Annotated in this window: 48 protein-coding genes and 1 pseudogene; 20 read left to right on the top strand and 29 right to left on the bottom strand. The window is 68.6% G+C overall.

Going from position 1 to position 52,951, the window contains the following annotated elements; translation table 11 throughout:
* Positions 1-136 (bottom strand): annotated as a pseudogene (locus NK1_RS35895) (dienelactone hydrolase family protein); the annotation flags it as partial.
* Between the two features lie 58 nt (positions 137-194).
* The gene (locus NK1_RS28860; RefSeq protein WP_063013772.1) at positions 195-1,016 is read right to left on the bottom strand and encodes a DUF3097 domain-containing protein; all 822 of its coding nucleotides are present in this window, start codon (positions 1,014-1,016) and stop codon (positions 195-197) included.
* A gap of 177 nt (positions 1,017-1,193) precedes the next feature.
* Here NK1_RS28860 and NK1_RS28855 point away from each other — a divergent pair, with 177 nt between their 5' ends.
* The 6 genes from NK1_RS28855 to NK1_RS28830 all read left to right on the top strand — a co-directional run bounded on the left by NK1_RS28855 (position 1,194) and on the right by NK1_RS28830 (position 8,599).
* Complete coding sequence (locus tag NK1_RS28855; RefSeq protein WP_036502267.1) at positions 1,194-1,625, top strand: NfeD family protein; 432 nt, start codon at positions 1,194-1,196, stop codon at positions 1,623-1,625.
* Positions 1,625-2,869 carry an SPFH domain-containing protein gene (locus tag NK1_RS28850; protein ID WP_063013769.1) on the top strand — a complete coding sequence of 415 codons (1,245 nt, stop codon included), beginning with the start codon at positions 1,625-1,627 and terminating at the stop codon, positions 2,867-2,869. Before NK1_RS28855 ends, NK1_RS28850 begins: the two co-directional genes overlap by 1 nt.
* A 100-nt stretch (positions 2,870-2,969) precedes the next feature.
* Complete coding sequence (locus NK1_RS28845; protein WP_063013768.1) at positions 2,970-4,265, top strand: ABC transporter substrate-binding protein; 1,296 nt, start codon at positions 2,970-2,972, stop codon at positions 4,263-4,265.
* On the top strand, positions 4,262-6,154 hold the full coding sequence (locus NK1_RS28840) for a hypothetical protein (RefSeq protein WP_063013766.1): 1,893 nt from the start codon (positions 4,262-4,264) through the stop codon (positions 6,152-6,154). Before NK1_RS28845 ends, NK1_RS28840 begins: the two co-directional genes overlap by 4 nt.
* On the top strand, positions 6,151-7,866 hold the full coding sequence (locus NK1_RS28835; RefSeq protein WP_063013764.1) for a hypothetical protein: 1,716 nt from the start codon (positions 6,151-6,153) through the stop codon (positions 7,864-7,866). The genes NK1_RS28840 and NK1_RS28835 overlap by 4 nt, the downstream gene beginning before the upstream one ends.
* Positions 7,867-8,263: 397 nt before the next feature.
* The gene (locus tag NK1_RS28830) at positions 8,264-8,599 is read left to right on the top strand and encodes a transglycosylase family protein (protein WP_062996224.1); all 336 of its coding nucleotides are present in this window, start codon (positions 8,264-8,266) and stop codon (positions 8,597-8,599) included.
* Positions 8,600-8,695: 96 nt separating this feature from the next.
* Here the strand turns inward: NK1_RS28830 and NK1_RS28825 are convergent, their stop codons facing one another.
* The 6 genes from NK1_RS28825 to NK1_RS28800 all read right to left on the bottom strand — a co-directional run bounded on the left by NK1_RS28825 (position 8,696) and on the right by NK1_RS28800 (position 14,668).
* Complete coding sequence (locus NK1_RS28825; RefSeq protein WP_063013762.1) at positions 8,696-10,039, bottom strand: LLM class flavin-dependent oxidoreductase; 1,344 nt, start codon at positions 10,037-10,039, stop codon at positions 8,696-8,698.
* Between the two features lie 30 nt (positions 10,040-10,069).
* Positions 10,070-10,966 (bottom strand): ABC transporter permease, encoded by an 897-nt coding sequence (locus tag NK1_RS28820; RefSeq protein ID WP_063013760.1) that lies wholly within the window; start codon positions 10,964-10,966, stop codon positions 10,070-10,072.
* A gap of 4 nt (positions 10,967-10,970) precedes the next feature.
* Entirely contained in the window at positions 10,971-11,804 is an 834-nt protein-coding gene (locus NK1_RS28815; RefSeq protein ID WP_063013758.1) for an ABC transporter ATP-binding protein, read from the bottom strand.
* The gene (locus NK1_RS28810; protein ID WP_063013756.1) at positions 11,801-12,877 is read right to left on the bottom strand and encodes an ABC transporter substrate-binding protein; all 1,077 of its coding nucleotides are present in this window, start codon (positions 12,875-12,877) and stop codon (positions 11,801-11,803) included. The genes NK1_RS28815 and NK1_RS28810 overlap by 4 nt, the downstream gene beginning before the upstream one ends.
* 356 nt (positions 12,878-13,233) lie before the next feature.
* Positions 13,234-14,004: an IclR family transcriptional regulator gene (locus tag NK1_RS28805; protein WP_063013754.1), complete on the bottom strand. Its 771-nt coding sequence runs from the start codon at positions 14,002-14,004 to the stop codon at positions 13,234-13,236.
* Positions 14,005-14,236: 232 nt separating this feature from the next.
* Entirely contained in the window at positions 14,237-14,668 is a 432-nt protein-coding gene (locus NK1_RS28800; protein ID WP_063013752.1) for a hypothetical protein, read from the bottom strand.
* 121 nt (positions 14,669-14,789) lie between these two features.
* Here NK1_RS28800 and NK1_RS28795 point away from each other — a divergent pair, with 121 nt between their 5' ends.
* On the top strand, positions 14,790-15,419 hold the full coding sequence (locus NK1_RS28795; RefSeq protein WP_063013750.1) for a TetR family transcriptional regulator: 630 nt from the start codon (positions 14,790-14,792) through the stop codon (positions 15,417-15,419).
* Between the two features lie 44 nt (positions 15,420-15,463).
* Here the strand turns inward: NK1_RS28795 and NK1_RS28790 are convergent, their stop codons facing one another.
* The gene (locus NK1_RS28790) at positions 15,464-16,120 is read right to left on the bottom strand and encodes a TVP38/TMEM64 family protein (protein ID WP_063013748.1); all 657 of its coding nucleotides are present in this window, start codon (positions 16,118-16,120) and stop codon (positions 15,464-15,466) included.
* A 299-nt stretch (positions 16,121-16,419) separates the two neighbouring features.
* Between NK1_RS28790 and NK1_RS28785 the strand changes: the two genes are divergently transcribed.
* From NK1_RS28785 to meaB, 3 genes are all read left to right on the top strand, one after another.
* Positions 16,420-18,279, top strand: coding sequence for a methylmalonyl-CoA mutase family protein (locus tag NK1_RS28785; protein WP_084461704.1), 1,860 nt, complete (start codon positions 16,420-16,422; stop codon positions 18,277-18,279).
* Positions 18,279-20,540 (top strand): methylmalonyl-CoA mutase, encoded by a 2,262-nt coding sequence (gene scpA, locus NK1_RS28780; protein WP_063013746.1) that lies wholly within the window; start codon positions 18,279-18,281, stop codon positions 20,538-20,540. The genes NK1_RS28785 and scpA overlap by 1 nt, the downstream gene beginning before the upstream one ends.
* 119 nt (positions 20,541-20,659) lie before the next feature.
* A complete protein-coding gene (meaB, locus tag NK1_RS28775; RefSeq protein WP_063013785.1) occupies positions 20,660-21,682 on the top strand; it encodes a methylmalonyl Co-A mutase-associated GTPase MeaB in 1,023 nt (340 codons plus the stop codon).
* 37 nt (positions 21,683-21,719) lie between these two features.
* Here meaB and NK1_RS28770 read toward each other — a convergent pair whose 3' ends face one another.
* Both NK1_RS28770 and NK1_RS28765 read right to left on the bottom strand, forming a co-directional pair.
* Entirely contained in the window at positions 21,720-22,607 is an 888-nt protein-coding gene (locus tag NK1_RS28770) for an amidohydrolase family protein (RefSeq protein ID WP_063013745.1), read from the bottom strand.
* Positions 22,604-23,641, bottom strand: coding sequence for a nucleoside hydrolase (locus tag NK1_RS28765; RefSeq protein ID WP_063013784.1), 1,038 nt, complete (start codon positions 23,639-23,641; stop codon positions 22,604-22,606). Before NK1_RS28765 ends, NK1_RS28770 begins: the two co-directional genes overlap by 4 nt.
* A gap of 160 nt (positions 23,642-23,801) precedes the next feature.
* Here NK1_RS28765 and NK1_RS28760 point away from each other — a divergent pair, with 160 nt between their 5' ends.
* On the top strand, positions 23,802-24,212 hold the full coding sequence (locus NK1_RS28760) for a hypothetical protein (RefSeq protein ID WP_063013743.1): 411 nt from the start codon (positions 23,802-23,804) through the stop codon (positions 24,210-24,212).
* A gap of 7 nt (positions 24,213-24,219) precedes the next feature.
* Here the strand turns inward: NK1_RS28760 and NK1_RS28755 are convergent, their stop codons facing one another.
* Entirely contained in the window at positions 24,220-25,464 is a 1,245-nt protein-coding gene (locus NK1_RS28755; RefSeq protein WP_063013741.1) for an FAD-dependent monooxygenase, read from the bottom strand.
* Positions 25,465-25,566: 102 nt separating this feature from the next.
* On the opposite strand from NK1_RS28755, the gene NK1_RS28750 reads away from it, so the two are divergent.
* Positions 25,567-26,139 carry a TetR/AcrR family transcriptional regulator gene (locus NK1_RS28750; protein WP_063013739.1) on the top strand — a complete coding sequence of 191 codons (573 nt, stop codon included), beginning with the start codon at positions 25,567-25,569 and terminating at the stop codon, positions 26,137-26,139.
* Positions 26,140-26,152: 13 nt separating this feature from the next.
* On the opposite strand, the gene NK1_RS28745 is transcribed toward NK1_RS28750, so the two are convergent.
* The 3 genes from NK1_RS28745 to NK1_RS28735 all read right to left on the bottom strand — a co-directional run bounded on the left by NK1_RS28745 (position 26,153) and on the right by NK1_RS28735 (position 29,428).
* Entirely contained in the window at positions 26,153-26,530 is a 378-nt protein-coding gene (locus NK1_RS28745) for a DUF2784 domain-containing protein (protein ID WP_439955965.1), read from the bottom strand.
* Positions 26,531-27,005: 475 nt separating this feature from the next.
* Entirely contained in the window at positions 27,006-28,487 is a 1,482-nt protein-coding gene (locus tag NK1_RS28740; RefSeq protein WP_063013735.1) for an SDR family NAD(P)-dependent oxidoreductase, read from the bottom strand.
* Positions 28,488-28,570: 83 nt separating this feature from the next.
* Entirely contained in the window at positions 28,571-29,428 is an 858-nt protein-coding gene (locus NK1_RS28735; RefSeq protein WP_063013733.1) for an alpha/beta fold hydrolase, read from the bottom strand.
* 209 nt (positions 29,429-29,637) lie between these two features.
* On the opposite strand from NK1_RS28735, the gene NK1_RS28730 reads away from it, so the two are divergent.
* The 3 genes from NK1_RS28730 (at position 29,638) to NK1_RS28720 (ending at position 32,236) form a co-directional block, all read left to right on the top strand.
* Positions 29,638-30,360 (top strand): TetR/AcrR family transcriptional regulator, encoded by a 723-nt coding sequence (locus NK1_RS28730; protein WP_063013731.1) that lies wholly within the window; start codon positions 29,638-29,640, stop codon positions 30,358-30,360.
* 90 nt (positions 30,361-30,450) lie between these two features.
* Positions 30,451-31,596: an acyl-CoA dehydrogenase family protein gene (locus NK1_RS28725; protein ID WP_063013728.1), complete on the top strand. Its 1,146-nt coding sequence runs from the start codon at positions 30,451-30,453 to the stop codon at positions 31,594-31,596.
* Positions 31,580-32,236, top strand: coding sequence for a TetR/AcrR family transcriptional regulator (locus tag NK1_RS28720; protein WP_063013727.1), 657 nt, complete (start codon positions 31,580-31,582; stop codon positions 32,234-32,236). Before NK1_RS28725 ends, NK1_RS28720 begins: the two co-directional genes overlap by 17 nt.
* A gap of 24 nt (positions 32,237-32,260) precedes the next feature.
* Here the strand turns inward: NK1_RS28720 and NK1_RS28715 are convergent, their stop codons facing one another.
* The 5 genes from NK1_RS28715 to NK1_RS36395 all read right to left on the bottom strand — a co-directional run bounded on the left by NK1_RS28715 (position 32,261) and on the right by NK1_RS36395 (position 36,598).
* Complete coding sequence (locus tag NK1_RS28715) at positions 32,261-33,301, bottom strand: DNA polymerase domain-containing protein (RefSeq protein ID WP_063013725.1); 1,041 nt, start codon at positions 33,299-33,301, stop codon at positions 32,261-32,263.
* Entirely contained in the window at positions 33,298-34,392 is a 1,095-nt protein-coding gene (locus NK1_RS28710; RefSeq protein ID WP_218023187.1) for an ATP-dependent DNA ligase, read from the bottom strand. The genes NK1_RS28715 and NK1_RS28710 overlap by 4 nt, the downstream gene beginning before the upstream one ends.
* Before the next feature lie 128 nt (positions 34,393-34,520).
* The gene (locus NK1_RS28705) at positions 34,521-34,904 is read right to left on the bottom strand and encodes a cold-shock protein (protein WP_036501111.1); all 384 of its coding nucleotides are present in this window, start codon (positions 34,902-34,904) and stop codon (positions 34,521-34,523) included.
* Positions 34,905-34,937: 33 nt separating this feature from the next.
* Entirely contained in the window at positions 34,938-36,044 is a 1,107-nt protein-coding gene (locus tag NK1_RS28700; protein ID WP_062996262.1) for an SPFH domain-containing protein, read from the bottom strand.
* 14 nt (positions 36,045-36,058) lie between these two features.
* Positions 36,059-36,598, bottom strand: a complete 540-nt coding sequence (locus tag NK1_RS36395) for an NfeD C-terminal domain-containing protein (RefSeq protein ID WP_501193607.1) — start codon at positions 36,596-36,598, stop codon at positions 36,059-36,061.
* On the opposite strand from NK1_RS36395, the gene NK1_RS28690 reads away from it, so the two are divergent.
* The 3 genes from NK1_RS28690 to NK1_RS28680 all read left to right on the top strand — a co-directional run bounded on the left by NK1_RS28690 (position 36,492) and on the right by NK1_RS28680 (position 39,246).
* Positions 36,492-38,033, top strand: coding sequence for a DHA2 family efflux MFS transporter permease subunit (locus NK1_RS28690; protein WP_063013723.1), 1,542 nt, complete (start codon positions 36,492-36,494; stop codon positions 38,031-38,033). The two genes, NK1_RS36395 and NK1_RS28690, sit on opposite strands and share 107 nt — an antisense overlap.
* Positions 38,034-38,281: 248 nt before the next feature.
* Complete coding sequence (locus NK1_RS28685; protein WP_063013721.1) at positions 38,282-38,662, top strand: hypothetical protein; 381 nt, start codon at positions 38,282-38,284, stop codon at positions 38,660-38,662.
* The gene (locus tag NK1_RS28680) at positions 38,659-39,246 is read left to right on the top strand and encodes a hypothetical protein (RefSeq protein ID WP_063013719.1); all 588 of its coding nucleotides are present in this window, start codon (positions 38,659-38,661) and stop codon (positions 39,244-39,246) included. The genes NK1_RS28685 and NK1_RS28680 overlap by 4 nt, the downstream gene beginning before the upstream one ends.
* A gap of 6 nt (positions 39,247-39,252) precedes the next feature.
* Here NK1_RS28680 and NK1_RS28675 read toward each other — a convergent pair whose 3' ends face one another.
* Entirely contained in the window at positions 39,253-40,734 is a 1,482-nt protein-coding gene (locus NK1_RS28675) for an MFS transporter (protein WP_063013717.1), read from the bottom strand.
* A 53-nt stretch (positions 40,735-40,787) separates the two neighbouring features.
* On the opposite strand from NK1_RS28675, the gene NK1_RS28670 reads away from it, so the two are divergent.
* A complete protein-coding gene (locus NK1_RS28670; protein WP_084461710.1) occupies positions 40,788-41,588 on the top strand; it encodes a TetR/AcrR family transcriptional regulator in 801 nt (266 codons plus the stop codon).
* Here the strand turns inward: NK1_RS28670 and NK1_RS28665 are convergent.
* From NK1_RS28665 to NK1_RS28655, 3 genes are all read right to left on the bottom strand, one after another.
* On the bottom strand, positions 41,570-42,169 hold the full coding sequence (locus NK1_RS28665) for a dihydrofolate reductase family protein (protein ID WP_063013715.1): 600 nt from the start codon (positions 42,167-42,169) through the stop codon (positions 41,570-41,572). The genes NK1_RS28670 and NK1_RS28665 overlap by 19 nt on opposite strands.
* Before the next feature lie 86 nt (positions 42,170-42,255).
* Complete coding sequence (locus NK1_RS28660; RefSeq protein WP_051042413.1) at positions 42,256-42,882, bottom strand: TetR/AcrR family transcriptional regulator; 627 nt, start codon at positions 42,880-42,882, stop codon at positions 42,256-42,258.
* 23 nt (positions 42,883-42,905) lie between these two features.
* Complete coding sequence (locus NK1_RS28655) at positions 42,906-44,774, bottom strand: Na+/H+ antiporter (RefSeq protein ID WP_063013778.1); 1,869 nt, start codon at positions 44,772-44,774, stop codon at positions 42,906-42,908.
* A gap of 112 nt (positions 44,775-44,886) precedes the next feature.
* On the opposite strand from NK1_RS28655, the gene NK1_RS28650 reads away from it, so the two are divergent.
* Entirely contained in the window at positions 44,887-46,320 is a 1,434-nt protein-coding gene (locus tag NK1_RS28650) for an FtsW/RodA/SpoVE family cell cycle protein (RefSeq protein WP_063013713.1), read from the top strand.
* Positions 46,321-46,672: 352 nt separating this feature from the next.
* Here the strand turns inward: NK1_RS28650 and NK1_RS28645 are convergent, their stop codons facing one another.
* The 5 genes from NK1_RS28645 to NK1_RS28625 form a co-directional block, all read right to left on the bottom strand.
* Positions 46,673-48,001: a pyridoxal-phosphate dependent enzyme gene (locus tag NK1_RS28645; protein ID WP_063013711.1), complete on the bottom strand. Its 1,329-nt coding sequence runs from the start codon at positions 47,999-48,001 to the stop codon at positions 46,673-46,675.
* A complete protein-coding gene (locus NK1_RS28640; RefSeq protein WP_063013709.1) occupies positions 48,001-49,449 on the bottom strand; it encodes a type III PLP-dependent enzyme domain-containing protein in 1,449 nt (482 codons plus the stop codon). Before NK1_RS28640 ends, NK1_RS28645 begins: the two co-directional genes overlap by 1 nt.
* On the bottom strand, positions 49,446-50,762 hold the full coding sequence (locus NK1_RS28635) for a heavy-metal-associated domain-containing protein (protein WP_245660900.1): 1,317 nt from the start codon (positions 50,760-50,762) through the stop codon (positions 49,446-49,448). Before NK1_RS28635 ends, NK1_RS28640 begins: the two co-directional genes overlap by 4 nt.
* Entirely contained in the window at positions 50,759-52,048 is a 1,290-nt protein-coding gene (locus NK1_RS28630) for an aminotransferase class V-fold PLP-dependent enzyme (RefSeq protein WP_063906133.1), read from the bottom strand. The genes NK1_RS28635 and NK1_RS28630 overlap by 4 nt, the downstream gene beginning before the upstream one ends.
* Before the next feature lie 249 nt (positions 52,049-52,297).
* Entirely contained in the window at positions 52,298-52,780 is a 483-nt protein-coding gene (locus NK1_RS28625) for a DUF2599 domain-containing protein (protein ID WP_245660898.1), read from the bottom strand.
* Positions 52,781-52,951: the final 171 nt, after the last annotated feature.

Raw genomic sequence — 52,951 nt, 5'->3', positions numbered from 1 at the left:
CGGCCAGCAGCGCCACCGCGGCCGGGGCGCCGAGCCCGAGCAGGCTCAGCCGTCGCAGCGCCTCGCGACGGCTGAGCAGGCCTTCGGCATGGTCGGTGCCGATCTCCTCTGCGATATAGCGCTGCAGCGGCGTCATACCGGCCAGCGTAACCACGGCATCTGTGTATCGGCGGCCCTACGGCGAACCGGCGTTCTCACTCCGGTTCGGTGACGAAATCGATGAGCTGTTCCACCGCGCCCAGCAGCGGCGCTTCCAGATCGCGGAAGCTGTCGACGGCGTTGTAGACCCGCCGCCAGCCCTCCGACGGAGTGCCCCAGCCGAGCCGGCGGCAGACGCCGGTCTTCCAGTCCTCACCACGCGGCACCCGCGGCCATGCCTCGATGCCGACGGCTTGCGGTCGCACCGCCTGCCAGATATCGATGTAGGGATGACCGGTCACCAGGACGTGCGGGCCGAGGCCGGTGGTCAGATTCGTCTCCTTGGAGCCGGTGACCAGATGGTCGACCAGCACACCGACCCGCCGGCCGGGTTCCGGGCCGAAGTCGGTCAGGCGCGCGGCCAGATGGTCGAGGCCTTCCAGATGCTCCACGACCACGCCCTCCACCCGCAGATCGTGTCCCCAGACGCGTTCCACCAGCGCCGCGTCGTGCACGCCCTCGACCCAGATCCGGCTGGCGCGCGCCACGCGGGCGCGCAGCCCCTCCACGCGGGTGGAGCCCGACGCGGAGCGCGTGGGTGCGGCCGGCGCGGTCGCCTTCGGCCGCACCAGCGTCACCGGCTGCCCGTCGATCAGGAACGCCGCCTCACGCAAGGCGAACAGCCGGACCCGGCCGCCGCGGTCCTCGAGTTTGACGAAGTCGCCGTCGTAGGTGCGCTCGAAACCGACCACGGCGCCGCAGAATCCGCTGGCCGCGTCCTCGGCGACGAGGTCGCGTTCGGCCACCACCTGCGGTACCGCGCGCTTGCGGGTTCGAGCGTGTCCGGAATAGATGTCACCGTAGTCGCGCGCACTCACCCGGCCGAAACTACCTGTTCCCCTTGTCGTTCGGCGGGAGGTGAGGCCCAGAGCGGCGGTGCGGTCCGGCCGACGACGCCTCGCGCCCACCGGATCTGGACCGGTGACCGGCGTGTTTCCGCTCGACTCGTCCCGTTAAAGGCGCGGAAAAACGGACAGGCACGGTACGGTTGACGCGTGGCCGCAATCGTATGGCTGGTCGCGGGAATTCTGCTCGCCGCAGCCGAGATGCTCACCGGTGACTTCACGCTGCTCATGTTGGGCGGCGCGGCGTTGATCACCGCGGGGGTTGCCGGGATCGCGCAGACGTCGGTGGTGATCGACGCCGTGGTGTTCGCGATCTCCGCCATCGGTCTGCTGTTCGTCGTTCGCCCGATGTTGTTGCGCCGCTTCGCAACTCCCCCGCCCACGCCGACCAATGTCGATGCGTTGCCGGGGAAGACGGCGAAGGTGCTGGAGGCGGTGAACGAGAACAGCGGTCAGGTGAAGATCGGTGGCGAAGTGTGGAGCGCACGCCCGTTCGACCCGGCCGATGAATATGCCGAGGGTGAGACCGTCTACGTCATGAAGATCGACGGCGCGCACGCCGTCGTCTGGAAGGGGCCGTAATGGCTGTACTGATCGTCGCGATCGTCATCGTGGTGCTGGTCGCGGTGGTGGTCTTCAAGTCGATCGCGCTGGTACCGCAGGCCGAGGCCGCGGTGATCGAGCGGCTGGGCAGATATTCGCGCACCGTATCGGGGCAATTGACATTCCTGGTCCCGTTCGCCGACCGGATCCGCGCGAAAGTCGACCTGCGCGAACGGGTCGTGTCGTTCCCGCCGCAGCCGGTGATCACCCAGGACAACCTCACCGTGCAGATCGACTCGGTGGTGTATTTCCAGGTCACCAGCCCGCAGGCCGCGGTCTACGAGATCAGCAACTACATCGCCGCGGTCGAGCAGCTGACCATCACCACCCTGCGCAACGTGGTCGGCGGCATGACCCTGGAAGAGACGCTGACCTCCCGCGACCAGATCAACTCGCAGCTGCGCGGCGTCCTCGACGAGGCGACCGGCCGCTGGGGCCTGCGGGTGGCGCGCGTGGAATTGAAGGCCATCGATCCGCCGCCGTCGATCCAGGAGTCGATGGAGAAGCAGATGAAGGCCGACCGTGAGAAGCGCGCGATGATCCTCACCGCGGAAGGTAATCGCGAGGCGCAGATCAAGACGGCCGAGGGTGCCAAGCAGTCCCAGATCCTCGCGGCCGAGGGTTCCAAGCAGTCGGCCATCCTGTCCGCCGAAGGTGAGCGGCAGAGCCGGATCCTGCGCGCCCAGGGTGAACGCGCCGCCGCCTACCTGCAGGCGCAGGGCCAGGCGAAGGCGATCGAAAAGGTCTTCGCCGCCATCAAATCCGGCAAACCGACGCCGGAACTGCTCGCCTACCAGTACATGCAGACGCTGCCGCTGGTGGCGAAGGGCGACGCCAACAAGGTGTGGATGGTGCCCAGCGACTTCGGCAAGGCGCTGGAAGGCTTCGCCCGCAACTTCGGCACGCAGGGCGAGGACGGCGTCTTCCGCTACGAGCCCAGCGACGACGGCGCCGCGGGCACACCCGACGACGACGCCGACGAAGTGGCCGATTGGTTCGACATCAAGACCGATCCGGCCGCCGAGCGGGCGGTGCGCGCGGCCGAGGCCGCGGCGGCGACACCGGTCGATTCGCCGCTGATCGCGCCCAATCAGCCCCGGCATCTGCCGCCGCAGAGCGCTCCCATTCCGCCGTCGCCCCCTGCGCAGCAGCAGCAACCGGCGCCGCGCCCCGGCGATGCGGGCGGGCGGCCGTGGCAGCCGCCGGAGTATCCGGGACGTTGACGGGGTAACCGTATTTCAGCGATGATCCGAATGCCGGTCCGCGAATCACGCGGGCCGGCATTCGAATGTCGGTGCAGGGCACGCGGACTCGGGGGTGGGCATGGCGACACGGCGGGCGGTGCTGCGTGCCGCGGCGTTGGCGCCGGTGCTGACCGCATGCGCGCCGGGAGTGCTGTTCGGCCACCCCGCCTCGGTGCGAATCGCGGTGCCCTGGAGCGGAACCGAGCTCGCCGCGTTCCGCCGGGTGCTCGAGGATGCGGGGCTGGGTGCCACGGTCGCGGTGTTGCCGCTCGGCGACGATATCGATACGGCCCTGCAGGCGCGCGGCCGCTCCGCCCCCGATCTGGTGATGTTGCCCGAGGTCGGACGGATCGGTGAGCTGGCGGGCGGGGTGTTGCGCGCACTGCCGCCCACGCTGTGGGACGACGCGGCGGGACCGCGCTATCCGGATCGGTGGCGCTCGCTGCTGTGGAAAGACGGTGCGCTCTACGGCATTCCGTTCAAAGCGGCCGACAAATCGCTGGTGTGGTACGACCGGTACGCCTTCGGCGGCGACCGGCCGCGCGACGACCCGCGCGACTGGACCGTCTCGCAATGGCCGCAGCGTATCGCGGAGGCTACCGACCGCCGTCCACTGGCGCTGGGCGGCGCCGACGGCTGGGTGCTGGCCGACCTGTTCGGCAACGTCCTCTACGGCGAATCCGCCTGGGACTACGAGGATTTGGCCGCCGCCGGCGAGCCTGACCGTCCGCGGGAATGGGATCGCGACGCGGTGCGGGCGACCCTGTACCGGCTGGGGATCATGTGGGCGCCGCGCGGCACCTTCCCGGGCGGTATCGCCGCCACCCTGACCCGGCAATTCCCGGAATCGGTGCGCGAGGTGTTCGAACGGCGCACCGCGGCGATGGTGGTCGCCCCCGATTTCGCGGAACCCATCGTACGCAGCTGCCTGCGCCGGGCCGGCCGGCCCGCGGACGCGGTGGGTGTCATGCCCTTTCCGGCGGTGGCGCCCGGAGGCCCGCGCCCGGCCATCGGCGGCGGCGACGTGATCGTGGCGACCGCCGCCGGGGCCCACGATGCGGTGCCGGTGCTCGGCGCACTGACCGCGCCGGGCGCCGTCTCGGCCTGGATCGGCGACTACGGTGGCTTCCTGGCACCCAGTCCGCGCACCGTCCCGGACCACGCGCCGATGCTGGATCCGGTTGCGGCACAGTTGCATTCGTGGTCCGCGTTCGATTTCGCCGATCTCATCGGCGCCGCCGGGCGGCGCGACGGCCTGTGGCGGGTGCTGACCGACCTGCTCGTCACCGTCGGCGACGGCCACGCCGAGCGACTCGACGCGGCGGTCGATCACGCGGTGCGCGCACTCGACGAGTTCGAACGGAGAGCGCGATGACGGCCGGGCACATCCACGCGCACGGACTGGATCTGGAGCCGGCGCTCACCCGCATCGCCGGTCCGGTGATCCCGGGACGCCACCCGCGGCGGTGGTCGATGTGGCCCGCGCAGCTGCCGGCGCTGGTGCTGATCCTGCTGCTGCTGGTCGGGCCGGCCGCTACTACGGTGTGGACCGCGGTCCGCGCACAGTGGGCGATGGTCGGCTGGTGTGCGCTGCTGGTGGTACTGGTCGCGGCGAGCACCGTGCTGTGGCGCCGGGACGACGCGGTGCGCGCGCTGGTGGCGGCGGCTGCGCGGGGTCGCTGGACATTGCTGCGCAATCGATTGTGGCCGACCGTCTTTCGCCGGCGTTCGCTGTGGTGGCCCGTCGTGGTGGTCGCGCTCGTGGTGACGATCCGGGGAATCGGCGTCGAACTGGGGCCCGGTGGGCGCGGCGCCTACGTCCGGACCCTGGTGTGGGTGCTGTGCGCGCTGGCCGTGCTGGTCCTGGCCTTGGAACTGGCCTGGCGTGGCCGCCGGGGCTGGTGGCCGTGGCAACCGCTGATTCTGCCGTTCGGCGTGTCGGCGTTCGTCGCCGGACTGGCCATGCGGCTGCTGGCCGAGAATCCCGACTACCGGATGCCGGTCCCGGGCGTGGCCGGCCAGCGCGTGTGGCTGATGACCCTGCTGATCGCGGCCTTCGTCTGGTGCTGGCTGGGTGCGCTGTTCGCGTTGTTCCGCGCCGCGATCGCCGCCATCGAGGCCGACCCGGTGCGGCGCGGCTATCTCGAGGACGCGCGCGGCGCGGGCCGGACCCGGGCCCGGCTGTTCGAATTGGTACGACCGGTCTTCCTGATTCTCGGCCTCGTCGTCGCCGTCGCCGCGGCGCGGATCTTCGACATCATCCTGATCGCGGTGCCGGGCTCGCTGCAGTATTCGCTGGACTCGGCGACCGTGCACTGGTGGCGGCTGGTCTCGGATCCCGATGCCGATCCCGGTGTGGCCGCGGCCTATTCGCTGCCGCTGGCGGTGCTGATCGGTTCGGCGGCGTGGATTCTGCAGACCGACGTGCGCCGCCACCGCGTCGGCTGGATGCGCCGCCCGAGCGCCGATCCGGTCCGCACGAGGCGCACCGCGCGTGGCGTCCTTCGGCTCGTGGCGGTCTCGTCGCTGGCGCTGGGGCCGTTGCTGGCGTTGGTGGTGTTCAGCTGGGTGGGCGCCGACGGGCCCGCCCTCGCCGGCGCCGGATCGGTGTGGCAGCACCGAGAGTTGTTGCATGCCATGGCCAATACGGGCTGGGTGGCGGTGTGGGCCACCGTTCTCGTCATCGGTGCGGCGTTCCCGGTCGCCCATCAGCTCGCCGCGCTGCCCGCCGATGCGCTGCGTTCGCGGATCGCGGTGGTGGTGCTGGTGGTGTTCACCGTGCTGCCCGCGCAGCTCTACGTCGGGCCGATCCGGCGCGTCATCGAGCGGATGGGATTGACCGGGACGTCGTTCTCCTCGCTGATCGTGGTGCACGCCGCGATCGGATTGCCCATCGCGATCCTGATTCTGCGCGGAGCGCTGCTCGCGCCCTCGGACGGTCCGGCCGCCGGCGCCCTGCACGGGCTCGCCAAACCGTGGGCCGTCCTGGGCCGCGTGGTGTCGACCGCATGGCCCGCCGTCGGCGCGGTCGCGGTGCTCGAACTGATTCAGGTGTGGAACGACTTCTTCATCGGACTGATGGTCAGTGGCGCCGATGTCAGTCCGTGGTCGCTGCTGCTGTGGGGCGACGCGCGGCAGTTCCAGGAGAACGCCGCCCATCTCGCGGCCGGGGCACTGCTGTCGACGGTCCCGCCGGTGCTGCTGTTGCTGATGACCTGGCGCCGCTTCCTGGTTCCGGGATTGACGGGCGGGATCGTGCGATGAGCGGCCACTCGCACCGGCCCGAGCACGACATCGCGTCGCAGCTCATCGCCACCCCGAAATCCTCTGTCTGGCAAGGGTTTCTGGGCGCGGCGTGGGTGATGTCGTCGTCGCTGCTGCTCGAGGTGGTGGCGAAGCTGCTGGAGGGTTCGGTCGGGCAGAGCCGGGTGCTGAACTCGCTGGCGGGGGTGCTGCGCTGGGTGGCGGTCGCGGTGGTGGCGGCTGCCGCGCTGTACGTGCTGTGGCGCAAGACCATGGATATGCGCGAGGGCGCGCGTGTCCGGCGAGAACTGGACCTCACCGCGGACCTGGTCCAGCCGCCACCCGTGGTCGAGCGGACCGTCGCGGCGCTGCCCGCGCTCGCACCGGCCCGGACGCGGCCGCTGGACGCGACCGATGCGGCCGTCGCCGCCGTCCTGCGGGCACTGCCGTTCACCGACTACGAGGCCGCCGTGCTCTACGACACCGTGACCGCGATGCTCGACAGCGCGACGGTCCTGCCGAGGGAGCAGGCGGTGGTGCAGCGTTCGACCGGCGAGGTTCTGATCCGGCTCGCCGCCCACGGCGTGATCGTCCACGACGGGCACGACCGATTCGCCGTCACGAAGACCACGACATCGCCGGACGGTGCCGTCGTACGCCGCACACCGCAGTGGCGGGCCACGTGGCCGGCGCTGATCCGGCACTACTCCGACCGGGCGACACGCTGGGCGGTGGCTCTGGACTCGGATCGGCTCGGCGCCGGCGCGCATCGGTGGTTCACCGGCACGGCGGACCGGCTGGCCGAACTGCTGCGCGCATGCGCCGACTGCGATCACGGCGTCGAACTCGACATCCCGGCCCTGGCGCGGATCGCCGACGCGCTCGACCTCTGGTACGCGCGGATCGGGGCCCCTGCCGATGGTCCGGCGGCGCGGGCGATGCTGGCGTTGAGCGGCCCGGCGCATCCGCAGATCCGCGAACTGGCATCGATCCGCTGCGAGCTGGCGCTCGACACCGCGACACGCCGACGATGGCCGCGTCCACTCCGGAACCGGCATCGCAACCGTCCACGCCGGAGCACGGGCCTGGACGCCCGGCGCGCGCATGCCGAGGCGATGCGCGATTTCGACCGCCTGCCCGGCGGGGAGTACCCACTGCCCGACATCGTGGCCGGGTTCGAGCGCGCGTGGTGGCTGCTGCCCCGTCGCGACATCGCCGCCGAGGTCTGCGCGCTGAACGACCTGGCTATCGCACATATGCACGAAGGACGCCTGGATGCCGCCCGTGACCGTCTCGAGCTGGCCGAAACCCTGACCCGCGGCGGGCGCAACCCCTCCGGCCGGGCGCACACCTTCGAAACGCTGGGGCTGCTGTGGTGGATGCGCGGTGAACCCCGGCGCGCGATGCGCTGGTGGCTGCTGGCGCTGACCGTCTACCGCGATCTCGGTCACGAATTGGGAATCTGCCGGTGCCTGCAGCATCTGGGCAGCGCGGTGGCCGTCGTGCCCGAATACGGCGGTCTGCTGCTCGCGGGGCCGCTGAGCACGGGCGAGATCCTGCGTCAGGCGTCGGGCTGGCTGGCCTATGCGGAACGGCGCCGTCCCGGCGGGGTGGGCCGGACTCCTGCCCTGGCATCCCGCTACCGTCGGAGTGTCGCGCAAGCACTGGAGAACGCGCAGCTCACGTCGCTGGAGACGGTGGACCGGTGGCCCGTCACCGTGTCCGAGCGTTAGCCCTCCGACCGGCCCGTTCGGGCTTCCGCCGGCCATTCGAGCCGGCGAAACCTCCGATTTCGGGCGTTGTCATGCGACCGGGGTCACTATATCTCAGTGATCTCGACCACATAACGTTTATATAACTACAGTTATGTAACGCGCGTTTATCGCACCATGCGCTGCGTAAACGTGAATATCCTCCACGTTGGGTTGAGACAGTTCGGTTGTTATCGCAACGTGATGTATCGAGATTTCTCCGTTACCGTCGTTTGCAGCTCGGAATTCCGGGCTGACGCTCGAATCGCTGAACACCGGCAACCCTGTCCCGCGGTTCGAGTTCGACCCCGACATACCTGGGGGCAGGGACCCGTAATCGTCACCATCGGGCCGGTTGGGCGCAGGCAGGGAAAACCACATGTCTCGTAACCGTAAGTTCAGCACTCGCGCACTCGGCTTCGCCGCCGTCGCCGGCGCCATCGTCGCCGTCCCCTTCGGCCTGACCGCTACCGCGTCTGCCGACGGCGGCCACGACTGGGATGCCGTGGCGGCGTGCGAGGCCAGCGGCAACTGGGGCGCCGACACCGGCAACGGTTTCTACGGCGGCCTGCAGTTCACCCAGAGCACCTGGGAAGCCAACGGCGGCAGTGGCAACCCGGCCAACGCCAGCCGCTCCGAGCAGATCCGCGTCGCGGAGAACGTGCTCGCCAGCCAGGGCCCCGGCGCCTGGCCGGTGTGCGGCGCCAACCTGTAAGGTTCGCCTCCGCCCGCGGTTCGTCCGCATACACAGCGTGCAGACAGGCCCCTCCCGGATCTACCCGGAAGGGGCCTGTCGCGTTGTATGCGCCGGTCAGGCGCTGATCGCGGCTCCGGCCGCGAACCGGCTCTCCACCGGCGCGAGTCCGTAGTGCCCGCGCAGGGTGCCGGCGGTGTATTCGGTGCGGAACAGGCCGCGTTCCTGCAGGATCGGCACCACCCGGTCGACGAAATCGGTGAGTCCGCCGGGCAGATACGGCGGCATGATGTTGAATCCGTCCGCCGCACCCGCCTCGAACCAGGTCTGCAGTTCGTCGGCGATCTGCTCCGGGGTGCCCGCGAAGCTGCGATGTCCGCGCCCGCCGCCGAGTTTGCCGATCAGCTGGCGCACGGTCAGCTGCTCCTGTGTGGCCAGCTCCTTGACCAGCGTGAACCGGGACTTGTTGCCTTCGATCTCGCTTTCCACCGGCAGCGGCGGCAGCGGCGCGTCCAGCGGATGGTCGGTCAGATCGATGCCCAGCTGCGTGGACAGCTGGCGCAACGCGTAGTCGGGGGAGATGAGATCGGTGAACTCCTGCTCCAGTGCCAGCGCTTCGGCGGGCGTGTCGGCGATGTAGGGCACCAGACCGGGAAGCACCTTCAGCTCGTCGGCACCGCGGCCGTACTTCGGCAGCCGTGATTTCAGATCGCGATAGAAGCGCTGCCCCTCCTCCAGGGTGCGCTGCGCGGTGAACACCGCCTCGGCGTAGCGAGCGGCGAATTCCTTCCCGCTCTCGGAGGATCCGGCCTGCACCAGCAGTGGCCGGCCCTGCGGTCCGCGCGGGGAGTTCAACGGGCCGCGCACCCGGAACCGGTCGCTGTCGTAGTCGATGGTGTGCACCTTGTCCGGGTCGGCGAAGACACCGGCCTCGGGGTCGAGCACGACGGCCGAGGACTCCCAGCTGTCCCACAATTGCAAAGCGACATCGACGAATTCGGTGGCGCGCTCATATCGCCGAGCATGTTCGGGAATGGCGTCGTAGCCGAAATTGTAGGCCTCGTCGACGCTGCCGGACGTGACGATGTTCCATCCGGCACGCCCGCCGCTGATGTGGTCGAGCGAGGCGAATTTGCGGGCCAGATTGAACGGTTCGTTATAGGTCGTCGAGGCCGTCGCGATGAGCCCGATATGTTCGGTCGCCGCGGCGATGGCCGACAGCAATGTCACCGGTTCGAACACCGCGAGCGTATTGCGCTGAATGCGCGGGCCCACCGCCAGACCGTCGGCGAAGAAGACCGAATCCAGTTTGCCGCGCTCGGCGATGCGGCCCAATTCCTGGAAATGCTTCACGTCCAGCACGCGCCGTTCCTCGGTGCGCGGATGGCGCCAGGCTGCTTCGTGATGACCGACGCCCATCAGAAAGGCGTTGAGATGAAAGGTTTTCGGTGATGGCGACATCGAGCGTCGTCGTCCCTTCGGTGTAGTGCTTCAGCGATCGGATTGCGGGCGCCAGCGGGTGAGGCGGCGTTCGATCGCGACGAGTACGGCGTTGTAGACCAGGCCGACGATCGCGATGGCGACGATCCCGACATACATATCGGGGATCTGGAAATTCTGCTGTGCGGCGGTGATGAGATAACCGAGACCCGCTCGCGCACCGGACATCTCGGTGGCGATCAGGACCAGGATCGAGGCCGACGCCGCCATCCGGATACCGGTGAAGATGGTCGGGACGGCGGCGGGCAGGATCACCTTCTGGAACAGCCGCAGCGGCGAGAAACCCAGTGACACAGCCGACTTGATCAGCAGCGGGTCGACCGATCGAACACCGCTGATGGTGTTCAGCAGGATCGGGAAGAAGGCCGCGTAGACCACGATCGCGACCTTGGAGGTCTCGCCGATGCCGAGAATCAGGATGAACACCGGCAGCAGCGCCAGCGCCGCGGTGTTGCGGAACAGTTCGAGCAGCGGGTTCACGAAGTCGGCCACCGGTTTGTACCACGCGATGGCGACGCCGGCCGGAACGGCGCACGCCACCGCTATCGCGAAGCCGACCAGGGATCGGCCCAGACTGGCGGAGGTGTTGTCCCAGAGCTGGCCGTTGCGGATCAGCTCGTCACCGCGCTGCACAACGGTGGAGAACGGCGGCAGGAAGATCTGATCGACCAGGCCGAAGCGGGGCGCGAGCTCCCAGAAGGCCAGGAACAGGCCGATGACCAGCACGGGCTTGAACAGCCGCCAGCCCCAGCGACCGGCCAGGGCGGCCAGCTGCCGCCCGGTGCCGGGGGTGAAGCGAGCGGGAGCCCCGCCCGCAGTCGCGGCCGGGACGGAGGACTTCTTCGACACCAGCACGGGTTCGGCGGTGGCGGGCAGTGTGGTGGACATGGTGTTACCTCCTGTCGGTGGCCGCGAGGTCGGCCTGCTCGAGACCCTGTGCGCGGGCCACCTCGTCGTGCAGCAGCGACCAGATCCGATGCCGGACTTCGCTGAAGTGTTCGCTGGAGCGGATGTCGGCGTCCGGGTCGGTGTCGCGGTCGAGATCGATATCGACCACCGCCTTGACCCGTCCCGGCCGCGAGGTGAGCACGGCCACCCGCTGTCCCAGATAGACGGCTTCGTTGATGTCGTGGGTGATGAACAGGATGGTCTTGCCGGTGGTGCGCCAGATGCGTAGCAGCTCGTCCTGCAGCGATTCGCGGGTCTGGGCGTCGAGCGCGGCGAACGGCTCGTCCATCAGCAGCACCTCGGGATCGAAGGCGAGGCTGCGGGCGATGGCCACGCGCTGTTTCATGCCGCCGGACAACTCGTGTGGGTAACGGTCGCCGAAGCCGGTGAGGCCGACCAGCTCCAGATATTCGTCGGCGACGCGGCGGCGCTCGCGCCGGCGGATGCGCTTGGCCTCCAGTCCGAATTCGATATTGCCGCGCGCGGTGCGCCACGGCAGCAGCGCGTACTGCTGGAAGACGATCCCGCGGTCGAGTCCGGGGCCGGTGACGGGCCGGCCGTCGAGCAGGATCTGGCCGTGGGTCGGCCGGGTCAGCCCGCCCAGCAGGTCCAGCAGGGTCGACTTACCCGAACCGCTGGGTCCGACCAGCACGAGGAATTCACCGTCGCGCACGTCCACGGTGATGTTCTCCAGCGCGGTGAACGGAGTTCCGGTGCCTCGTGCGGGAAACTCCTTGCGTACCCCGTCGAGCGCGAGTTTGATCGCCGTGACGCTCATTTGGCGGCCACCACCTCTCCGGTCGGTCCGCTCTCGGCGGGATATTTGCCGTTGGCGTAGGGGTTGAACTTGTTGGTGTAGAGATCCTTGGCCGCGAACTTCCCGGCCGGCAGCTCACCGTTGCGGACCAGCCAGTCGATCCAGATCTGCAGCTCTCGCTCCTGGATCACCGCGCCGGGCACCGGAATGCCGGACGACTTGTAGGAGTCGAGCAGTTTGGTGTTCTCGTTGCGGCCGCGCTTGTGAATGATGTCGGCCAGGCGCGCCACCGCCTGATCGCGCGGCGTGATCTGCAGCCAGCGCGTCGCGCGGGCCGTGCCCTGGACGAAGTCGGCCACCGCGTCCCGATGATCGGCGATGTAATCGTTGCGGAAAACGTAGGTGCCGTAGTCGAACTCGCCGAACAAGCCCTTGTCGGTGTAGAGCGGGTGGATGGCGCCGTGCGCGAGCGCGATGTCCTGCAGCGGGCCGCCCAGCGCCGCCACATCGATCTGCCCCTTGCGCAGCGCGTCCTCGGTATTGACCGGCGGCAGCACCACGAGTTGCACCTGTTTGATCTCGTCATCGGTGAGACCCTGATCGTGCAACCACTGCCGGGTGATGAATTCGTGATGGGCGCCGAGAGTGTTGACGCCGACCTTCTTCCCGATCAGGTCCTTGGCGGTCTTGATACCCGAGTCGTCGCGGACGTAGTAGCCGGTGAAGTTCTGCCCGTCGGCGCCGTAGGAGCTGAGCACCGAGGTGACCGGTGCGCCGCCGGCGATGAGCTTGACGACCGCGCCGTTGAACGCGCTGCCGAATTCGATCTGCTTGGTGGTGGCGGCCTGGATATTGGCCGGGCCGCTGGTGGTGTCGCCCTCCCACTTCAGCTCGATCTTGGAGAAGTAGCCGAGGTCGGCGGCCAGTTCGTAGGGCGTGACCGTGCCGGCCTGGCCCTGGTAACGAAGGATGGTCTTACCGTCGGCGGTGGTACCGGCGCCGGAACCCGAGCAGCCCGCGGCGAGTGCGGCGAGGACGGGCAGGGCGAGGACGGCGGCGAGGACGCGCACCACCCGGGGTCGTCTGAACGACATGATCGGTTCTTTCACTGAATGCGTCTGCGGACACGCGCACATCGGGCGCGGCGACCGGTAGATCGGCGAAACGAATTGCCTGGCGGGACTTTCGGCGACGGCGATGGCGCCCGGGCTCAGGCGCGACAGATCCCGTGCGGGACGCGCATGAGATCCACCGTGCGGCGGCGCGTCAAGAGTCGGGAGACGTTCATCGGGTGCCTTCTCGGAAAGTGCTCGGACCGGCGATGCGGATCACAGCAACCTGCGTTGATCACATGGTGCGGCTGTCCGTGCTGGTGAGCAACGGTGTTTTCACAGTGTGGAAATCAGCGTGAGGATAATTCCGCGGCCGAAATGCGGGGCGCGCGAACGGCTTACGAGGCGGTATCCGCGGCCTCGGGTTCGACGTGCAGCAGCGGGCCGATCCGGTTCGCGATATGGCGCATCGGGGGCAGGATCGAGCGCATCAGGTCGGCGTCGAGGCGTGCGGACCGGGCCTGCACACAGAGCGCGCCGCGTACCTGCCGGCCGCGGCCGACGATCGGCACCGCGACCGAACGGATCGGCTCGTCGCTGTCGATCACCTCGACCGCGAATCCGGCGCGGCGCACCCGGTCGAGATCGTCCGAGGCCGGCGAATCGGACTCGTACCGGCCGGCGTAGGTCTCGATCAGGCGGTCGCCGGGGGAGAACGCCAGCAGCGCGTGCCCGGCCGCGCTGGATCGCAACGGGCGCCGGGGCCGCGGAATCTGGTTGGGGCAGAACGAGACCGGGGGCCGCGCCTGGAAGACGGTCAGCGCGTCCCGCGAGTCGGGCACGCTGAGACTGACCGAAATGCGGATATTCGCCGCCAGCGCGTAGAGGTGCGGCGCCGCCGAATCGAGGCCGAGACGCGTCAGCGCCGGCCGCGCCAGCGACGCGAGCCCGTGCCCGATGCGGTAGCGGTCGTTGGCATGGTCCTGTTCCAGCAGCCGCCCGCGGACGAGCGCCTGCAGCAGCCGATGCGTGGTGCTGACGGGCAGACCCGTCTGCTGTGCCAGTTCGCTGACCGACAGCTCGGGGTCGTCGCCGTCGAAGCAGTTCAGGACCGCGATCGCACGCTCGACGGCGCGTGCGCCCGAACGCGGTTCATCGGTGGCGGCCATACATCCTCCTGCCGGGACCGAAAGTGATACAGGCACTCTGGTCCGGAAGAGAACGCGAGACAATGATTGCGCGCAGCGCGAGCCGATCACTTTTCGGCCCGTCCTGTTACGGCGGCCGATACTCCCGGCCGCCCGCCGTTACCGAGCGAGGATGAGCCTTATCTCGTTCCGGTACCGGAGACGATGAGCGCCGCGCGGGAATTCCGTTCCCGCGCGGCGGGCGTGGACATCGTCAGCTTTCCAATTCGCGGGACAAACCGGCGGTGATCACGGTGAGAACCTGCCCCGCGAGCGCGAGGTCGGCCGCCGGGACCGAATCGTAGACGCGGTCGAGCACCGCGCTCGTGCGCGAGCGGATGTCCGCGACGAGGCGATCACCCGCCGCGGTGACCACGAGTTCACCACCCGGCGCTTCGCGCATCAGATCCCGCTCGGTGAGCCGCGTCGCGGCGCTCGCGACAACAGTGGGCGCCCAGGTCGTCTTCGCGGCGAGGGTGGCGATATGCCGCTCCCGATCGACGGTGCCGCCGGCTGCCGCGGCCTGGCTGAGCGTGATCCACTGCGCCTCGTCGACGCCGGTACCGGCGAGGACTCGGTGCAGAAGCGCGTTGTGATGCTTTTCGGCCTGGCCGATGACCGACGGATCGAGGGTGACGGGGGACATGGCGGACTCCTGACTGCAAAATGGTGCGCCAATTGTGACACTGAGTTCCAGACGAGCGCAAGTATCGTTCGGATCTCAGTTTCTGACGTGCCTCGGATCCGGGTTCGGATAGCATCGCGGCATGCCCGATCCCGCATCCGACCGCACGCTGCCGCTGCGAGAGCGCAAACGGCTGCGCACCCGCCGCGCACTGGCCGACGCCGCCCTGCGGCTGTTCACCGAACGCGGATTCGACGCGACGACACTCGACGAACTCGTGGACGAGGCCGAGGTGTCGCGCAGCACCTTCTTCCGCACCTATCCGGCCAAGGAGGCGGCCGCGATCGAGGCGGAGGCCGAATTGTGGTCCGCATATCTCGCGGCGCTGGCGAATCGTCCGCTGACCGGAGTGGTGCTGGACGGTATGCGAGAGACGCTCACCGCGGCCGTCGCCGATCTGGAACCGGAGTGGGATCGCCGGTATATCGCGACGCGCCGGCTCATCCGGTCCACACCGGCGTTACTGGCCTACGTCGAGTACCACCGCCACGGCGTGAAGGCCGATGCGGTCACGATCCTGGCCGACCGCTTGGAACTGCCCGCGGACGATCTGCGACTGCACGTCCTGGCCGAACTGGTGACCTCGGCGTGGAGCGTGGCAGGCCGGGAATGGGTCCGCGCCGACGGCCGCGGCGGCCGGGAGGCGCTGACGGACAGGGTGCGCGAGGCCTTCGCGGCGGTTCCGGCCGGTCTGGCACTGCGCGCGCGCTGAGCGGTCGTGGCGCTCGCGGCGGTGTCGCGTGTCGGCGTCGCGCGTCAGTGTGGTGCCGGCTCCTCGGCCGCCTCGGTGGCGACGTCCGCGAATTGGTCTGCGCCCCAGCGGGCGTCGACGATCAGCCCGATCACGCCGATGGTGATGCACACCCCCGACAGCGCCAGCAGCCCCGGGTTCGTCCGGCCGGTCAGCGCGTCTCCGAGGACGACGACGCCGATGGTGCCGGGAATGATGCCCACGAAGGTGGCCAGCAGATACGGCATCATCCGCACCGAGGACAGTCCGGCGCAGTAATTGATCACCGAGAACGGCACCGGTGCGATCAGCCGCAGCGAGCCCACCGCGAGCCAGCCGCGCCGGGCCAGCCGCCGATCCACCGCCCGCACCGCCGGATGGGTCAGCCGCGCCGCGACCTGATCCCGATCCAGCGCCCGGATCAGCAGCAGAGCCAGTACGGCGCTGACGGTCGTCGCGGCGACCGCGAGGCCGATGCCGAGAATCGGCCCGAACAACAGTCCGGCGCTCAGGGTGAACACGGTGCGCGGAAACGGCGCCACCGTCACGAGCGCGTGGACGAGAAAGAAGAGCAGCGGAAAGACCGGGCCGACCGAATCGGCCCAGTCCCGAATCTGTTGCGGGGCCGGATGCGGGGCCAGCAGGGCGATCGCGACCAGGGCGGTCGCGAGGATCGCCAGCATCACGACCCGTCGATTGCGCAGTAGTCGCAACGCCACATCCGTCGTCCTCGGCACCGCGACAGGTTACCGGTCGGTATGGCCAGGCTGTGCGAAGAGTATGCGAACACCGGGCTAGCATCGAATGAAGGTTGATGAATGATCGTTAACCGAACTGGTCGTCGACCTGCCGATATCGCACGCCCGTCGCACTGTGAAGGGGTCACACAGGCGGTTGCGAAGGCGCTGCGAAGAGTTGGGTCCCAGCGTAGGTATCCGGTACGAGTGAAGTATCGGAGTCGAGTGGAAGAGGTACAGCAGCGATGCCGATTGGTTCAGATCCGGGTGCGGACACCGTGCCCGGATACGCCGCATGGCGCAAGGGCGTGGCCGGAGTACTGGCCAAATCCCGCAAGGTCGAGGCATCCGAACTCGGTGACGAGCCGGAGCGCCTGCTCGAGGTCACCAATTACGACGGAGTGACCGTCGCGCCGCTGTACACCCGTCGCGACGAACTGCCCGAACAACCGCTGCCGGGACGATTCCCGTTCGTGCGCGGTAACGAGGGCACCCGGGACGTGCACCGCGGCTGGCATGTCAGCGCCCGCATCGGCGGAACCGATCCGGCCGCCGTCAACGAGGAGATCCTCGCCGCCCTGGAGAACGGCGTCAGTTCCGTCTGGCTCGGCGTGGGCGAGAACGGCGTCCCGGTGGCGGGACTGGCGGACACGCTGCGCGGGCTGCTGTTCGAGCTGGCTCCGCTGAGCCTGCGGGCGGGTGCGGACACTCCGGCCGCCGCCGCGCAGGTGCTGGCTGTGCTCGACGGCTACGAGGTGGCCGACCGCTCCGATATCCACATCTTCCTCGGCGCGGCGCCGCTGACCAGCCGCTTCGCCGGATTGGCCGACACCGACCTCGACGCCGCGGTCGAGCTGGCACGCACCGCCGCCGGCCGCACCGAGACCGTCCGCGCGATCACCGTGTCCGGCACGGTCTTCCACAACGCCGGCGCGTCCGACGCCCAGGAGATCGGCGCGGCCGTCGCCGCGGGCCTGGATTACCTGCGCGCCCTCACCGACGCCGGCCTCCATATCGCCGATGCGCTGGATCAGGTGAGTTTCCAGCTGGCGGCGACCGACGATCAGTTCGAGACGATCGCGAAATTCCGTGCCGCCCGGCGGCTGTGGGCGCGGGTGGCGCACGAGGCGGGAGCGCCGGACTTCGGCAACGCGCCGCAACACGCCGTCACCTCGGAGGCGATGCTGAGCCAGCGCGATCCGTGGGTGAACATGCTGCGCACCACCCTGGCCGCTTTCGGCGCCGGCGTGGGCGGCGCGGACCTGGTCACCGTACTGCCGTTCGACGCGGCCCTGCCGGCCGGGGAACTCGGTGTGTCGCAAGCGTTCTCGGAACGCATGGCACGCAACACCCAGTTGCTGCTGCTCGAGGAGTCGCACCTCGGACATGTGCAGGACCCGGGCGCGGGTTCCTGGCATGTGGAGAGTCTCACCGCCGATGTGGCCGGTGCGGCGTGGGCGTTCATGCAGGAGCTCGAACGCGCCGGTGGATACCTCGCCGCGCTGGAGTCCGGCCTGCTGGCCGAGCGCATCGCCGACACCCGGACCCGCCGCGAATCCGATATCGCCCACCGCCGCACCGCGGTCACCGGTGTCAACGAATTCCCGAACCTCGCCGAGGAACCGCTGTCCGAGGCCGCGCGTGCGACGGATGCGGTGGCCCGCTACGGCGCGGCCTTCGAGGCGCTGCGCAACCGGTCGGATGCCTACCTCGCCGCCCACGGCCGCCGGCCGCGGGCGCTGCTGGTACCGCTGGGCCCGGTCGCCGAACACAACGTGCGCGTGACCTTCACCGCGAATGTGCTGGCCTCGGGCGGCATCGAAACGGTGAACCCGGGAGCGCTGGAGACGTCCGCGATCGGCTCGGCCGCGACGGAGTCCGGAGCGACGATGGCGGTGCTGTGCGGCAGCGACGCCCGCTACGGCACCGAGGCCGCGCCCGCCGTGCAGCAACTGCGCGACGCCGGCGTGACGACGGTACTGCTGGCCGGACCGGAGAAGGCCGTGGCCGAGGTGAGCGGCACACAGCGGCCGGACGGATTCCTCACGGCCCGCATGGACGCGGTGGCGACCCTGTCCGGCCTGCTGGAGAAGCTGGGAGCGTAATGACTACTCGAGATGTGAACCACGTGATCGGCAGTTTCGCCGAAGTACCGCTGGGCGAACCGGCGGTCGGGCGGACCGGCGGCGGCGACGTCGAGGCGTTCGTCGCCGAATCGGCCGCCGCCAACGGCTATGCGCCCGAACAACTGGTCTGGGCCACCCCCGAAGGTATCGACGTCGCGCCGGTGTACACCAAGGCCGACCGCGATGCCGTTGTCGCCGAGGGCTACCCGCTCGACAGTGTGCCCGGTGTGGCGCCGTTCGTGCGCGGCCCGTACCCGACCATGTACGTGAATCAGCCGTGGACCATCCGCCAGTACGCGGGTTTCTCCACCGCCGCCGATTCCAACGCCTTCTACCGCCGCAACCTGGCCGCGGGCCAGAAGGGTCTGTCGGTCGCCTTCGACCTGGCCACCCATCGCGGCTACGACTCCGATCACCCCCGGGTGACCGGTGACGTCGGTATGGCCGGTGTCGCCATCGACTCGATCCTGGATATGCGGGAACTGTTCGATCAGATTCCGCTGGACCAGGTGTCGGTCTCGATGACCATGAACGGCGCGGTGCTGCCGATCCTGGCGCTGTACGTCGTCGCCGCCGAGGAACAGGGCGTCAAGCCCGAACAGCTGGCCGGAACCATTCAGAACGACATTCTGAAGGAGTTCATGGTCCGCAACACCTACATCTATCCGCCCAAGCCCTCGATGCGGATCATCTCCGACATCTTCGCCTACACCTCCGCGAAGATGCCGAAGTTCAATTCGATCTCCATCTCCGGCTACCACATCCAGGAAGCCGGAGCCACCGCCGATCTGGAGCTGGCCTACACCCTGGCCGACGGCGTGGAGTACATCCGGGCCGGTCTGGACGCGGGGATGGAGATCGATCAGTTCGCGCCGCGGCTGTCGTTCTTCTGGGCCATCGGCATGAACTTCTTCATGGAGGTCGCCAAGCTGCGCGCGGGCCGGCTGCTGTGGAGCGAGCTGGTCTCGAAATTCGAACCCAAGAGCCAGAAGTCGCTGTCGCTGCGCACCCACTCGCAGACCTCGGGCTGGTCGCTGACCGCGCAGGACGTGTTCAACAACGTCGCGCGCACCTGTGTCGAGGCGATGGCCGCGACCCAGGGCCACACCCAGTCGCTGCACACCAACGCCCTCGACGAGGCGCTGGCACTGCCCACCGACTTCTCCGCGCGCATCGCCCGCAACACCCAGCTGCTGCTGCAGCAGGAATCGGGCACCACGCGCCCGATCGACCCGTGGGGCGGCTCCTACTACGTGGAGTGGCTGACCCACCAGCTGGCCGAACGGGCCCGGGCTCACATCGCCGAGGTCGAGGCGCACGGCGGTATGGCGCAGGCGATTTCGGAGGGTATCCCGAAGCTGCGCATCGAGGAGGCCGCCGCCCGCACCCAGGCCCGCATCGACACCGGCGCGCAGCCGGTGATCGGCGTCAACAAGTACCAGGTGACCGAGGACCAGGAGATCGAGGTCCTCAAGGTCGAGAACTCGCGCGTGCGCGCCGAGCAGAACGAGAAGCTGCGCCGCCTGCGCGCCGAGCGCGACAGCGCCGAGGTCGAGCGGGCACTGGCCGAATTGACCAGGGCCGCAGCATCTTCCGAAGGCGGGATGGCCAACAACCTGCTCGCCCTGGCCATCGACGCCGCCCGCGCGAAGGCCACCGTCGGCGAGATCTCCGACGCGCTGGAGAAGGTGTACGGTCGCCACCAGGCCGAGATCCGCACACTGTCGGGCGTCTACCGAGAGGAGGCCGGCAAGGTGACCAACATCAGCAGGGCCATCGAGCTGGTCGAGGAATTCGCCGAGGCCGAGGGCCGCCGCCCCCGCATCCTCGTCGCCAAGATGGGCCAGGACGGCCACGACCGGGGCCAGAAGGTGATCGCGACCGCCTTCGCCGACCTCGGCATGGACGTCGATGTGGGCCCGCTGTTCCAGACCCCGGAAGAGGTGGCCCAGCAGGCGGCCGACAACGACGTGCACATCGTCGGTGTCTCCTCGCTGGCGGCCGGTCACCTCACGCTGGTGCCCGCTCTGCGGCAGGCACTGGCCGATGTCGGACGCCCCGACATCATGGTCATCGTCGGCGGTGTGATCCCGCCCGGTGACTTCGACGAGCTGTATGCCGCCGGCGCCGCGGCGATCTTCCCGCCGGGCACCGTGATCGCCGACGCGGCGATCGGGCTGCTGCAGAAGCTGGCGGCCGAACTCGGCCACGAGATCGGCGGACAAGCCGAGGCGCAGTGAGCGACGCCGACCGGACTCCGGCGGGCGATACGCCCGCCGGGGCCGGGCTGCCCGCCAACGCGGAGCTGCCCGGAACCCAGGCCCTGTCCACCGCCCGCGGCCTGCCCCCGGCGCTGCGCGTGGACGGACCGCAGTCGCACGGCGGCGGGCGACGCCGGACCATCGACGTGGCGGAACTGGCAGGTGCGATCCGCGACAATCAGCGCGCCGCGCTCGCCCGAGCGATCACCCTGGTCGAATCCACCCGCGCCGACCACCGCGAGGCGGCGCAGCGCCTGCTGCTCGAGCTGACGGCCGAAGGTGGTGCCGTCGAATCCAATCGCGTCGGTATCACGGGCGTTCCGGGCGTGGGCAAGTCGACGTTCATCGACGCGCTCGGCATGTATCTGATCGGCCAGGGACATCGGGTCGCGGTGCTGGCGGTGGATCCATCCTCGACGCGTACCGGTGGATCGATTCTCGGCGACAAGACCCGCATGGCGCGGCTGTCGGTCGAGCGTGAGGCGTTCATCCGCCCGTCGCCGACCGCGGGCACACTGGGCGGTGTCGCCAAGGCGACCCGGGAAACCATCGTGCTGCTAGAGGCCGCCGGTTACGACGTGATCCTGGTGGAGACGGTGGGTGTCGGCCAGTCCGAGGTGACCGTCGCCAATATGGTCGACGTGTTCTGCTTCCTCACCCTGGCCCGCACCGGAGATCAGTTGCAGGGCATCAAGAAGGGCGTTCTGGAGCTGGCCGATCTGGTCGCGGTCAACAAGGCCGACGGCCGCCACGAGGTGGAGGCGCGGGCGGCCGCGCGCGAACTGCAGGGCGCGATGCGGCTGATCCATCCGCGCGAATCACTATGGCGCCCACCGGTTCTCACCATGAGTGGACTGAACGGCACCGGTCTGGACACCTTCTGGGATACGGTCCTCGAACACCGGCGGGTGCTCACCGAGGCGGGGGAGTTCGCGGAGAAGCGCCGCCGCCAGCAGGTCGACTGGACCTGGACCATGGTGCACGATCAGTTGCTGCGCCGGCTGGCCGACAGTCCCGGCGTGAAAGCGATTCGCGCGCAGGTGGAAAAGCAGATCCGCGACGGCTCGCTGACCCCGGCCCTGGCAGCCGAGGAACTGCTGCGCGCCTTCGACGAGAAGTAGCGGCTGTCCGGGCGACGAGGATTCGTCCCCGGACGGTTCACCTCACCCGGAACAGTCGCGCCGCATTGCCGTAGCAGACCGCGCGCAACCATTCCGCGCCTAGATCGAGTCGTTCGAGCGCTTCCAGCGCGTGAGCGTAGGAGTACGGGATGTTCGGGAAGTCGCTGCCGAACAGAATGCGCTCACCCAGCTCGGCCAGGCGCCCGTACTCGATGCGCGGGAACGGGTTTCGTTCCTCGATGAAATCGGTGAACGACATCGTGGTGTCGAGGTGCACGTTGTCGTAGCGCTCGGCGAGGTCGAGAAACGGCGAGTATTCCGGGAGACCCATGTGGGCGACGATCAGGGTCAGTCGCGGAAACCGGTGCAGCAGTGCCGCGATCGGCTCCGGCCCGGTGAAAGTCCCCGGCGCCGGGCCCGAACCGCAGTGGATCAGCACGGGAATCCCGGCCTCGGACAGCAGCCCCCACACCTCGGTCAGCAACGGGTCGCCCGGATGGTAGTCGCCGACCTGGATATGCGATTTGAAGATCCGCGCTCCGGATTCGACCGCCGCGCTCACATAGCTTCCGGCGCCGTGTTCGGGATAGAACGTGGCGGTGTGCAAGCAGTCCGGGGTGCGCGCGGCGAAGTCGGCGGCCCATTCGTTCAGCCAGGCCGCCATATCGGGCTTGTGGGGATACACCAGCGAGGTGAACGCCCGCACGCCGAAACCGCGAAGCGTATCCAGCCGCTGCTGCTCGTCGTCGCGATAGGCGATCGGCCACGGCCGCCCGATCAGCGGGCCCGCGGAATCGAAATACGCCCACACCTTGCGCAGCACCCGGTCCGGCATGAAATGGGTGTGCACGTCGATGATTCCGGGCAGCTCCGCCCGGGTCAGGAATCGCGCGACCGCCGCCCGCTCCTCGTCGTCGACTGTCACCGAACCTCCTGTGCCACCGGTGGATACAGCGTCGCCGCGAAATCGCCGATCCGTGCGATCATGCGGTCGAAGAAGGCGGCCGGATCGGTGCCGACCGCGATATCGGCATTGGGCGCGCGACCCCACATCCCCGCCCAATCGGCGACCGTGCTGCCGCGGGTGAGGGTGCCCGCCAATTCGACGTCCACGGTGGCCGGGCGCAGCACCGCCAGGGTCGGTTCGAGCGCGACCGCCGCGGCGAACGGATCGTGCATATGCGCCAGGTACCCCTGGTCGTAGTGCTGGTGGAACTCGAAGTAGAACCGGACCGCGTCGATCAGGAATCGCACGATCGGATTGCCGGCCTCGGACCGGAGGCCGGGTGGATCGCCGGGCGCCGGCATCGCGGCGCCGGCGCAGTGTGCCCGTTCGGCGATCCGTCGCAGATGTTCCGGGAACATCTCGATCGATTCGGTGATGTCGAGCGCGCAGACGATCGGTCGCCGATCCTGCGGCGTGGACGAGAACGCGTCGAAGACCACTTTGGCGGCCTCCGGATCGACATGCACATTCCACTCGTTGGTGGGGGTGGTGTTACCGGGATGCCGGAACGCGCCACCCATGATCACCAGCCGCCGAAGCAGGTGCGGCAGTTGGGGTTCCAGTTCCAGCGCCAGGGCCAGATTCGTCAACGGCCCGGTGCACAGGCCCAGGACCGCGCCGGGACGCGCCCGGACGGTGTCGACCCACAGTTGTGCCGCCGAACGATCCGACAGCGGGCGCGGCGAAGGCGCCAATTCGGCATAGCCGATCCCGTGCGGGCCGTGGGTGTCCTCGGTGGTCTGCAGCGCAATCGCCAATGGCTGCGCCGCCCCGAGCGCCACCTCGATGGCCGGCGCCCGGCACAGATCCAGCAGAGCCAGATTGTTCGCCGCGACCTGCGCGGTGGGCACATTGCCTCCGGTCGAGGCGATTCCGGCGATTTCCAGCTGCGGATCCGCCAGCAGATACAGCAGTGCCAGCGCATCATCGATGCCGGTGTCCACGTCCACCATGATCGTCTGCCGCACGGTGCGAGAGTAACGGCCCGCCGCCGGCTCGCCCCGTCCGGCCTGTCGGCGCGCGAAACGATGCGGTCGAGGGTAGTTTCGACATGTCATTTTCTCGTGTTGTGGTCCGTGCGGTTTCTCGCAGCGGCCTGGGGGTGTTTCGCCGGTGAGATTCGCGGACCGTTTCAACGAGGTCATCTCGCACTGGGAGCAGGTGCACGGTACCCGGATGACCAATCGCGCGTTGGCTTTTCGCGTGACGCAGGCCGGTCATCCGGTATCGGCGACCTATCTGTCCCAGCTGCGCTCGGGCAACCGGGACAACCCGTCACAAGCGCTGGTCGAAACCGTGGCCCGGGTGCTGGCGGTGGAATCGACCCGGTTCAACGACGGCGGGCCGGGAGATCCGGCCCCCGGGGACGACCTGGTGTCGGCGGCGGTGGACGATCCGGTGCTGCGGCGGCTGCTGACCACCGCGGCCGGACTGTCCGCCTCCTCGATCGAGCTGCTGTCGGATGTGGCGGCCAAGCTGCGGCTCGCCGAGGGGTTGGCGCCGGGCACGACGGCCCAGCTGTAACCCGCGCCTACCGGCCGCTCACGGCGGTGGAGGCCGCGTACGTGGGAAGTTCGTACTCGTCGGTCTTGCCGAAGAACAGCTTCATCATCACCGGCCGCATCGGCTTCGACATCATGATCCGGTTGGCGGTCCGGCGCAGCGATGTGCCGAAATCGCTGGGGGACAGCATCATCTCGATGCCGCCGCCGGGAAGTTCCTTCGCCTTGTCGACGAACGGGGTGACCTTCTCCTCGTAACGGCGCAGCGCCGCCGGCACATCGCCGGGATCGGCCGCGAGCTCACCGGCGAGGATGTAGGCGCCGACGAGCGCCATGGCGGTGCCCATTCCGGTCATCGGGGAGCCGCAGTATCCGGCGTCGCCGACCAGGGTCACGCGACCGGCCGCCAGGGTGGGCATGTCGATGCGCGCGAGTTCGTCGAAGTAGAAGTCGTCGGCCTCGGTCATGGCCGCCAGGATCGTCGGCGCGTGCCAGTGCGGCTGGGAGCCGATCTTCTCGTGGATCAGCCGCTGCTGAGCCGCGGTATCGCGGCGCAGCGCCGGGTCGGGCTCACCGAGCAGGGTGAGAATCGCCTTGGCGGTGGCGGGATCGCGGTCGGGCCGCAAGCCGACCGCGGCGGAAGGAACCAGCTGCATCGCGATCCAGCCGGGTGTGACCCCCGCCGGGGTGGGCATCGTGAAGAACGAGGCGTAGCCACCGAGGAACGTGCTGAACTGCTCCTCCGGGCCGAACGCCAGTCGCCGGGTCGCCGAATGCACACCGTCGGCGCCGACGACGAGATCGAAGTGCCCACTGCGTCCCGAGGCGAACTCGACCGTCACGCCGGTGTCGTCCTGGGTCAGCGATTCGATCCAGTCGCCGTAGCGGTAGTCCAGCTCGCCGCCGGCCGCGGCGACGGCGTCGAGCAGGACCTGGTTCAGGTCGCCCCGGGTGATCTCGATTTCGGCCACCGGGCCCTTGCCCTCGAAGTGTTCCATCGACATGTTCGCGTAGTTGCGGCCCTTGTGATCGATGTAGGAGATGCCGAGTTCTTCGAGCTGGTACTCGGCGATGCCCGGCATCAGGCCCATGCGCTCGGCCACTTCGCGGCTGGGGCCACGCAGATCGACCGCCTGTCCGCCCGGGCGGGCGGCGGTGGCGCGCTCGACGACGGTGACCGCGACGCCGGCTCGAAGCAGTTGCAGCGCAACGGCATTGCCGGCGATGCCGCCGCCGGAAACCAGGATGTGCAGGGGGCGGGAGACGGTGTTCATGGTGGCGGTTCCTATCGCTTGGTCCGAACGTCTTAGACAAATGTGCCATACGCCTGGCACGTTTGTCTAGTACAAATGTCTAAGACGTTGTAACCTGGACTTATGGGTAATCGAGAGGATCTGTTGGCGGGGGCGAGGAAGGCGATTCTGGAGCGCGGTCTCGCCAAGGTGACCGCACGCGACATCGCCGGTGCGGCCGGGGTCAGCCTGGCCGCCATCGGCTATCACTTCGGCACGAAGGATCGGTTGGTCGCCGAGGCCATCGCGGAGGTGACCGGTGACGAGATCGGCCGCGGGATGGAAGAGGCCATCCGCGACGCGGGGGAGGGGCGCACCCTGGCGCAATCGCTGGAGGCCACCTGGAACGGCATGATGGACGTGATCCAGAACCATCCGGACGAGCTGATTCTCAGCTTCGAGAACGGGGTGCGGGTGGCTCGCTCACCGGAGTCCCAAGAGTACTTCTCCGGTGCCACCGAAGACGTCTACGCGGGGCTCGTCGAGCCACTGCGCGAGGTGCATCCAGACCTGTCGGCCGGCGACGCCCGCGCGGTCGCCAAATTGTATTTCGCGCTGTTCCAGGGGATTGCGCTGCAGTGGCTGATCGCCCCCGCGGGTGATCAGCTGACCGGTGGCGACGTCGTCCGTGCGGTCCGGGCGATGGGCCGGGAGTAACCGCGCGCGGATGCTATTCGACGATCGCGTGATGTGATCGGTAGCGCCTGCCCAGCCGGGTGAAGCCGATCCACGAGACTGCCACCAGCGCCACGACCAGGACGCGCACCAGATCCAGGGCGCTGCGCGGATAGAGAACGCCGGTGATGTAGTGAGCGATGAAGCCGGTCGACGGTAGGCCGGCTTCGCCACCGCGTTCCCGGGCCCACGTCTCCAGATAGGTCAGGGGGCAGTCGACGCCGACGAGGACCGTGCTGAAACCCCAGGCCACGGCGGCGATATGGGTCCAGATCGTCCACCGCCACCGCCACGCGACGAATCCGCCGACGACGAGGTAGGCGATGAACAGGAAATGCACACCCGCGGTGGCATCTGCCAGCAGCCGGTACATCACGTAATCCAGACTAAAGCGATCGTCGACCACCTGCGCGGAATTTCGTCATCAGCCGCGGTGCACACCGGGTGAACGTCTTTGCCTCCCATGGCCTTCCGATCGCGGCAGCGGTTGGATGTCTAAGATACCGGTACGCATATATGCGCATCTAACAATCTATTGACGGGCATGGTCTTGGTACCGGCAGCCATAGGGGAGCGGCACCACCCAACAGCTGGGACAGGGGAATCAGCGCCCTGAGTTCGCGAGGGGGAGTAGTCCAGCGGCCTACAGGAGAGGGGCCGTCGGTGATACCTGTTGTCGCACTGGGCGATTCGAGTCCCTTGTGAGGTCGGAAGCCTCGTCGCACGTCGATGGGCATATCCAATACCGATACGCAGATATGCGCATCTACGCATGTGACCTCAATACACCGTGTCATCGCTCAACCCCGGAACACTCGTTCAAAAGAAAGCCACGACGTGGCTGAACCTCACCAGTTGGACGGCTCGTAGTCCTTGAGGAAGCAGCCGAAGAGGTCGACGCCGTCTTCGCCGCGCACGATCGGGTCGTAGACGCGGGCGGCGCCGTCGACGAGGTCGAGGGGAGCGTGGAAGCCCTCCTCGGCGAGGCGGATCTTGGTGTAGTGCGGGCGCTCGTCGGTGATCCAGCCGGTGTCGACGGCGGTCATGAGGATGCGGTCGGTCTCGAACATCTCGTGGGCGCTGGTGCGGGTGAGCATGTTGAGCGCGGCCTTGGCCATATTGGTGTGCGGGTGGCCGGGGCCCTTGTACCCGCGACTGAAGACACCTTCCATGGCGGAGACGTTGACGACGTATTTGCGACGGGCCGGTGAGGCGGCGAGCGCGGGCCGCAGCCGGGAGATCAGCAGGAACGGCGCGGTCGAGTTGCAGAGCTGCACTTCGAGCAGTTCGGTGGCGTCGACCTCGGCGACGGTCTGTACCCAGCTGTTGGTGTGGGCGAGATCGGGGACCAGGCCACCGGCATCGATCGCCACGCCGCGCGAAATGCGTTCGGGGGTGGCGGATCCCGCGACCAGGGCGAGGTCGGTGACCTCGGCGGCGGACAGGGTGGTCGGTACCGGTGCGGAGTGCAGGGAGGCGGTCAGTGCGTTCGGGTGGGCCTGGGTGGTGTGGCCGAAGGTGATGGTGTCGGGCAGTTCACCGGCGGGGAGCGGCGCGGATTCGGCTTCGACGAGCGCGGCGTAGGCGCCGGCCGAGCGCCGGACGGTCTGGGCCGCGTTGTTGATGATGATGTCCAAGGGGCCCTGCGCGGCGACGTCGTCGGCGAGGGCGACGACCTGGGCCGGATCGCGCAGGTCGATGCCGACGATGCGCAGCCGGTGCAGCCATTCGGCGCTGTCGGGCTGGGCGGTGAAGCGGCGGATCGCGTCGTTGGGGAAGCGAGTGGTGACGGTGGTATGGGCGCCGTCGCGCAGCAGCCGCAGGGCGATGTACATGCCGATCTTGGCGCGGCCGCCGGTGAGCAGCGCGCGGCGGCCGGACAGATCGGTGCGGGCGTCGCGTTTGGCATGGTTGCGGGCGGCGCAGTCGGGGCACAACTGGTGATAGAAGCGGTCGACGCGGGTGTAGCGCTGTTTGCAGATGTAGCAGGGCCGTGCGCGGATCAGGGTGCCCGCGGCGTCGCCGTCGACGGAGGTGGACAGCGGGATGCCGGCCGTCTCGTCGTCGATGCGGTGGGGGGAGCCGGTGGCGGTGGCGGCGACCACCGCCCGGTCGGCTTCGGCGACGGCGGCGCGGGCCTGATCGCGGCGGCGGCGCTTCAGTTTCTTGAACATGTGCCCCACCGCGCGCTGCACCGCGACGGAGTCGGGGTGGTTGTCGTCGAGCAGTGCGGCCTGGTCGAGGACGCGCAGGCAGATCGCCAATTCCTCGGCGTCGATGGTGTCCGGCAAGGACGCGGTGGGCGCGGTCGTCGTGGTGTGCTCAGCCATCGTGCTGCCGGATGATCCTTCGTCTGCGGGGGTGTGCCGTCGCCTATTGTCGCATCGCGGCTGCTGGGAGCTGCCGGGGCTCCTCAGCGCGGGGTGTAGTGGATGGGCCGGTGGTCGGTGTGCTGGTCGTCGATGAAGTTGGCGATGGCTTCCACGACCAGCAGTGGCTCGGTCAGCGGCAGCCAGGGGTCGGCGGGCAGTTCGCGCAGCCAGAGGCGGTCGACGTCGCGGCGGATATGGGTCCGCAGGCTCGGCAGGGCGGCGGTGTCGGCGCGGTCGAGGATGAGCTGGACCGGTACGGCGGTGTGTTGCGGGCGCGGGTGGCGCAGGTGGTGGACGAGGTTGGCGGAGACGATCCGTGCGCCGGCGAGCAGGTCGGTCGGCCAGGTGCCGGCCTGGGGGACGATCCGGGCGCGCAGGCGGGGCCAGTGCAGGAGGCGGCGGCCGAGGACCAGCCAGCTCAGGCGCGGCAGCCGCCACCAGGGACTGCGGGGGCAGCGGAGATCACGTAGTGCGAGTGCCAGGTGGTCGAGGTGGGGTGCCGACAGGGCGGTGGCGGAGGCGATGCGGGTGTTGGCGCGCGGGTCGCCGAGGGCGTACCAGAGCTGGATGGCGCCCCAGCCGTGGCCGGCGAGGTGGACGGGTCCACGGGGGCTGACGGCGTCGAGGACGGCGAACAGGTCGTCGGCGAGGTGGGGCAGGCGGTAGCGGTGGGTGCGGGTGGGTGCGCTGGAGCGGCCGTGTCCGCGGACGTCGTAGGTGACGACGTGGAAGCTGTCGGCGAGTCCGGCGGCGACGCGGTTCCAGATGCGGTGGGTGTCGGTGATGCCGGGGATGAGGACGAGGGTGTCGGCATCCGGGTGGCCGTATTCGTAGACGGCGAGGTCGCCGCCGGGGGCGGTGACGGTGCGGTGGCGGGAGGGGGTGCGGGCTGGGTTCATCGGTCTACCTCGTGAGCGCGGGACGGAGCCGCTCGTACTGCCGGTACGGTCAACGGTACCGACAGTACGCGATCGGCTTTTCGTCAGCGTGCCTCGGTGGGAAATCTCCCCAACCGCACGAACTTCGCCGGTGAACTCGGCGGTCGTCGATTACGTACCGGCGGTACGTTAATCTGGACGGGACTGTTCGCTCGGCTGGGGAGGTGCCCATGGTGTCTCGGGTCGGCCGGCGAGCTGCCGCGCCTCGGGTGACGCGGGAGGAGATCGTCGATGCGGCGATCCGCGTGATCGATCGGGACGGGCCGCAGCCGAGTATGGACGACATCGCCCGTGCGGCGGGCATGACGAAGCCGCGGTTGTATCGGCAGTTCGCGGACAAGGCGGATCTGTACACCGAGATCGCCGAGCGGATGTCGCGCGATGCGTTCGCCGCGGCGGGGCAGGACATGACGTTGCTGTTGCAGCCGCCGCGTCCCGCGCTGCGGCGGGTGTTCACCGCGTATGCCGCCGGAATTCTGGCCCATCCCAATGTCTTTCGCTTCCTGATGCAGGCGCCGGTGGTGCAGACGGCACAGGCGAGCCGGTCGGGTGGTGAGGCGGTGGGGGCGGTGTTGCAGTTCGATCTGGGCCGCGATGCGGCGCGGCGGTTCACGAAGCTTTCGCGGTCGATCGCGGAGGCGGTGCCGATCGAGACGGCGGGGCTGGACTATCTGGCGCGGGCGGTCGTCGGTGTGGTGGTGGCGACGACGGATCTGTGGCTGGAGGGTTCGGAGGCGCCGCGGCGGACCAGCGCGGATTTCGTCGCGGAACTCACCGAGTTGGTGTGGTCGCTGATCGACGGGTTTCTGCGGCGGCAGCGGATCGTGGCGGATCCGGAGGTGCCGATTTTCAGCACGCTGGCGGAGGTGAACACAGCGCGGGAGGCACACTGACGGTGTTGTTGACATGCCGCCAATAGTGCGCCAGGCTGGTGCGCGGGGCCGGTGCGGTCCGGTCCTGGGTACGAGACGAAGGAAGTAACGATGGCGCGCGCCGCGTGGAGCGACGATGAGGTCGAGGCCGTCCGGGATCTGGCGACGACCTTCTTCGAGAAGGAAGTCCTGCCGAACGAGGAGAAGTTCGTCGCGCAGGGGCATCCGGACCGCGAACTGTACAACCGGGCTGGTGAGCTGGGTCTGCTGTGCGCCGCGATTCCGTCCGAATACGGCGGCGGCGGTGGCACTTTCGCGCACGAGGCGGCGTTGATCGAGGCGCAGTCCTATGCCGGTGACGGCTCATTGGGTATGCCGGTGCATTCGTCGATCATCGCGCCCTACATTCATCATTTCGGGACCGAGGACCTCAAGCGGCGGGTGCTGCCGAAGGCGGCCAGTGGTGAGATGGTGCTGTCGATCGGCATGACCGAGCCGGGCACGGGGTCGGATCTGCAGAACATCAAGACCCGCGCGGTGCGCGAGGGCGACGAGTACGTGATCACCGGGTCGAAGATCTTCATCTCCAACGGCTGGTTGTGCGACGGCATCATCATCGCGGCCAAGACCGACCCGACCAAGGGGGCGGCGGGTGTGTCGCTGATCTTCGCCGAGGTGAGCGACGAGACGCCCGGTTTCCGGCGCGGCCGGATCCTGAACAAGATCGGCGGCAAGGCGCAGGACACCGCCGAGTTGTTCTTCGACGGCTTGCGGGTGCCGACGTCGAATCTGCTGGGTGAGGCCGAGGGGCAGGGCTTCTATCAGATGATGCAGCTGCTGGCGCAGGAGCGGCTGGTGACGGCGATCATGGCGGTGGCGATGATGGAGCGGGCGGTGGAGTTGACCGTCGAGTACACCAAGGGTCGTGAGGCTTTCGGCAAGCCGCTGTTCGCGATGCAGAACACGAAGTTCGAGCTGGCGGAGTGCGCGACGATCGCGCGGGTGAGCCGGACGTTCCTCGACGATGCGATCGGCAAGCATCTGCGTGGTGAGCTGGACATTCCCACCGCTGCGATGTCGAAGTACTGGCTTACCGACCAGTTGGGTATTGTGGTGGACCGCTGTCTGCAACTGTTCGGTGGTTATGGATACATGACGGAGTACCCCATTTCCCAGCTGTACACCGGTGCGCGCGTGCTGCGCATCCTCGCCGGTTCCAACGAGGTGATGAAGGATCTCATTGCCCGCTCACTCTGACACCACGACCCAGCCGGTGCCGGCCGATGCCGATTCGGCTCGGCGGCGCCGGCTGGAGCCGGACGAACGGCGCGCCCAGATTCTGGCCTGCGCCATCGAAATGTTCGGCGAACGCCCCTACGCGGCGGTGTCGACCGCTGAACTCGCGCAGCGCGCCGGGGTGGCGCGCGGGCTGATCAATCACTATTTCGGCAACAAGCGCGATCTGTACCTGGCGGTGGTGCGGCGGATGGTGACGTTGCCGCGCGCCGATTACATGGTGATGCCCACCGGTACGCCGCGTGAGCGGGTGGATGCGAGTGTGTCGTGGCTGTTGGACACGATCAGCGGGTTGGGCAGTACCTGGGTGAAGGTGACCGGGCACGAGGGGATCGGGGACGATCCGGAGGTGCAGCGCATTCTGGACGAGGCCGACGACGCGGCGGCCGACCGGTTGTTGGAGATGGTGGGCCTGTCCGGGTCGGCGCGCGACGACGAGTTGCGGGCCCTGGTCCGCGCCTACAGCGGTATGGTGAAAACTGCTGGGCGCGAATGGATTACGCGCCGCAGCTTGAATCGTGAGCAGGTGCATCATCTGCTCGCGGATGTGCTGATGGCGTTGGTCGAGACCACGTTTCCGCGGATCGAGCAGTCCCGCTGACGGCGCCCGCGCCGGTGTGAGTCCTCAGCCGGGGGTGCGGGCGCGGCTGGGCTGGACGCGCGGTGGTTCGTTGGGCATCTTCGGGTAGTTCGGTGGCCAGGGTGCGTCGAGCAGGCCGGAATCGAAGTCGCGGCGCGACATTTCGAGCAGCGGCTGGATCGATTGCGGGGTGCGGTCGGCCCAGGGGTCGCCGGATGCGGCGAGTCGTTCGGGGACCGTGGCGATGGTGAGTTCGTCGGGGACGATCGCATCGAGTGCGTCCCAGGCGATGGGGGTCGAGACCTGGGCGCCGACCTTGGGTCGCACGCACCAGGCGCCGAACACGGTCTTGTGTGGTGCGTTCTGGTTGTAGTCGATGAAGACGCGTTGTCCGCGTTCCTCTTTCCACCAGTTGGCGGTGATCAGGTCGGGGTGGCGGCGTTCGAGTTCGCGGGCCATGGCGACCGCGGCGGCACGGACCTGGTAGCCGTCCCAGACGGGTTCGAGGACGGCGTAGATGTGCAGCCCGCGGGATCCGGAGGTTTTGACGCGGGCGTCGATGCCGAGTTCGGCGAGCAGTTCACGGGTGAGGACGGCGACGTGGCGCAGGTCGTCGAAGCCGATGCCGGGGGAGGGGTCGAGGTCGATGCGCAGTTCGTCGCTGATGTCGAGGTCGCCGATCTCGCCTTCGGTGCGGGCCGGGACTCCGCCTGCGGGAACGTGATTGGGCCAGACGTGGAAGCCGAGGCAGCCGAGGTTGACCGCCCACAGGATGTGGGCGAGGTCGGCGGCGACCAGGGCGTCGCTGGCGGTGCCGTTGGGTGTGGAGACCTGCACGGTCTGCAACCAGTCGGGGACCGATTTCGGGACGCGTTTCTGGAACCAGGATTTGCCGCCGGCGCCGTCGGGATAGCGTTCGAGCAGCACCGGGCGGTTGCCGATGGTGCGCAGCAGAGGTTGGGCCACGGCCTGGTAGTAGCGGACGAGGTCGAGTTTGGTTTCGCCGCGTTTGTTGAAGTAGATCTTGTCGGGGTTGCTGATGCGGACGGTCACGCCGTCGGTGTCGATGTCGATGGCTTCGCTCACGGCTGGGCCTGCGCTTTCGCGGCGGTGAAGATGTCGGCGAGTTCGGCGGGCGCGACCTCTTCGAGTTGGGCGTAGGTGCACGATTGCGGGGTGCGGTCGTCGCGGAAGCGGACCAGGCGCCCGCCGTGGCGTAATCGCCCGGCCATGAGGTGCTCGTAGCGGACCTCGGCGACCAGTTCGGGCCGCAGGGGTTCCCAGGACAGGTCCTTGCCGCCGGTCCAGCGGCTGATGCCGCCGGGCATCTTGCCTTCGGCCTTGGCTTGGGCGGCGGCGTCGGCCCAGGTGCGCCAGGGGTGGTTGTCGAGTGCGCCGTCGCGCAGCGGCGCCAGTTCGTCGACGAGTTGCCGGCGGCGGGCGGCGGTGAAGCTGCTGGCGACGCCGACGTGGTGCAGGTTGCCGTCCTCGTCGTAGAGGCCCAGCAGCAGGGAGCCGACGCCCTCGCCGTCCTTGTGCCAGCGGAATCCGGCGACGACGCAGTCGGCGGTGCGTTCGTGTTTGACCTTGACCATGACGCGTTTGTCCTGCATGTAGGGCAGGTCGCGGGATTTGACCATCACGCCGTCGAAGCCGGCGCCCTCGAATCGGGTGAACCAGTCCTGGGCGGTGTCGGGGTCGGAGGTGATGGGCGTGAGGTGGATGCCCTCGTGCGGGGTGTCGAGGATCGATTCCAGCAGGTTCCGGCGTTCGTGGAAGGGCCGGGTGGTCAGGTCGTCGTCGCCGAGGGCGAGCAGATCGAAGGCGACGAAACTGGCGGGTGTTTCGACGCTGAGTTTGTTCACTCGGGAGGCCGCGGGGTGCAGCCGGTTCTGCAGGACGTCGAAATCGAGGCCGTGTTCGGTGACGACGACGATTTCACCGTCGAGGACGCAGCGCGGGGGCAGCGCCGCGTCGAGCAGCCGCGCCACTTCCGGAAAATAGCGGGTGAGTGGCCGGTCGTTGCGGGAACCGAGTTCGATATCGGTGCCGTCGCGAAAGACGATGCATCGGAACCCGTCCCATTTGGGCTCGTAGAGGAACATGTCCTCACGAGGCAGGGCGCCGGCGGATTTGGCCAGCATCGGTTTCACCGGCGGCATGACGGGCAGGTCCACGCGATCCTCCTCGGGTCGGTCTCACCCATGCCGACGGTGCGGGCGGGAGAAATTCATCGCCCGCATCGTCGTCATGATCGTAGGCCGAGAGCCGCCGCCCGCGGTCGCGGGACATTCGCCCGTGCCGGTCAGTTCTCCAGCCAGCCGTGCTGGTCGGCGAATTCGGCGAGCCGGTCGCGGATGGTGATGATCTCGCCGGCGGTGAGGGCGGGGCTGGCGTCGAGCAGCAGTTCGGTGATCAGCCGTTTGTGTTCGGCGGCGGTGAGCTGGCCGGAGCCGCGGCCGCGATGCCGTGGTGGCGCGGGTGCGCCGCCGACCGCGGTCAGGTTGACCGCCTTGGGTCCTCGATCACCCTCGGTGACCTCGAATTCGAATACTCGCCCCTGCCGCAGTTCGTCCTCGTCCAATCCGATGTCGTTCACATGAACGAATACGTCCGGCCCGCCGTCTTCGGGACGGATGAATCCGAATCCCCGAGAACTGTCGAAGGACACCAATTTCCCGATCGACACCTACACCTGCTCCTCATAGCCGTCCGTGTGCGGTCACTCTATCGGTGCCCCGGAGTGGTTGTCGGTGGAAAGAGCCTTTTGCAGGGAGTTGAATACCGTCAACCCCTGCCCGACCATTCCGTTGACCAATTCGCCGACACCGTCGGGTCCGTTGAGGACGGTCAGATTGGCGTTGGACAGGCCCAGCGCCGCCTGTTTGACGATTTCGGGCAGTTGCTCGATCAGCAACTGGTCCAACGCGATCCGGTTGTTGGAGGCCGCGGCCTCGGCCTGGATGCGGGTGCGGTCGGCCTCGGCCTGGGCGAGCACGCGTACGCGTTCGGCTTCGGCTTCGGCGGGTTTGACGACCTCGGCCTGCAGTTGCTGTTCGCGCAGTTGTGCTTCCTTGCGGGCGCGTTCGGCCTGGGCGGTGAGCACTTCCTGCAGGGCGATGGCTTCGGCGAGGGGGCCCGCCTGGCCGGCCTCGGCTTTGGCCTTGTCGATATCGCGCTGGTATTCGGCCTGCAGAATCGCTGTCTGGCGTTGATATTCGGCCTGTTTGCGCAGCGATTCCTGTTCGGCTTCGGCGGCGAGCTGGGCGGCGGCGGCCTGGGCGATCTGGGCGTCGCGCTGTACGGCGGCGTTGTGTGGTGCGGCGAGGGCGGCGATGTAGCCGAGTCCGCCGTCGTCGATGGACTGGATCTGGAACGAGTCGACCCACAGCCCGATGTTGCTCATCTCCACCTTGGAGGCGACCAGGACCTCGTCGGCGAGTTTCTGGCGTTCGCGGATGATCTCCTCGACGGTCATGGAACCGACGATGGAGCGTAGGTGGCCGGAGAAGATGCGCCCGGTCAGCACCGACATTTCGCGTTCCTGTTCGGACAGGAATCGCTGGGCGGCGTTGACCACGGACTGGGTGTCGTTGGCGACCTTGAAGGCGATGACCGCGCGCACGTCGAGCTGGATGGCTTGACGGGTGACGCAGCGTTCCTGGATCTCGGATTCGAACATCGCGAGCGACAGGTAGCTGACCTTGCGGAAGAACGGCATCACCCACGCGCCGTGGCCGGTGATGACGCGGAAGGGGGCGTTGTCCTTGGCGCGGCCGCCGCTGATCAGCATGGCCTCGTCGGGATCGGGCACGTGATAGCCCAGCACTGATGTCTCCCTTGTTATTTCGATATATCCCCACCCGGTGCGAAGTCCAGCGGGATCCACTCGACGACATCGACGATCCGGCCGGGATGCACCGCGACCACGAGTACGGTGGTGCCGGCGTCCAAGGGTTCGGTGGATCGCGCGATGTACAGCTCGGTGCCCCCTCTGATCGCGACCAGGACCTCCCCGAGCATGCCTGCGCCCCGGATCGGCGATGTGAGCCTACCGGTCGAACCGAGTACCGGGTCTTCTATCGCGGGGAACTCCTTGCCGGACAACGAATGAACGGGATGGGAACCAATGTAGTGCGGGCGCGCAGGGTGTGCGCGGGACGGCAAGACAACGGCAGGAACGGACGAATCGGGCGCGAAAAGTGGGAGGTTTCGATATGACCTCCCCTGGGAACCGGGTCTGGTCAAGCGATCGGTCACCTGGCAGGCTGAAGCGGTGACCTCTCCTCCGGATATTCCTGCGGCGACGTCGGATCCCGCGTCCGACTCACTCGATGCCGCCGTGTTCAAGGTAGCCGGTGTGGTCGTGCTCGGCGCGATCATGTCGATCCTGGACGTGACCGTCGTGACCGTCGCGCTGCCGACGTTCCAGCACGAATTCGACACCAGCTACGCCATCGCGGCCTGGACGATGACCGGCTACACCCTGGCCCTGGCCAGCGTGATCCCGCTGACCGGCTGGGCCGCCGACCGCTTCGGCACCAAACGTCTCTACATCCTGGCCCTGACGTTCTTCATCCTCGGCTCGGTGCTGTGCTCCACGGCCTGGAACATCGAGTCGCTCATCGCGTTCCGCGTCGTGCAGGGCCTCGGCGGCGGCATGCTGATGCCGCTGGGTATGACGATCATGACCCACGCGGCCGGACCGCAGCGGATCGGCCGGGTGATGGCGGTCCTGGGTGTGCCGATGCTGCTGGGCCCGATCCTCGGGCCGATTCTCGGTGGCTGGCTGATCGGCAGTTTCAGCTGGCACTGGATCTTCCTGATCAACCTGCCCGTCGGTGTGGTCGCGTTGATCCTGGCGGTCGTGGTCCTGCCGTCGGACCGGCCCGAACCCTCGGAATCGTTCGACTTCCTCGGGATGCTGCTCGCCTCACCGGGATTGGCGCTGTTCCTGTTCGGGGTGTCCTCGATTCCCGAACAGCACACGGTGGCCTCGGCGCGGGTGCTGGTGCCGGCCGCGATCGGCCTGGTGCTGATGGTCGGTTTCGTCTTCCACGCGTTGCGCACCGAACATCCGCTGATCGATCTGCATCTGTTCCGCAATCGCCAGCTGACCTTCGCCGTGCTGACCGCGGTGTTCTTCGCGGTGGCGTTCTTCGGTTCCGGTCTGCTGCTGCCCAGCTATCTGCAGCAGGTGCAGGGGAAGTCGACGCTGGTGACCGGATTGCTCATCGCGCCACAGGGTTTGGGTGCGATGCTCACCATGCCGATCGGCGGCAAACTGGTCGACAAGATCGGCCCAGGCAAGGTGGTGATGAGCGGTCTGGCCGTCATCGCGGTGAGCATGGTGTTCTTCACCCAGCTCACGGCCGATACGTCGCTGCCGTTGATGTGTGTGGCGCTGTTCGTGATGGGTCTGGGTATGGGCTGCACGATGATGCCGACCATGACCGCCGCGATCCAGACGCTGACCCACGCGCAGGTGGCGCGCGGTTCGACCTTGATGAACATCGTCAATCAGGCGGCCGGTTCGATCGGTACCGCGATCATGTCGGTGCTGCTGACCAACATGCTGGAGAACCGTCCGCTGGCACAGGCGGCGATCGGATCGCAGTTCGATCCGACCATCGCGCAGAAGCTGCCGCCCGAGCAGCTCGACACCGGATTCGATCAGGCCGCCACCGCCTACGCGCACACCTACATCGTCGCCCTGGTGCTGGTTCTGGTGACGCTGATCCCGGCGGCGTTCCTGCCGCGCTCCAAACCGAAACTGCCCCAGGAAGGTGCCGATGCGCCGGTGCTGATGGGGCACTGACCGCCGAGTGACCGTGCATCGGCTGCACGGACGCACCGCATGCCGTCCGGGCGTGACCTTCGGGTCCGCCCGGGCGGCATGCGGCATTTCATCGCCCTAGCCCGAGGCGCCGCATCGATCGCTGCTGCATAGCTGCCAACGTTCCGGTGACAGTTGGATCACGGTGGATGAACCCGTGGCGATTCGAGTTGTACTTTTAAATTCCCAGTTCAAATGCACTGACGAGCGGGTGAACGAAAGGGGCGGTCATGCCGTTGCGCAAGAGTTTGCTGGGATCGCGAACCGGGTCGATGGGAGCGAAAACCGTCACGACCGTTCGCGCATCACTGACCCCGGAAGCGTTGACCACCGGCGGCCTGCTGCTCACCGCCGCCGGACTGGCCCTGCTCGGACCCCTGCTCGCGGCGATGCTGATTCGCGCCAGTGGCGCGGGCCGCACCGACGCGGCGGCGACGACACCACTGGTGCTGGCGATGCTCGCCGTGATCGTCGCCGTGGCGAGCGGTTTCGCCCTGTTCGTCTCGGCGTGGCGGCGGGCCCACACCGCGGCGCCGGGACGCGTGCGCGGCGTGTCGGCGGTGCGGACCGAATCGGTGCGCTCCGACTTCGACGGTGGAGGTGGGCTATGAGTATCGCCGATATCGAACGGGTGCGGCCCGACCGGCTGCGGTGCCGGCAACTGCGGATGCTGGCCGTGGTCACGAACGAATCCGGCTGCCGCGACGCGACTCAGGTGCTGCTGGAGCGGGCGTATCGACGGTGGTCGGGGCGCCCGGACTGTGATCATTTTCCGCCCGTGCAGCGCTGGCGGGCGGTCGAGCCGGGGTATCTGGACGGCGCGGAGTTGCTGCCGGGCTCGCTGATCGGCGCGGCGGCGGCAGGGCATCGTCCGCGTATTCGCGATCTGTCGCTCGGGGTGCAGGCCGCGCTCGTGCTGCATTCGGGATGTCCGGCGCTGGTCGAGGAGACGGTGCTGCCGAGCGCGGGCCGCGGGGCGCTCGCGCAGGGGGCGCGGCGTGGTCTGTTCGTCTCCGTCTACGGGTTGCCCGAGGACGATATGACGCTGGCCGAAAGCGTGCTGGCCGGATACGCCCGGTTGGGTGCGCTGACGGTGGTGGAACGGTTTTCCCGGTGGCTACCCGGCAATGCCTCGCGTCCAACGGTATCGGTCCCCGCGCGCGCTGCGGGGACCGATCCGCGTGCCGTGGCGTGAACCGGTTCAGTTCGCCTGTGCCGGTTCGGGGTGCGGCGCCGGCTGCGCGGCGCGATGGCGCAGCAGCACCAGGCCCAGCAGCGCGGCCGCGAGGCTGAAACCGGCGCTGATCCACGCTCCGTAGGACATGGCCGTGGTGAACGCCGACTTCGCCGGTTCGCCGAAGCCGAGAGCGAACGCGTTGCCGATGTTCTCCCGCGCCGCCGCCGGGACGTCGGCCGGCATGTGCGAGGTGAACACGCCCGCCAGCACACTGCCCAGCACCGCGATGCTGACCGCCATACCCACCTGCTGGATGGTGTCGTTCATCGCCGAGCCGACGCCGGCGTGCTCGAGCGGGATCGCGCTCATGATCGCGGCATAGGCTGCGGGACCGGCCAAACCGCCACCGACGCCCATCACCAGCATCGAGGTGAGCACCCACGCGTAGCTGTCGGCGTTGGCGAGGATGACGAACGCCCCGGCCATCACCGCCAAGCCCGCGACGATGAGGGTCTTGTTGCTCAGCTTCTTGCCGAGGGTGGCGCCCAGTCCGTTGCACACCGTCGCGGCCACGGCGTAGGGCAGCAGCGCCAGCCCGGCTTTCATCGGGCCGTATCCGAGGACGAACTGCAGGTACTGGGTGAGCATCAGCATCACCGCGCCCATGCCGAACACCATCAGCAGCAGTGTCAGGCAGGTGCCGGTGAAGTCACGATTGCGGAACACCGCCAGCGGCAGCATCGGATGCGGCGAGCGGTACTCCCAGTAGGTGAATCCGGCCGCGGTCACCACCGCGAGCGCGATGACGGGGATGTTCCATTCGCGTTCGATGATCACGTAGACGGTCGCGGTGAGCGCCGCGATCGACAGCAGCACGCCGACGAGGTCGACGGGGCGTTGCTGTCCATAGGTTTCGGGCATCAGCACCACCGCGGCGATGATGGCGACGATCGCGACGGGGATGTTGAGCAGGAACACCGACCCCCACCAGAAGTGCTGCAACAGAAAGCCGCCCAGGGTGGGGCCGAGCACGATGCCGACCATCGACACCGTCGACCAGCCGGCCATCGCCTTGCGGCGTTCGTCCTCCTCGAAGGTAGTCATCAGGATCGACAGGGTCGAGGGCATGAGCAGCGACCCGCCCACACCCATCGCGGCGCGAGCGGCGATTACCTGCCACGGTTCGCTGGCCAGGACCGCCAGCAGTGAGGCCGCGCCGAACACCGCGAGTCCGGTGATGAGCATGCGGCGGCGGCCGAACCGGTCGGACAGGCTGCCGGCGGTGAGCAGGAGTCCGGCGAAGACCAGGACGTAGGCGTCGAGGATCCACTGGATGTCGGACGGGCTCGCGCCCAGTTCCCGGATCAGTGACGGGATGGCCAGGTTGAGGACGGTGCCGTCGATCATCAGCACCAGCAGGGACAGGCAGAGCACACCCAGGATCCACCAGCGGCGGGGATCGCGCGAGGGCGTCTCGGCGGATTCTCGTACAGTGTTCGATTCCACTCGAGCAGCGTACGATAAACTCGAACAGTGTGCGAGGCAATTACAGTGGTGCCGTGACCAAACCGTTCAGCTCGGTGTGGACGCGGCAGGCCCGCCCGCCCAAAAGGTCGGGGCTGACCCGCGATCAGATCGTGGCGGCCACTGTGGAACTGCTCGACGCCGACGGCCTCGACGCGCTGAGCATGCGCAAACTCGGCGCGCGCCTCAACGCCGGCGCGACCAGCCTCTACTGGTACGTGGCCAACAAGGACGAGCTCCTGGAATTGGCGCTCGACGAGGTGTGGGGCCTGGTCGAGACACCCGATCCCGACCACGCGAACTGGCGGGAGGTGTTCACCACCTTCGCCTACAGCCTGCGCGCCACCATCCGATCGCATCCGTGGGCGGCGAGCCTGCTGGGACAGTTGCCCAGCGTCGGCCCGAACGCCTTCGCGCTCACCGACCGGTTGCGCCGCACCTGCCTGCGGGCCGGATTCGCCGGCACCGACGTCTACCTGGCCACCGCCCTGGTGATGAGTTTCATTCTGGGACAGGTGATTCCGGAATTGACCTACCGCAAGGCCGTCGGCGGCGAGGTCGACCACCAATCGGTGCTCGCCTCGATGGACCAGCTGGCCGCGGACTATCCGCAACTGCGCGCCGACTACCGCGACGCGCTACCGCAGGATCCGGAAGTGGCGCGGGCGCTGGCGTTCGACTTCGGGCTGGTCTGCGTCCTGGACGGGATGGCCGCGCGCCTGGGTGAGCCGCCCACGGCCGATCCGGGCCGCCCCGGTACCCCACGCCCCCGTACCCCACCGCAGGAGGAGCCGGACGCGTCGCCGCACCCCGCAACTCAGCGGCGCACCCGGTAACGCAGGTGAGTGACCCGGCTACCCGCCACGACAACCGGATCCTCCAGCAGATGCGGTGCGGCGCCGAGATGATCGAACATCGGTGTGCCGCCGCCGAGCAGCACCGGCACCAGATCGATCCAGATCTCGTCGAGCAGTCCGGCGTCGAGCGCCTGGCGGGCCATCGAGCCGCCGTTGACGCCCACCGCCCGGTCGCCGGCGAGCACCGCCGCGCGCTCGATCGCGGCCTCGATGCCGTCGGTGACGAAGGTGAACGGCGCCCCGGGATGCGAGTCGATCCACTGCTGCGGAATGCGGTGGGTGACAACGACTATCGGCCGGTCGAACGGGTGGATCCCGCCCCAGCCGTCGGTGAGGTCGAACAGCCGGCGCCCGACCACGAACACACCGACCGCGTCGAGATAGGCCGCGACATGGTCGTGGTCGACCTCGGTCATCGAGAATCGCAACTCCGGATGGGTACTCGGGTAGGCGTGGTCACCGGCCTCGTACCACGCGAACAGATGCTCGAATCCGGATTCCTCCGGCCCGGCGATATATCCGTCGAGCGACATACTCGCTCCGCACACCACTGCCGCCATCTCGTCGCTCCTTCGACTCTCCTGCACGGGCTCTCACGGAGACAGACGAGCGCCGCCGCCGGAATTCATCGGCCCGGGGCCGCAAGTCAGTCGCGATACATCGACCGATACGCCCCGATCACCGCGACCAGATGGTCCACCACCTGATCGCGGTCGGCGCGCAGCGAGCCGTTGAGCCAGGCCGCGAACAGTCCGGCATTGCCCGAGGCCATGGTGACCGCGGCCATCCGCCGCCGCATCGGATCATCGATATCGGTGAACAGATGATCCTGGATGAGCCGGGTGAACGTCGGCATCACCGCGATCGTGGTCTGGCCCAAACCGGTGCTCGAATACGGTTCGACCAGGAACAGCCGCGATTTGCGGGGATCGGCGAGCACCTTGTCGACCAGCACCCTGGCCAGTTCGCGGTCGCGGTCGGGATCGGCGGCCGCGGCGAAGGAGGTCATCGGTTCGCGGAAGTCGTCGGCGACCTGCCGGTAGAGCACGTCCAGCAGATCGTCGCGGCCGGTGAAACTTTCGTAGAAGTAGCGGTCGGTGAGCCCCGCGCGCCGGCACACCGCGCGCATGGTGACCGCACCCGCCCCGGCCTCGCCGATCAGGTCCAACGCGGCCTCCAGCAACGCGGTCCGGCGCGCCTCGCGGCGCTCGGTGAGCGTGGTACCACCCCAGATGCGGGTGTCGTTGTCGGCGGAGTCCTGACCTGTGCGCACGTTACCGAGCGTAACGGGTGGGTTCAGCCCAGGATTTCGTCGACATAACACCAGCGCCATTTCTCGCCGGGCTCCACACTGCGCATCACCGGATGCGCCGAGGCGTGGAAGTGCTTGGTGGCGTGGTTGCCGACCGAGGAATCACAGCAGGCGATATGCCCACAGGTCAGGCACATGCGCAGATGCACCCACGTCAGCCCCTCGGCGACGCATTCGGAACAGCAGTCGGGATGGTCGGGGGTATGGGTGTGCGGGGCGGCGACGAGGTGCTCGCAGCCGCCGGAGACCGGGGCCGACAGGGGAGCGGCGGCCTCGTCGTCGTCGGCCTCGCTGATCCGGTCGATCGTGGACTCCTCCAGATCGATCGCGGTCATCACCTGTTCGAGGACCTCGTGGTCGATCCCGCCGCCGTCGCGGGCGCGCAGCACCGCCTCGCGTTCGGCGTGCAGCATCACCAGCCGCAGCCGCCGGTATTCGCCGCTGGGAGTGACGCGCACCGATTCCGCGCGCCCGAGCTGTTCCCACGCCGCGTGGCTGCGCCGCGCCACCCGGTCGCGCAGGCTCGCCACCACCTCGGGCGGGGTTTCGGGGGCGACCGCCTCGTCGAGGGCCTCGAGTCCGGCGGTGGTGGCCTGCTGCAGCAGTGCGGCCTCCTGCAGCGCGTCCTCGGCGCGGCTGGGACCGCGCAGTTGCAGCACCCGCACCAGCGCCGGCAGCGAAATACCCTGCAGCAGAAGCGTTCCGCCGACCACGACGAGGGCCAGCAGTTTCAGCGTCGCCAGCTGCGGGGTGTCGTCGGGCAGCAGGGTGGCCGCGGCGAGGGTGACCACGCCGCGCATCCCGGCCCACGCCACCACCGCCGGACCGGTCCAGGTGGGTTTGGGTTTGCCGCGGGGGCGGCTCTCGACGAACCAGGAGAAGTAGGTGGCGGGAAAGACCCAGATCGGTCGCACCACGATGACGGTGACCAGCACGGCGACCGCGGTGAACACGATGGTGGCGTGGTCGAGTCCGCTGTTCCAGGCGTCGTCGACGATATGGCGGACCTGCAGGCCGATCAGCAGGAAGACCGCGCTCTCCAGCAGGAATTGGATGGTGCGCCAGTTCGTGCGTTCGGCCACGCGGGAGGCCGCCGACTGCCACACCGGGGCGCCCTGGCCGAGGATCAGCCCGCACACCACCACCGCGATCACACCGGAGGCGTGGGCGGCCTCGGCGGGCAGATACGCCGCGAACGGCGCCAGCAACGAGATGCCGGTGTCGAGCACCGGATCGGTGATGCGGCGGCGCACCAGCACCAGCACCGCGGCCGCGGCGATGCCGATGACCGCGCCGCCGGCGGCCGCGTAGACGAAGTCGCCGCCGGCCTGCCACACACTGAAACTGCCCGCCATCGCGGCGATCGCGGTGCGCAACGCGACCAGTGCGGTGGCGTCGTTGAACAGCGATTCGCCCTCGAGCAGGGTGACGATGCGCCGCGGCATCCCGACCCGGCGGGCCACCGCGATGGCGGCCACCGCATCCGGCGGCGCGACGATCGCGCCGAGTGCGACCGCGGCCGCGAACGGCACCGGCAGCAACTGCCACACCACCGCCGCGGCCGCGAAGGTGGTGGCCAGCACGAGACCCACCGACAGCAGGGTGATCGACACCTTCTTCGGTTTGAATTCCAGCAGTGAGGTGCTGATCGAGGCCGTGTACAGCAGCGGTGGCAGCAGACCCAGCAGCACCCATTCGGGATCGATGTCGATCTGCGGGACGAACGGCAGGTAGGAGGCGACGACTCCGGCGACGGTGAGCAGCAGTGGTTCGGCCATGCCGATGCGGCGGGCCAGCGCCGCCAGCGCGACCGCCACGGCGAGCACGGCCACAACCCCGAACGCGATATGCACCCGCTCATCGTGCCAGTCGATGCTGGTAGCTCGCGCAACCGGGCACCGCGGCCGGACCGGGCGCGGCACGGCCGGGCGGCGCGCGGAGGCGACGATCCGCATACTGGACACGATGAATGCGCTGCGGACCGGGATGTCGTCGGGACCGATCGTGCGCGGCCGGCCGCGGCGTACGGAATTGATGTTGTGTACCGCGGCGGTGGTCGTGGTGGGTATCGCGGCGTGGATCATGTCCGCGGCCGCCGGTGGTGACGACGGCCGATCACTGCAGTGGTCGTTGCTGGTGTTCGCGGCGCTGACGCTGCTGGCGCACCTGGCGGTGCGGCAGTTCGCCGCGCACGCCGATCCGGTGATCCTGCCGTGCGTGGTGTTGCTCAACGGGCTCGGGCTGGTTCTGATCGACCGGCTCGACCGGGCCGAGGCCGCGAGCGCCGCCGCCGAGGGGGTGGCCGCGCCGTCGTCGGATGCCGCGCACCAATTGATCTGGACCGCAGCGGGTATCGCGTTGTTCGCGCTGGTGCTGGTGGTGGTGCGCAACCATACGCAGCCGGCCCGCTACGCCTACACGTGCGGGCTGGCCGGTGTGGTGGCGTTGCTGATCCCGGCGGTGCTGCCCGCGCGCTTCAGCGAGGTCAACGGCGGCAAGAGCTGGATCCTGTTCTCCGGGTTCTCGATTCAGCCCGGTGAATTCGCCAAGGTGCTGCTGCTGATCTTCGTGGCGGCGTTCCTGGTCGCCAACCGGGACCTGTTCGGCGCGGCCGGGCGGCGGGTGCTGGGTTTCACGGCGCCGCGGCTGCGCGATCTGGGGCCGCTGCTGGTGGTGACGTTCGTGTCGGTGCTGGTGCTGGTGTACGAAAAGAATCTGGGTTTCTCGCTGCTGGTGTTCGGCACGGTGCTGGCGATGGTGTACATCGCGACCGGGCGGGCGTCGTGGCTGCTGATCGGGGTGGCGATGTTCGCGGTCGGCGCAGTGGTCGCCTATCACCTGTTCGCGCACGTGCGGGTGCGGGTGCGGGTCTGGGAGGATCCGATGGCCACCTACTACACCAACGGCTATCAGATCGCGCAGGGATTGTTCGGGCTGGGAACCGGCGGGCTGTGGGGGACAGGGCTCGGGGCGGGCCGGCCGCAGGAGGTGCCGTTCGCCAAAACCGACTTCATCATCTCCACCATCGGCGAGGAATTGGGGTTGTTCGGGCTGACGGCGGTGATCCTGCTGTTCGGGGTGATCACCGTGCGCGGTTTCGCCGCGGCCCTGGCCACGCGTGACGCGTTCGGGAAACTGCTCGGCGGCGGGCTCGCCTTCTCGGTGGGCTGGCAGCTGTTCGTGGTGATCGGCGGGGTGACCAAGCTGATTCCGCTGACCGGCCTCACCACGCCGTTCATGTCCTACGGCGGATCGTCGCTGCTGGCCAACTATGTGATCGTGGCACTGCTGATCCGCATCTCCCACGACGCCCGCACCCAGGCCGCGCCGGCCTCGCCCCCACCGGCGCCGATCGCCGAGGCCATGACCGAACACATCCGCCGGCCGCGCCCGCGATGAAAGCCGTTGCGCGGCAACGTGCGCCCACCCAGCCGTCGGCGCTCGAGGTGAGCAGTTGCACCAGACCCGATTCCGGAAGCCGGTGGGCGAGCGCGACCGTGTCGGCGCGGGCCGGGAAATCGGGAATCAGCTACCCGCGCCGTCTCGGCGCCGGGCGGCAGCACACCGTGGCGATAGTGCAAGGCGGTCACACCGTCGAGATGCGCCAGGGCCGACACCCCGATCTCGTGTGGTACCAGCACCGTCACCGCCATACCGAACCACGGTAGCCGTGCACACCGCCCTGGTCGCGCGCGTGCACGGGCGATGGCGGTGTGAAGGCGGTGTGTCGGCAGTGTCCGGACGCCGAAGCTCAGATCGCCGGCGGCGCCGCGTTTTCCAGGCCGAACCCGGCGTCGCGCCAGGCGACGATGCCGCCCGCCAGACTTGCCGCATCGTAGCCCGCGCGGGCGGCCGCGGCGGCGAAGCGGCGCGACAGATCACCCACGGGGCAGACGAAAACCAGTGGGCGCGAGCGGGAGAACGGCACGCCGTGGGCGAACATGTCGTCGAGTTGGTCGTCGCGAATGTTGATCGCGCCCGGGATGTGCCCGATCCGATAAGCCATCGCACCGCGGGTGTCGACGATCGTCGGGCGGGCGGTGGCGTCGAGGTCGCGCAACTCGTGCGGCGACAGTTCGCGGACGGCACCGAGTTCCGTGTCGGTGGGTGCGGGCACGACGGAACCCGTGCGGCCGAACAGGTCCGGGCGCCGCTTCTTGATGTAGGACAGATACGGTTCGATGCGGTCGCACACGATCAGCACCGCCACGACCGGAGTCGGACGCGGCGGCAGGTCGCGCAACACGTCCAGCGCGGCGGCGTATCCGGCGCCGCTGGTGGGGCCGGCGAGAATGCCGTAACCGGTGGCCAATTCGAGGGTGGCCTCGATCGCCCGGGCCGCGTCGATCGTCACGATCCGGTCGTAGAACTCCGGCTGGAACAACCCCACATCCCACATCTCGGTCTCCGACCGGATACCGGGAATGAAGTCGCCGCGTTGCGACACCACCGCGATCGTGCGCAGCTCGGGATGATGTTTGCGCAGATAGGTGGCGGTGCCGCGGGTGGATCCGGTGGTGCCGAGTCCGCCGATGAGGTAGTCGGCGCCCACGCCGGCGGCGGCAAGGTCCTCGTGGATCTCGCGTCCGGTGCCGTGGTAGTGGGCGTCGACGTTCTTCTCGTTGGTGTACTGCGACGGATGATGGTAGGCGCCGGGGTTTTTCGCCATCGTCGTCTCGATCACCGAGTACACGTCGTTGGGGGTGGTCGGATCCGGGCATTCCGACAGCCCCGGCAGCTCCTCGATCCGCGTGCCGAACAGGTGCAGCAGATCACGCACCTCGTCGACCTTGATCCGGTTGGTCACCGCGTGCAGGCCCACACCGTGGCGGGCGCCCAGCAGCCGCAGTGCCTTGGCGGTGTTGCCGCTGGAGGCCTCGATGAGTGTCTGCCCGCGGGCGGTGATCTCGTCGAGTTCGTCGCGGATCATGCCCCAGGCGACGCGGTCCTTCACCGAACCGAACGGGTTGTAGAACTCGAGCTTGGCATACAGTTCCACCCCGGGCAGCCGGTGCACGGCCGGATCCAGCCGCAGCAGCGGCGTATCGCCGATCAGGTCGGTGATGTCGTCGTAGCGCATCACGACCTCCCGGGGCGGTAGTCGGCGTCGGGCACCACGTCGAAGTCGTTGTCGTGGTAGGCGACGGCCAGTTTCGGTGGCAGTGGATGCATCGATGCGCGCGCTGCCGACAGATCCATGTGATAGGCGCCGGTATTCGGGAAGACCAGCAGATCACCGGGCTGCGGCAGGCGCGGCAACCACACCTTGTGATTGCTGATCAGATCGCGTTCCAGACACAGATGCCCGCCGATGTACACCCCGACCGGACCACCGGGATCGTCGGCGGCGCGGTCCGCGGATTCGGGTCCGGGCAGCAGCAGCGGATCCACCATCACCTCCTGATCGGCGGGCGTGATCGTGTCACGCCCGATGTCGACGGTCACCACGATGCTGCCGTCGACTGTGCGCTTGACGAATTCCACGCCCGCCACCGTGATTCCGGCATGATCGGCCAGCGCCTTACCCGGTTCGCACCACAGTTCCAGCAGGTTGTCGGCGAGTACCCGCGCCAGCGGTTGCCCGCCGTGCGCGGGCAGGGGTGCGGCGAGCAGGTCGTCGAGCATCCGCGGGCCGGACATCGTGTTGGCGTATTTGTGGAAGATCGGGATGCCGTGGGCGCCGGTGTCGTCGACGGTGTAGCCGAAGGTATTGCCCGCCCAGCTCATCGGCTCGCCCCGCCCGACCAGCGATTCCCGCAGAGCCAGCGTGTACTGGTCGAAGCGATCGGCGTCGGCGGTGAACACTTGGCGGAACCCGCCGCCGATGTCGAGCACCGTGGGGGCGAGGCCGTGGGCGTAGGCGCGTTCGATCCAGCCCAGGCACGCCTCCACCGCGCGCACCCGTTCACCGATATCGCCGGAATCGAGATGAAAAGCGAAACCGCGCAGGAGGATTCGATCCCGGCACTGGGTCAGCAGCGTCAGTTGTTCGGCTACCTCACCGGGGCCGCTGCCGAACCTGCTCACCGGCACCTGTCCGCCGGGGCCGGGGAATCCGCTCAGCCGCAACAGCACCGGGATCGGCGCCGACGGGTCGGCCAGAGCCGTCAGCTCGCGCAGCTCCCACGGATTGTCCACGTTCACCGTCACACCGGATCCGGCGAGTGCGTTCAGCAGCCGCCTGCCCTTCGGCCCGGTCACCTCGATGTCGGCGGGTTCGAATCCCACGTCGCGGGCCGCGGTGAGCTCTTGGGCGGAGGCCACATCGACACCGATTCCGGCGCGGAGCGCGGTCGCCAGCAGCGCTCGGGAATGGTTCACCTTGTGCGCGTAGCAGATTCGATGGCGCAGCCCATGCCGCACCGCGACGGCTCGGAGCTGTCGCAGATTGTCGAGGTAGACCTGCGGAAACAGCAGATGCGCCGGCGTGCCGAAGCGGGCGACGGCCGCGGTGAGCGCGTGCGGGCAGTCGAGATAGGCGCGGACCAGGGGATGCAGCAGCGCCGGTAACCCGGGCGGTGCGCTCATTCGGCCGGGCCCGGGGCCGCGAGGGTCGGGTTGTAACCGCTGTCGCGCAGCGCTTCGAAGGCCCGGTGCCGGTTGCGGGCGCTGCGGAATTCGGCACGCACCATCTTGCTGATCAGATCGATCTCGTGCACCGCGATCTGCATCGATTCCAGCACGCCGCCGATGGTGCGCACACAATGTTTGCAGTTCATATCCGGCACATAGAACAGGTGGCCGGCCGTGCCCGCGAGATCGCCGGTGGCATCCGGTGTGTCGATGATGTCGAGCCCGGACACAGTCCGGGTGAACAGGTCGACGAACCGATCGACCACCTCGGGCAGCAGACTGTAGTGTTCGCCGTCGATGCGATGCGGCATCGCCGCCAGGCACGACGGGCGCGCCCCCGGCGGCAGCAGCGCGTATTGGCGTGAGATCAGGTCGAGTTCGTCGTGATATTTGCCGATCGCCGCCTCCACCGACAGGCCCTCCTCGGTCGTGGCGCGCCGCATCACGGTGTGAGCGTCGTGGATGGTGGCGTCCTTCATCGCGCGCAGGGTGGCGATCGTGTCGGCGGTGTAGCGGACGGTGCCGTCGCGCTGGGTGTCGAAGGCGGCCGCGATCATGCCGCGCCGATAGGTGGAGGCCTGCTGCTCCCAGTACCAGCGGGTCGCGACCGCGGCGAAGATGCCGGAATCGCGCAGCCCACAAGCGAATTCGGCGGCGGTCCGATACGGTGTGGACTCGGCCAGCAGTGCGTGCTGCGCCAATGCCCGGCCGGTCGCTTCGATGCCCACACGCAGAATGTCGATCGGATCCTGATCGGTCGTCGTCGCGCCCAGAACCGCGCGGTCGTGCGGGGTGAGCGCCGCGATCCGTTCGGCCAGCGCGGTATCCGCCTCGAGGCTCTGCCACAGGGCGAGCACGGTTTCGCGGACCGCGACCGGCACGATCGGCCCGAGACCGCCGGTACGGACGTGGCCGGTGTTGGGGATGCCGTCGCTGTCGGTCCACACCACCCGATGGGTGGCGCTGGTGACCTGATCGGCGCGGCACGGACGCATGAACGACTCCAGATACAGCCGCTGCGACAGCGTCAGATGGCTTCCCGGTTCGGGCCGCAACGGTGTGCGGGTGACCGCTACGGTGCGCGCCGCGGTGGGTGTGGCGGCGGTGAACAGGCCGGGACGGGCCAGTTCGGCGATGATCCGGGACGCGGTGCGGCGATCGTAATCCGATGCGCTGCCCTCCGGTGCCGTGTCCACAGTGGCCCCGGAGTCCGGGCCGGGATCGGCGGTGGAGACGGTGGCTGCGGCGGGTTCGCGGCGTGTGGTCATCGGACCTCCGTGGCGATGGTGGTGAGGCAACCGAGGAACCGGTCGATCTCCTCGGCCGTGGTGTAGACATGGGTACTCACGCGCACCGAATCCGCTTCTGCCGCAACCACTTCGGCGTCCCCATCGGCCGCGCCGGAGGGGACGCAGTGTGCGCCGGTGCGCACGAGGAATCCCAGTTCCGAGAGCACGAAGCCGAGGTCGGTGGCGGTGATGCCGTCGAGGGTGAACGACACGATGCCGTATCCGGTGTCGCACGGGGCGTGTGCGGGGCCGGGCAGCAGGCGCAGACCGGGCAGTGCGCGCATGCCGTCGACCAGGCGGCGGGTCAGCATCCGGTTGTGCTGTTCGACGGTGTCGATACCGATCGCGTCGAGTACCCGCAGGGCGGCGCCCAGGGCCAGGATGCCGGGGATGTTGTGGGTTCCGCCCTCCAGGCGATGCGGCATCCGCGTCGGCAGCAGCGCCGAATCCCGCACGCTCACACCGGAGTTGCCGCCCGGCAGGAACGGGCCCAGCTGGTCGTGGACGCGGCGGTGGCAGAACAGCACCCCCGTCCCGGGCGCGGCGAACATCTTGTGCGCCGACAGCACCGCGAAATCCGCGCCCAGCTCACGCACGTCGACCGGGATGTGCCCGCCGCTCTGGCTGCAGTCGAAACACACCGCCACCCGTGGGTCGAGGCGGCCGCGCAACTCCTCGAGGGTGTTGCGGGCACCGTAGACGTGGTGGAGGTGGCTGACGGTCAGCAGCCGGGTGCGCGGCCCGAGTTTGGCGGCGATGTCGTCGATATCGGCCTCGCCCAGCGCGGTGGTCCGGTAGGGGACCAGCCGCACCCGGCGGCCGAAATGGGCCAGGGTCGCTCGCAACTGCAGCCACGGATACACGTTGGATGCGTGATCGCTTGGGCTGTAGAGGATTTCGTCGCCGTCGGTGAGGGTGGTCAACCCCCAGGCGAGCGCGACCGCGTTGAGGCCGGCCGTCGCGCCCGCGGTGAACACCACCTCGTCGGGTTCGGCGTGCAGGAATCGGGCGGTATCGGCGCGGACCTGTTCGATCGCGCGGGTCAGTGTCGTCGCCCACGGATAGGTGCCGCGTCCGGAATTGGCGGTGTGGCGGCGGTGATAGCCCTCGATCGCCTCGATCACCGGCAGCGGTTTCTGCGTGGTTGCGGCGCTGTCCAGATAGACGGGGCCGTCGTCGGTGAGCGCGGGGAAGAGGTCGCGAACGGCTCCCGGGTCGCGCGCCGCGGCGATATGGGCATGCGCCGGGCCGCAACGCTCGCACACAGGGGGCGAAGGGATCCGGGCGCTGGTGTGCGTGGGAGTGTGCGCGGAGGCCGGGGCGCTCGCCGGGTGGGCGTGCGCGGGCCGAGGGGTCGGCGACCGCAACGTGACGCTCCCTTCGGCTCGTACGCTGGCGACCATATCCACGATACCTATCGCCACGCCGGCCTTCGAACCCGATCGCGGACAACGCATTTCACCGGTCGATCGTCCAGGAGCGTGGAAGGTGATCGGAGCGGACGCGTTTCGCGGTCAGTTACCGGCCGGATCGGGGCCGCCGGGATTGCACATCGCCTGGACGGTGGCCTGGTAGCCGACGGCCGGGCGCCACGGTTCCAGATTCCAGCTCGGCTTGTTCGGTGCGACCATTCGCGCCCACACCCAATGACATTCGAATTGGTCGTACATACCCGGCGAATCGGCGTCGGAGGAGTCGGCGAGCACCTCCGACCAGGCGCGGTCCAGGGCGGCGGGGAACTGGTCGGCGCGGCCGGCGGCGGTCGGGTAGACGTGCAGGCGGCGGCCGTCGGAATCGTCGGTCCATTCGGTGTGATCGATCAGCGGGCTGCCGGCGAAGGGATCGGTGGTGGGTTCGGTGGTCGGCGCGACGCCGGTCGGGCCGGTCGGCGCCTCGGAGGTGAGCGTGGCGGCCGTGGTGGTTGCGGGCGCGGCGGATTCGGTGCTCGCGGAGTCGTCGCTGCCGCATCCGGCCACCGCGAGCACGGCCGAGACCACCGCGGCCGCCGTGGCCCACCGCGACCCGCGACCGGGTGCTCGTCGCGCCCGCGACCTCATTCGCGTCCCTTTCGACGTCGCGATCCACCGTCGCCGCTCACGCTACCCGCCACGCCCGGGCGTACCGGAATCGGCGGGGCGGGTGCGCCCGTGTCGCCCGAATACCGCCGG

It is taken from the genome of Nocardia kruczakiae NBRC 101016 (genome assembly GCF_001612965.1).
GTDB lineage: Bacteria > Actinomycetota > Actinomycetes > Mycobacteriales > Mycobacteriaceae > Nocardia > Nocardia kruczakiae.
The sequence above is the reverse complement of the archived record's forward strand: the minus strand, read 5'-3'. Positions and strand labels throughout refer to the sequence as shown.

Coding starts and splice junctions, on each gene's coding strand:
- NK1_RS28850 (WP_063013769.1), top strand. CDS start 1,625: ATGGCTGTACTGATCGTCGCGATCGTCATCGTGGTGCTGGTCGCGGTG.
- NK1_RS28845 (WP_063013768.1), top strand. CDS start 2,970: ATGGCGACACGGCGGGCGGTGCTGCGTGCCGCGGCGTTGGCGCCGGTG.
- NK1_RS28840 (WP_063013766.1), top strand. CDS start 4,262: ATGACGGCCGGGCACATCCACGCGCACGGACTGGATCTGGAGCCGGCG.
- NK1_RS28835 (WP_063013764.1), top strand. CDS start 6,151: ATGAGCGGCCACTCGCACCGGCCCGAGCACGACATCGCGTCGCAGCTC.
- NK1_RS28830 (WP_062996224.1), top strand. CDS start 8,264: ATGTCTCGTAACCGTAAGTTCAGCACTCGCGCACTCGGCTTCGCCGCC.
- NK1_RS28825 (WP_063013762.1), bottom strand. CDS start 10,039: ATGTCGCCATCACCGAAAACCTTTCATCTCAACGCCTTTCTGATGGGC.
- NK1_RS28820 (WP_063013760.1), bottom strand. CDS start 10,966: ATGTCCACCACACTGCCCGCCACCGCCGAACCCGTGCTGGTGTCGAAG.
- NK1_RS28815 (WP_063013758.1), bottom strand. CDS start 11,804: ATGAGCGTCACGGCGATCAAACTCGCGCTCGACGGGGTACGCAAGGAG.
- NK1_RS28810 (WP_063013756.1), bottom strand. CDS start 12,877: ATGTCGTTCAGACGACCCCGGGTGGTGCGCGTCCTCGCCGCCGTCCTC.
- NK1_RS28805 (WP_063013754.1), bottom strand. CDS start 14,004: ATGGCCGCCACCGATGAACCGCGTTCGGGCGCACGCGCCGTCGAGCGT.
- NK1_RS28800 (WP_063013752.1), bottom strand. CDS start 14,668: ATGTCCCCCGTCACCCTCGATCCGTCGGTCATCGGCCAGGCCGAAAAG.
- NK1_RS28795 (WP_063013750.1), top strand. CDS start 14,790: ATGCCCGATCCCGCATCCGACCGCACGCTGCCGCTGCGAGAGCGCAAA.
- NK1_RS28790 (WP_063013748.1), bottom strand. CDS start 16,120: ATGCTGGCGATCCTCGCGACCGCCCTGGTCGCGATCGCCCTGCTGGCC.
- NK1_RS28785 (WP_084461704.1), top strand. CDS start 16,420: ATGCCGATTGGTTCAGATCCGGGTGCGGACACCGTGCCCGGATACGCC.
- scpA (WP_063013746.1), top strand. CDS start 18,279: ATGACTACTCGAGATGTGAACCACGTGATCGGCAGTTTCGCCGAAGTA.
- NK1_RS28765 (WP_063013784.1), bottom strand. CDS start 23,641: ATGGTGGACGTGGACACCGGCATCGATGATGCGCTGGCACTGCTGTAT.
- NK1_RS28755 (WP_063013741.1), bottom strand. CDS start 25,464: ATGAACACCGTCTCCCGCCCCCTGCACATCCTGGTTTCCGGCGGCGGC.
- NK1_RS28750 (WP_063013739.1), top strand. CDS start 25,567: ATGGGTAATCGAGAGGATCTGTTGGCGGGGGCGAGGAAGGCGATTCTG.
- NK1_RS28745 (WP_439955965.1), bottom strand. CDS start 26,530: ATGTACCGGCTGCTGGCAGATGCCACCGCGGGTGTGCATTTCCTGTTC.
- NK1_RS28740 (WP_063013735.1), bottom strand. CDS start 28,487: ATGGCTGAGCACACCACGACGACCGCGCCCACCGCGTCCTTGCCGGAC.
- NK1_RS28735 (WP_063013733.1), bottom strand. CDS start 29,428: ATGAACCCAGCCCGCACCCCCTCCCGCCACCGCACCGTCACCGCCCCC.
- NK1_RS28730 (WP_063013731.1), top strand. CDS start 29,638: ATGGTGTCTCGGGTCGGCCGGCGAGCTGCCGCGCCTCGGGTGACGCGG.
- NK1_RS28725 (WP_063013728.1), top strand. CDS start 30,451: ATGGCGCGCGCCGCGTGGAGCGACGATGAGGTCGAGGCCGTCCGGGAT.
- NK1_RS36395 (WP_501193607.1), bottom strand. CDS start 36,598: ATGATCGCGCCGAGCACGACCACACCGGCTACCTTGAACACGGCGGCA.
- NK1_RS28685 (WP_063013721.1), top strand. CDS start 38,282: ATGCCGTTGCGCAAGAGTTTGCTGGGATCGCGAACCGGGTCGATGGGA.
- NK1_RS28680 (WP_063013719.1), top strand. CDS start 38,659: ATGAGTATCGCCGATATCGAACGGGTGCGGCCCGACCGGCTGCGGTGC.
- NK1_RS28665 (WP_063013715.1), bottom strand. CDS start 42,169: ATGGCGGCAGTGGTGTGCGGAGCGAGTATGTCGCTCGACGGATATATC.
- NK1_RS28650 (WP_063013713.1), top strand. CDS start 44,887: ATGAATGCGCTGCGGACCGGGATGTCGTCGGGACCGATCGTGCGCGGC.
- NK1_RS28645 (WP_063013711.1), bottom strand. CDS start 48,001: ATGCGCTACGACGACATCACCGACCTGATCGGCGATACGCCGCTGCTG.
- NK1_RS28640 (WP_063013709.1), bottom strand. CDS start 49,449: ATGAGCGCACCGCCCGGGTTACCGGCGCTGCTGCATCCCCTGGTCCGC.
- NK1_RS28635 (WP_245660900.1), bottom strand. CDS start 50,762: ATGACCACACGCCGCGAACCCGCCGCAGCCACCGTCTCCACCGCCGAT.